Origin of the sequence: Paenibacillus sp. FSL R7-277, from assembly GCF_000517965.1 — a bacterium.
Taxonomy (GTDB): Bacteria; Bacillota; Bacilli; order Paenibacillales; family Paenibacillaceae; genus Paenibacillus_AQ; species Paenibacillus_AQ silagei.
On the sequence record NZ_ASPX01000118.1, the window covers coordinates 1 to 57671 of the forward strand.

The window sequence follows — 57671 nt, forward strand, 5'->3', positions numbered from 1 at the left end:
AGATAGGTTGGAGGTGGAAGTGCAGCAATGCATGGAGCTGACCAATACTAATCGGTCGAGGGCTTATCCAAAAAAATAATTCGCAGATTCGTTTCGGATTCAGTTTTCAGGAATCAAATTCCTGAAGCATTTACGCTGTAAATGCCCGTTTGGTGGCGATAGCGGAGGGGTTCCACACGTACCCATCCCGAACACGACCGTTAAGCCCTCCAGCGCCGATGGTACTTGGACCGAAGGGTCCTGGGAGAGTAGGACGTTGCCAAGCACACATGACCACTGTTGAGAAATCAACGGTGGTCTTTTTGTATTGCGGGCGAGGCTCTCATTTTACAACTCTATAACAACTGTCACTCTACTTTATAACATGTTGAGAGTAGGGTAATGGTAGAGAAAATACTATACTCCTGTGGAGGTTATCCCGTTGAATAAGAAGAAGTGGTCTGCTTCTATAGCTGTCCTGTTATGTGCCGGAGGGTTATTCGCCATCAGTGCTGTTGTCGTCCCGAACTTAGTGAACTCTGCCGTGGTCGCCAAAGACAGCACAGCAGCACCACAGAAGGATGTCAGACTACCTCTGACGGAGAGTGTGGTTCCTGTATTGAAAGTTGAGGCTCCCGTGCCGGTATCCACTGTGGAGGATTATCTGCGGAAGAATATGACCCAGGAGCAAATTCAGCAAATTGATGACTTCCTAGACAGAGGACTTGAGCCCCAAGGGGATAGCAGCCGTGAGCTCACAGAATCGGAGACTAAGCGCCAATTGGTACTAGTCTGCATAAAGCGGAATTTGGCTTTCCTTCCCAATGGTGGGTGTATTTCTCTCCCTACAAGGAGCGGACCATGCGGGGACAAGGACAGGAGGTATGGAATTACCATGTGATTATCGATACAGAAACCGGAGTGTTAGTGGATACGACAGCTATTAATGCGGACGCGATAAGAACGCCTATTGACGGAGCTGTGGCTGCCACTCTCCAGAAGGATCAGCGCTGGATCGAGGAAGCTAAAAGGATAATTAAGGATAAGAAAGGTGAGCAAAGGAAAATCGCAAAGGCATATCTGACTGATACCGAGGTGAACAATAAGCGCGGAATGGTTGCGGTAGATGTGTTATTAGAAGACGGCAGCAAATATAATGCGGAATTCCGCTATCCGAGTATGATGTTGCGTTGCCTCATTTATGAGCCTGCCGATAAGGGGAAATAAGCGGGAAGCTTATGTTCAATGAACAAACTAGTCCTGACGATCAAGCAGTTCTTGATTTGTCAGGATTTTTTGGCAGGCGGTTGTGTAAGGTCAGGTTCGGCTTATAGGTTATGGATGCTTTGGAATCTGGTATGATTAAGATTAGGTTACCTATGAAAGGGTATTCTGTGGCTACAGAGTTAGGAGGATATTCGACAGATGGCTCATATACTTGTTGTTGAGGATGAACAGGCGATTAATGATTTAATAACGATGAATCTTAAGCTGGTGGGACATGCGTATTCCAAAGCCTATACCGGCTCAGAGGTTGCGGAATTGCTGGAGAAGGAACGGGCGGATCTCGTCCTGCTGGATGTCATGCTTCCCGGTCTGGACGGGTTCGGGGTGATGGAGCAGATTGCGCCACTACGGATTCCGGTGATTCTGATTACGGCCCGGGGTGCACTCTCTGACCGGATCAGGGGCTTCGAGCTGGGTGCGGATGATTATATTATTAAGCCTTTTGAGATTCTGGAGCTGCTGGCCCGGATTAATGTCGTGCTGCGGAGGAATGAACAGGCCGCCTCTGCTTTTGTATGTGATGGGGTTGAAGTCCGGTTCAAGGAGCGTCAGGTGTGGGTGGATCAGCTGCTAGTGGATCTGACGGCCAGAGAATTCGAGCTGCTTGAAGTGCTGATCCGTAACCGGAATATTGCTCTTTCCAGAGAGAAGCTGCTGGAGCTGGCATGGGGTTATGATTATGCGGGTGATACCCGTACTGTGGATGTACATATCCGGCAGCTGCGCAAAAAGCTGGGCTGGGAAGAACGGATCAAAACCGTGTTCAAGCTGGGCTACCGGCTGGAAGTTCAGGTCTAGCCATGCGGTTCTGGCATAAGATTCTCCTTGCTGTCCTGGTGCTGTTTATAGCGGCACTTGATGTAAGTGTCGTGATGGTGATGAAAAAAAGCTGGCAGCTGAACACGGCCAGTGAGAGCAAACGTGCGACCAGCGAGCAGCTACTAATTACGAATAATATCTATGAGAATCTGGATTCCATTCGGGCAAGAGGCGTCTCCCTTACCCCGGCACTGCTGGTCAGTGTGGCCAAGTCCTATGGAGAACACTACCGTAAGCAGGGGATAGAGCTGGAGCTGCGGGATGATGGACTGCTGCTCTATCCTGGTGAGAAAGAACAGCACGCTGTGCAGGAGGAGCATATCATGACGTTAGCGATGCCGCTCCCGGCTCCCTATCAGCATCTGGAGCTGGCCTATAACCGCGATATTAGCGGTCTGTATGCCCAGCAGCAGGAGCTGAACCGTTTTTTTGTGATGATTAACTGGATTGTAGGGCCGCTTCTTGTGGTACTGCTCTACCTTCTGATCCGGCATCTGACTAAGCCACTCAAGCTGTTGTCGGAGACGACAAAGACGATTGCCGAAGGTGACTATTCCAAGCGTGTGGAGCTGAACAGCAGGGATGAATTCGGGGAGCTGGCCTTCAACTTTAACAAGATGGCTACTGTGATAGAGCAGCGGATGAGCGATCTCGCAGGCATGGCTGAGGATAAACAGCGGATGGTCGATAATCTAGCTCATGAGCTGCGGACACCGCTAACCAGTATGCAGGGATTTGCGGAGCTGCTGACCACAGCTAACATAGATCAGGACGATCAGGTCAAAGCGGGCCGCTATATTCTCAGTGAGACGGTGCGGCTGAAGAATCTGGCCTTCAAGCTGCTGGATCTGTCCGTTCTGCGGCATCAGCCGCTGATGTTGGATGAGGTAGACGTGGCTTCGCTATTCGACACAGTGGCCCAGACCGAGCAGCAGAGGGTAACAGATAACGGATTACTGCTGGAGCTGGATAGCACCATTCCTGCCGTATGGGGAGATGCGGATCTTCTGGCCTCTTTTCTGGTGAATCTGATTGAGAATGCCATTCCTGCGTCCCCGCCAGGCAGCACAATCCGCTTGCTGGCCTATCAGCAGGACGGAGAAGGGGTGCTTGAAGTACAGGACAGCGGGAGCGGAATGACAGAAGAGCAGAGCAGGCGGGCATTTGAGCCTTTCTACCGTGCAGATTCTTCACGTTCGCGGGCCTATGGCCATGCAGGTCTGGGTCTCTCTCTATGCCGCCAGATTGCCGAAGCGCATCAGGCCAGAATTGAGCTGCTATCTGCTCCTGGTGAGGGGACGAGCATCCGGCTTTTTTTAAGCTCCACTTTGTGAAGCTATTTTACAACTCCATAACAACTGCTCCTCTACTCTATAATATCCCGGGATTAAGCTATGGATAGAGTTAATATCCTGAATCCCGATGGAGGTAATACAATTGAACAAGAAAAAGTGGTCTGTTACTATGGCAGTTGTCCTATGCTCAGGCGGTATGTTCGCATTCAGCGGACTCCTTGTCCCCAGTCTGGCGAACTCAGCAGTCATCGCAAAGTACAGTACGGCAACTCCGGTCAGTGCTAAGGCAAGTCCGGCAGGAAGCGCTGTTCCTGTGCTGAAGGTGGAGGCACCCGTGCCGGTATCTACCGTGAATGATGATCTGCTGCTGAAGCAGATGACTGAGGAGCAGATCCAGCAAATCTACGACTATATGGAGCTACCGGGCGATCCGAACACTTCAGGCCGGGAAATGACCGAAGCGGAGATCAACCGCAGGCGGGTGCTGGAAGATCAATATGTCTATGATGGTGTGCGGCCACAGAAGCCATTGCCGCTACAGGCGGGGCAGGGAGAAGTGTATTTCGATATAAAGACCAATACGTATTATCAACCGGAGCGCACCTGGACGGATGAAGAGCTGTTGCAAATGATTGACTGGTCCTACCGGCTTAATCTTGTGGCATCCAAACGTAATATCACTGCTCCGGCCGTTGCCGTACCGCAGAAATTCAGCAAGGCTGAAGTACAGGCACGGGCGGCTGAAAGTGTGCGCAAGCTGTTCGATGCCGATGTCTCCAAGCTGAAAACAAATGTTATGCTGGTGGAACCGGGTTATGGCATACCTTCATTTTGGTCGGTTCACTCTGAACCATATAAGTCGCTTACTCTGCTTGGACAAGGTCAGGAATACTGGCAATATAGTGTGCAGATCGATCCTGACACCGGGGTGGTGGTTGATACGACAGCTTTTAACTCTGTGATGAAAAGAACCCCTATCGACGCGGCAGCTGCGGCTGCCATGAAGAAGGATGACAGCTGGGTAAAGGAAGCTACCCGGATTGTAAAGGACAAGCAGGGAGAGAAAAGAAAGATAGTGAAGGCGTATCTGACAGGCACTGAGGTAAACAATAAACGCGGGATGGTGGCCGTGGATGTGTTGCTGGAAGACGGCAGCAAATATAATGCGGAATTCCGCTATCCGGGTAAACAGCTGCGTTGTCTGATCTATGAGCCTGCCGGTAAGGCTAAGTAAGCGGGAAGCCGTGTTGCTATAGAACTGAATTTATCCTGATGATCAAGTCTCTCTTGATTCATCGGGATTTTTTGTTACATTAGAGAGAAGAAAGGAAGGGGTGAGGGGATGAAAAGATTAAATGTGGCGATTCCAACGCCTTTTCATGGGGATGAGGGTCTGAATACAGACGGATTTGCGCCTATCGTGGCTTACCAGCAGCAAAACGGCATCGAATCCCTGCTGATCTCAGGAAGTACTGGCGAGCAGCATTCGCTGAGTATTGAGGAAAGATTAGAAATTATTGAATATTTTAATCAAAAGCGTTCTCCGGGGATGGAGCTGATCTTCGGCGTGTCCGCGATAAGAACCCGTGATGCTGTCCGGCTGGTGCAGGAGGTGGAGACATCAGTGATGGATGTGCTGCTGATCGGATTTCCCCCGTATATCCGGCCTACGCAGCAACAGGCGGTTGCTTATGTGGAGGAACTGCTTAGTCATACGAGCAAGCCCGTAGCGTTGTATAATAATCCCGGCCGGACCGGATTTGATCTGACCCCGGAGTCGCTGTACACGTTAATCCTGCGCCATCCGAATATTGTCGGCTACAAGGAAACAGGCGATTTGCAGCGGCATATGGGAGTGGAGTATCCGGAGGGGTTCATTCTTTTTGCAGCAGGGGATATGAGGCTTGTGGAGAATTTCGCCTCAGGCCCTTGCAATGGCCTCTCCAGTGTGGCGGGGAATCTATACCCCTTGGAGATCAAGAGCGCGGTGGAGCGTCTGCTGCGGAAGGAGCAGGTGGAGGCTGGACCTTTGGAGGACATAGTGGCGCAGGTGTTCAGCGGGCATGCGCTTGTCAACATCAAGCAGCATTACAACCGGTTGGGGATTCCGGCGGGTGTGTGCCGGGCTCCGATTCTCTAGATATGCATATTCGCCTCCTGTAAGACAAAAGCTAGCCTATCTACTGTCAAAAGGAGACGGAGCGATGAATGAAATCTGGAGCGAAATCTGGAAGGCGCTGGTGCTGATCATTGTCGGGATGCTGGTGCTGCGGCTAGCCGGCCGCAAATCGATCTCGCAGATGACGATTCCTACGACGATCGCCATGATCTCAATTGGGACGATTATTGTGCAGCCGATCGCCGATCATAGTATTCTGATTACTATAGTTGCAGCAGCCGTATTCATCATAGTGTTAATTATAGTGGAATGGCTGCAGGTACGGTGGAATGCTTTTGAGCGGCTAATTAAGGGGCCTGCGGTTATTGTTATTGCGGAGGGACAGCTTCAGCCTAAGAATCTGAGGAAGCTTAGATTAACCGTCGATGAGCTGGAGATGAGCCTGCGGGGACAGGGTATCTCCAGGCTTAGCGATGTCAAAACGGCGACGATTGAGCCTAACGGCCAGCTCGGATATGAATTACAGGATTCCGCAAAGCCGGTCACTATGGCCCAGGTAGAGGCGCTTTTTGCTACGTACCTGGGCGGAAGCTGTCCAGCGAATGAGACTGAATACCTGGATCAGCCTGATCGGCAGACGGGGCTTTTTGACGAGATTAAGTTGCAGTAGAAGTGTAGAGATGGCTGTAAAATCAGCTAAGCAGAAAAGAAAGGACGGAGTGAGATGAAGCATCCTTTTCACCTGAAGGCGGTATGGAATGGAGGGCGGAACAGCGAAGGGCATATTGATGCGGGCGGACTGCGGACGGTTATATCGATTCCGCAGGAGATGGGCGGGCCGGGAACCGGCACGAACCCGGATGAGATGCTGCTGGGTGCAGCAGCGACCTGTTACCTGATTACTCTGGCCGCAATGCTGGAGCGTTCGGAGATTGTTCCAGAGGAGCTGACCCTGGCGTCTGAAGCGACAGTAGATGTCACGAATAATGTGTTCACGTACGAAAAGATCGTGCACAAGCCTAGCATTGTGCTCCAGGCTGGTGCGACACCGGCGCAGCTGAAGATGGCAGAGCGGCTGGCACATAAGGCTGAAGCCTCCTGTATGATCTCCAGAGCCGTGGCCGGTAACGTCTCTATAGAGACTAAGCCAGTTGTGGAAATCGCGCACGGGAGCGGACAAGCCCGGGTAGAGTTATAGAAGCACAGGGGGATACAGAGCTAGAGCTGCACTGGTGATGCAAAATGCTGCTCCACCTCGTAGCGCGGCAGCTCAACAATTACCGAGGTTCCTTTGGTGAACTCACTCTCGATCCGCAGACGCCCGTCATGCAGCTCGATAATTTCTTTGCAGATGGCAAGGCCCAGGCCGCTGCCGGACTGACGGGAGCGGCCTTTGAAGAATTTGGTGCCAAGCTGCGTCAGATCCGCGGCCTCGATGCCTTCGCCGTTGTCAGCCACGGTGACGATTATCCATTGCCCTTCGAGCACTGCGGTAAGGCGGATCTCACCCTCCGCAGGGGTGAACTTGAACGCATTATCCAGCAAATTGACAAACACCTGCTTCAACCGGTTAAAATCACCGTCCACCGGCAGCGGCTGATCGGGAAGGTCGGCATAGAGGCGGATCTGCTTCGTCTGCCCCCGGTATCTGAATTGCAGCAGCAGATCCTCCAGCAGGCCTCTGAGATCATACGGCTGGCGCACAATGCGGATCTCTCCGGCCTGAAATTTGGAGAAGTCGAGCAGATCCTCCACCAGGCCGATCAGCCGGTCTGTCTCCCCGGTCATGACCTCAAGCCCCTGCAGGATCTCCTGCCTATCTGATAAATCACCGACCAGCAGCGTTTCCCCCCAGCCTTTGATGGAGGTAAGCGGGGTCCGCAGTTCATGGGTGACGGAGGAGATGAAATCATATTTGAGCTTCTCACTCTTGAGAATTTCCTCCGACATATAATTCAGCGTTACCGCAAGGGTGCCGACTTCATCGTCATAGCGCCTCGCTGCCCGGACGGCAAAATTACCGGTGGCCATTTCCTTGGCGACCCCGGTCAGCTGCTGGATCGGCCCTACGATCCGTTTGGCGATAATCAGGCTGAGCATGAAGCCGAATCCAATGACGAGTAGCCCGATGACGGCTGCATTGAGTGCGATCCGGATAATAACATGATATAAAGGCTCTGCCGAGACCGAGTACCGCAGCAAGCCGATTGTGCTCCCCGACTCCTTCAGCGCGATAGAGACTGCCATAATTCGTTCCCCGTTCACTGGCTTGATGCTCTGAAAGCTTCCTTTGCCGCTGGTCAGAGCTGCTCTCACATCAGGGGTACTCACCTGCTCTGTACTGGAGAAGCCGAAGGAATTAATGACCACGTGCCCAGCTGGACTCAGTACTTCCACCTTACTGCTCTCCTCAGGGGAGAGATTCTCCAGAATATAACGCGCCCGCTCATTCAAGCTATAACTCTCCAGATACTTATTGAAAAAGGTCGCTGAAGTCGTGGCCCTTGTATTCAATGTCTCCATCGCACTGCCCAGATAATAATAGTGGACAGCAGCGATGAACACTCCCTCCAGCAGCAGCACGATCAGGAGCAGCACAAGGGTAATATAGACGATAAGTCTGGACCTGATTCCCTTCAGCACAATTAGCCCCTCCAAATATATCCGAATCCCCACACGGTCTCGAGGAACTGCGGCCCGGAGGACTCCTGTCCGATCTTCTGGCGGATTCGGCTGATATTCACATCTACAATTTTAAGATCCCCCATGAAGTACTGCCCCCATACGGCTGTCAAAATATCATCCCGGTTCATGGCCTTGTTCGGCTGTTCCATCAGCAGCTTAACGATCATAAACTCGGTTGGAGTCAGCGGGATATCCTGCCCGTCCTTCAGTAATTTCCGTTCATCCAGCAATAGTGTAAAAGGCGGCAGCTCGATAAGATTCTCCTGCGGCAGCGCTTCTCCCGGATACATCCGGCGGTAGAGCGAGCGCACCCGGGCGACCAGCTCCACCGGACTGAAGGGCTTGACCACATAGTCGTCTGCGCCGGATTCCAGGCCCATGACCTTGTCGATTTCCTGGCTTTTGGCGGTGAGCATAATGATTCCCAGCCGGGGGAAGTGTGTCCGCAGAAGGGTGCACACCTCGAACCCGCTGAGTCCGGGTAGCATCAGGTCGAGAATCGCGATGTCAAAATCTCTCTGTTCTCTTGCAATGCGCAGCGCCTCTTCACCGGTAGAAGCCTCCGCGATCTCGAAGCCTGCCCGCTTAAGGTTGATACACAGCAGATCACGGATAGGCTTCTCATCTTCCAGTATCAGCACTTTCATGAATAGCTCTCCTTCTTATTGCCGGGGCTTCTGGGGTGTGCCGGCCAGCTGAACGACTTCATCTAATGTCAGCTTCAGCTGATTATAATTCTGCAGATCGGCCCCCTGCAGCTTGCCGGCGGCATCCGCTGCGGGCATTACGGCAACGAATAGGGTAGGCTCCGTGTCATTGTTAGAGTTCCCCTGCTCATACAGCAGCTTATACTCTCTATTCTCAGCCTTCAGCTGGACCTCTGCGGCAGCCCATGCCTTCTTCGTCAGCAGGCGAAGCTCCAGCAGCGGAGCCTTCACAGCAGACCCGGTATTCTTGTAGCTGAACTGGAGCTTCTCCCAGGGCTGGGGTGATTCTCCCGGAACCTCCAGCAGGGTCTGGCCCGCCCAGGACTTGGGAATACGGAAGTTGAAGCCCCAGCGGTCGAACTGCTCCTGCACGAAGGTCAGGCCGGTCTGTCCGTCCCACTGATAATATTTGGTGATGAATGGGGTCGCCAAGGGAGCCATGCTCTCCGTACCGGCTGGCGGCACCAGGAAGCCGAATTCCAAGATCCCGTCATTATTCACATCCAGGCTGGACTGCGGGTAGTCCTTAATTGCAATACTGCTGCTGCCAAGCAGGTCAGGAGAGACGGCTGGCGGAGACAGCACCAGATCCTTGCTTGCAGCGAGCGCAGTACGCTGATAATCATCTGTTGCCAGTATATCAGTAAACCTGTCTTTTTCCCAAGTTAGAAGTGAAGTATAGGAAGCATGTGCGCCAATGGCGGCATCGATGACAATTGCGTTCCGGGTAGGGGACGCCTTGCCGAACTGGGCTTCGATCACATTACCGTCCAGCTTCTGGTCGGATAAGGTCTGTAGTGTACCGTCCTTGAGCCGGAGCAACAGGAGATGGGTCTCACGGATGTTATCTGTGGTGTAGGTACTCTGAAGCAAGGCAATATCGGTATGCCCGCTTCCGGTCAGGTCGCCAAGGACCAGCTGGTCGTAAGGCTGCTTAAGCAGCTCGGTCAGCTTGCCGCCGCTTAGGCTGTAGACCGCCAGCTCTTTGCTTAAGCCCTCCCCGCCGCCGTATCCGAGCAGCAGCTCCTCCGCTCCGTCACCGGTAACATCTGTGAAGGACACTTCATTCAATTCGCTGCCTACCCCGGTAAGGTTAGCCAGCTTGGTCCACTTGCCGTTCTGCTGTGAGAGGAGGAGAGTATTGATCTCGTAATCGGTTTTGTCTGTCTTGTAGAAGGCCAGAAGCTCCTCCTGCCCGTCCTTGTCCAGATCCTGTAATTGAATCGCACTGCCGGATTCCGAGTGGATGGGAACCGTTAAATGCGCGTTGGCCGGTAGAAAGGATTTGACGATTCCGGTAAGATTGCCGTCGCTATTCCCCTGTGCCGGGGCTTGAAGCAGATCGCTTGGCGTCTTCATGGTGCCACAGCCTGAGGCGATCAGGCTTAAGAATAAGAGGCTGCTGAGGCCGAAGGTATATTTGTTCATTGCAGTTACGCTCCTTAGGATTCATCTGTGGCTAGTATATCCTAACCTTTCGGGCAATTAGTTTCAAAATGGTAAAGGAGCTGACTGAAGATATTAATATGAGATGGAATATGAGATGGAATGGCAGTAACGGTAACGCAAAGCTTAAACTCGTCGCTGCGGTGAACATTTGGACTTTCGGCCGCTGTTGTATACAGATTTCTTGATTCAAGCCGCTGTTTGCGGTTGAAATCCGTATACAAAGGCGGTCGCTATCGCTCCTACAGTTCCAAATTTCCCCTCCGCTCCTTCCCAGCTTTTTGTTAATGGCTTATTCAACTGAAATTGATATCTTCAGTTATTGGGGGGAGGAGGGCAGGCAAAGAACGGCAGAATGGGCCGCTGTCGCTACCATTCCTACAATTTAATATAAAAAGGCTGTCCCAATCAGCCTTTTATGGCTTTTCGGGACAACCTGTATTGTCTGGCTATTCTATTCGCCTGAGCGCCGCAGGCTCTGTCCGTTGGTAGCAATAACATCCTTATACCAGTGGAAGGATTTCTTGCGGTAGCGCTCCAGGGTTCCTGTATTGTCGTCGTGGCGGTCTACATAGATGAAGCCGTAGCGTTTACTTAGTTCAGCGGTTGATGCACTGACCAGGTCAATACAGCCCCAAGAGGTGTAGCCCATGACTTCAACGCCGTCCTCGATGGCTTCGCCCACCTGCACCAGATGGTCATTCAGGTACTCAATCCGGTAGTCGTCATTGACGGTTGGCACGCCGTCTTCGCCGGTGATCAGCTCATCCTTGGCTCCGAGTCCATTTTCCACAATAAATAGCGGCTTCTGGTAACGGTCATAGAACATATTCAGCACATAGCGCAGACCCTGCGGGTCAATCTGCCAACCCCATTCGGAAGCCTTCAGGTATGGATTAGGTGCGCCCCCGATCAGGTTGCCTTCCTGGGTACGTTTGCTGCTGTCTCCGGTCTCACAGATGCTCACATAATAGCTGAACGAGATAAAGTCAACGGTATGCTTGAGAATGTCCGCATCGCCAGGCTCCATGTGAATCTCAATGCCGTGCTCTCTGAAGTAACGTTTCATATAGCCAGGGTACACGCCTCTCGCATGCACATCTCCGAAGAAGTAATTCATATGCTCTGACTTCATTGCCGCAATGACATCGTCCGGGTTAGGGGTGAGCGGATATGTTGGCATGCTTAGGATCATACAGCCGATTTGGGCCTGCGGATTGATCTCATGTCCGATTTTGACCGCTGTAGCACTTGCGACCAGCTCGTGATGAATGGCCTGGTACAGATCCTGCTTGCTCAGCTTGTCCTTCGGTGTATAGATCCCGCCGCTCATGAATGGCTCGTGCAGGATGGAGTTGATCTCGTTGAAGGTCAGCCAGTACTTCACTTTATCCTTGTAGCGGGTGAATACCGTTCTGGCGTACCGTTCATAGAAGCCGACTAGTTGCCGGTTCACCCAGCCGTCATACTGCTTGGACAAGTGCAGCGGAGTTTCGTAGTGGGAGAGGGTCACCAGCGGCTCAATGCCGTATTTGTGACATTCATCGAACAGGTCATCATAGAATTGCAGGCCTTGCTCGTTAGGCTCCAGCTCATCACCGTTCGGGAAAATTCGCGACCAGGCGATTGAGGTACGGAAGACCTTGAAGCCCATTTCGGCAAAAAGCTTAACATCTTCTTTGTACCGGTGGTAAAAGTCGATGCCGACCAGCTTCATATTATCCTCGGTAGGCACCTCGGTGATAGGGCCCCTGATTCCTTGCGGAGCTACGTCTTGAGTGGACAGGCCTTTGCCGTCTTCGTTGTATGCGCCTTCCAATTGGTTCGCAGCGACTGCGCCGCCCCACAGGAAGCCTTCAGGAAATGGTGTATTCATTGATAATCCCGCCTTCTATTAGTTATGGATTCAGATATGGTAAGCTGTTCATAGGTCCTATAATTCAATGCTAAATGTTGTAACGCGTTACATGTCAAGTATTATTATAAAGATGAAAAATTATGTAAGGAGAGCCATCATGTCGAATCTGGATCAAATCGCTAAACTGTCGGGATTCTCCAAAGCTACAGTATCGAGGGTGCTGAATCGTTCTCCCCATGTGAGCCAGGCAACGCGGGAGATCATCCTGAAGATCATGGAAGAGCTGGACTATGTGCCCAATGGCAATGCCATCTCCTTGTCCACAGGAGAGACGATGCAGATCGGGATGGTAACGGAGGGGATTAACGAGGTAATGCTGCCTTTTCTGAACAGCTTCGTGGAGACTGCGAGCCGGCACGGATATCAGACGATTATCTATACCTCCGGGGGTGATCCGGCCAAAGAGCTGCAAGCCTTCGAGGATATGCGGCGCAAAAGAGTCGATGCACTGGTCATCAGCACCTGCGTTAACGATCAGGCGCTCCTGGGCTCTTACTGCAAATATGGGCCAATTGTCTCCTGGCAGCGGATGGAGCTTCCCGAGATTCAGAGTGTCGCCATGAATCAATATGACGGGTACATGCTGGGACTTGAGCATGTGATCGGACGGGGTTATACGCGGATTGCCAATGCTTGGGGCCGGCCGGCCAGTATGAATACCTCCGGGCGGATACAGGCGTACCAGGATGCTGCCCGCAAATATCATCTGGAGGTGAACCAGGAATGGTCGCAGACAGGGATCTTTTCCATCCGGCAGGGTGAGGAGCTGATCCGCAGGCTGCTGCTGATTGCTGGCGGGCCTCCGAATGCCATCCTCTGCGCCAATGATATGGTAGCGGCAGGGGTGCTGAGCGAAGCCCGCAGACTTAAGGTGAAGGTACCGGAGGAGCTGGCGATTGTCGGCTTCGACAACACGGAGCTGGCCCATACGCTGGGGATCACCTCAATTAATAATCCGATTGGCGCACAGGCGCAGAATGCGCTGCATCTGATTCTCGGCAAGCTGGGGGGAACAGAAGCCGGGCAGCAGGAGCTGGAATTTCAGCTCGTACAGAGAGCTACTACTTGAATAAGCCGTGAACCGTCCGATTTGGGCGGGTTCGCGGCTTCTTTGCTGTTTGGGGAATTATGGTTTGTCGTCCTTCAGAAAATAATCTTCTGCGCCGCCATGATCCGGCCGATCTCAAAGATAGCGGCGCATTCCACGAAATGAACCTCGGAGATAATCGAATGGTCATGCGTTCTATAGTAATACCTGCCGTCGGTATACACGTGATCATAGATGAGGCTGATGTCATACACCGAGGTGGGGTAGAGCTCCCCTTCGCCCTTGGCGATCCCCGCCGTTATGGAATGATGCCCTGAGCCTTCCACGAAGGAGATGCCAAGAGGGAGCCAGAGGGTAACCTGATGATCCTTATCCTGCCGCCAGCTTCCGTTCAGGGTACCTTCACCGATGCGGATCAGACTGTCGCGCAGCTTGCGGGGAATCCAGGGGGAGGGGAAGACCAGGTCACGTGCCAGGTTGATGATTCTGCTGCTGTTGTCAATCTGCCGCATCAGGAAGTGGAAGCTCCGTCCGTCCAGCGTCACCTCGGCCCATTCATCAAAGAACAGGTTGTCCGAGAACATCCGCTCCATCTGGTCGACCTCCCCGTAGAGCGCGGGCATCAGCATGAGCTGGCTCTGAATACGTCTGCCTATCAGCCGGATGAAGTCCACAATCGGATGGGTCTCGGGCTGGAAATAACCATAATTGATATCATAATAAAAGCCGAGATTCTCATTGATTAAATCCTTGGCAAACGCCATGAGATTATCGAATTCTTGTTTCATCGTCATGCAAAAGCTGCTCCTTCAACCATATGATAATGTGCTTATCATATTACGTGCCATGCTCCCCTGTCTGTGATGAAAACAGCAGGTAAAGATTGGTTTAACAGCAGCTCCGCAGCTTACCCGGCAAATTCCTGGACCTCGTCCAGTGTCGGCAGCGCAGCAATCGCCCCGACCTTGGTGCAGACTATCGCCCCCACCCGGTTGGCGAAGGTGACGAATTCTTGCTGCAGCTCCGCGCTGCGGGTGAAGTCCGCCGGATGGGCCAGCTGGCTGATCCGGCAGAGCAGCGCTCCGATGAAGGCATCGCCGGCACCCGTGGAATCGATGGACTTCACGGTGATGCTCGGAATCAGCAGCCGGGAGTCCGGGGAGGAGATGAGGGTGCCGTCTTTGCCCAGAGTAACGGCTACTGCTCCGGCTCCCCACTCATGCAGCATATCAAGGGCGGCATCACGGTCCGCTTCGCTTGTAATCAGCTGCAGCTCCTCGTCGCTGACCTTTACCAGATCGGCCTTGGAGATACCGGCTCTGGACAGCGTGATGAATTCCTCCTGCCGCCCGGTCCACAGATCGCCCCGGTAGTTGGGATCGAAGGAGACGAACTGTCCGTTCGCCTTCGCTTCATCCATGAGCGTCATATAGACCTCGCGGAAGGGATCAGCCAGCAGCGCTGTCGCCGAGCCGAAATGAAGCATGGCCGCCTCACGGACGGCTGCCCGGTCAATCTCTTCGAGCCTGAGCAGCCGGTCTGCTCCGCGGTGGAACACGAAATCGCGTTCCCCGTTCGCTGAGCGCGAGACAAAAGCCAGTGTGGTCGGGCTTGCGGGATCAAGCAGCAGCATCGAGGTATCCACGTTCTGTTCTTCCAGCGTCTGCTTCAGGAAGAAGCCGAATGGATCGGCTCCGACTTTGCCGAGGAAGGCGGAGTGGCCGCCGAGCCGGGCAATGGCTGCACTTACGTTCGCTGGGGCTCCGCCGGCCTGCTTGGAGAAATGCCGCCCTGCGGTCAGGCTGACGTCAACATCGGTGCAAAAGAAATCAATGAGCAGCTCGCCCGCACAAAGGACTGAACCATGTAGTTTCATTGTGAAATAACCTCCAGGCAGAATGGGTTGGTATTAGCTAAGAGCGGGGGTAGAGTCCCTGAATACAACGTCTGTAGCGACATGTGTCACCTGATAAGGCTTGGCAGGGTCCTTGATCCGGGAGAGCAGCATTTCGGCAGAGACAATCCCCATATGACCGCTGTAAATATGTACCGTTGTCAGATGGGGTTCGATGATCCGGGATTCCGAGGCATCGTCGAAGCCGCAGACCGCAACCTGCTCCGGCACCTTGATTCCTCTGTTCTTAAGTGACTTCATGACACGAATTGCGATGAAGTCATTGGCGCAGATGAAGGCGGAGGGCCATTCGTCAAGGGCGTCCAGCTGCTGATCCATCCAGTCCGCCTCCAGCATGTAGTCCCGGTCCTGACCCACAATGCATAATTCGGGATTGAGCGGGATACCGGCCGCAGAGAGTGCCCGATTGAAGCCGATCCAGCGTTCATTGAAGCTGCGGCAGTGGTTGTAATCGCCTACAAAACCGAAGCTCTGCACTCCCTGATCCATCAGCTTGCGGGTCATGGAACACACACTGTGCTCATTCTCCATGAGCATCAGATCTGCCTTCAGCTCCGGATAAATAATATCGGACGCGCAGTCAATGAAGATCGTTGGAATGCCGAGCTCGGTAACCAGCCCGCTGTATTCTTTACTGAACATTTCAATACAAATGATGCCGTCCACATTCGCAGGCTCGAAATTGCCGGGCAGAGTCATACCGTTAATATCGTTCTCCCGGACAAAATAAATGGACAAGGTATAGCCTTCGGTACTGATACGCTTCTCCAGTCCGCTGAGCAGCTGGGAACCGAAGTGGGAGCTGTTGGGGAGATTGCTGGTCAAAAGGGCGATATTGCCCTGATTCTCAGAGGCGCTGCCTGCTGCTTCCAGATAGGAGAATTGTTTATATTTGAGCTCGACGGCCTTGTTGATGACCTTCTCCCGGGTCTCGGGAGGAATGCTCTCTGCACCGTTCAGGGCTTTGGAGGCCGTATTTCTGGAGATGCCTAGCGCATCTGCAATGTCTTGAATGGTGACCTTTGCTTTCTTCATCACTATGTTCCACCTTTGTTTCCCCGTATTAGTAACCTCTGCTACCTAATATATAGCATTTACTCAAAATTGACAACGTAATTTTACAAATGCACAAATTAATTTTACAATTAAAAAATTAAAGACACCTTTAAGTGCTAATATCTATGTTAATGTTACATTTGCACTGTATAATGCACGGTTTTAATTATTTTTTGTGCAAAATGTATTGACTTATAATCACGATCTCTGATAAATTGTAAAGGAAAAACATGTTCAAATGTAAATTTGAAAACCTATTCATTTTGTTAAATGTAAATTAATAGTTAGACCGGAGGTGGGTAACCTAACCGTCAGGAGGATAGACAGATCCGGGCGGACCTATGCCATGTGAATGGCAAGCTAGCAGCGGCCCTGTTGCACAGCAGCATTAGCACAGCCGCACTGTAAGGAGGGGGAAAATTGGCAAATCCGATGCTTCAACAAAGGGGTACTGAACTCAAATCACGTAAATCAATTCTAAGCTATCTGCGCCGGAATTATATCCTGTATTTATTCTTGGCTCCGGCTGTAATTCTTACCGTTATATTCAAATACGTTCCAATGTACGGCGCTATTATTGCCTTCAAGGATTTCAGCCCGCGCAGAGGCATCCTGGGCAGCGCATGGGTGGGCTTCGAGCATTTCGAGCGGTTCCTCTCCTCGCCGAATTTCTACGATATTCTAATGAATACGCTTAAATTAAGCGCCTACGGGCTGATTCTGGGTTTTCCGGTGCCGATTGTGCTGGCGCTTATGCTGAATCTGATCCGCAGCGCGAAGCTGAAGAAGAACATCCAGCTGATTGTGTATGCACCTAATTTTATCTCGGTTGTGGTTGTCGCAGGGATGCTGTTTGTCTTTCTGTCGCCGACAGGTGTGGTGAACGCGCTCATTACTACTTTTACAGGTAAGCCGGTGTCCTTCATGAGTGATCCCGCTTACTTCCGTACCGTATATATTCTGTCAGGCATCTGGCAGACGGCAGGCTGGTCCTCGATTATCTATGTAGCCACTCTGGCCGGTGTAGATCCGCAGCTTCATGATGCGGCGACGATTGACGGTGCCTCCCTGCTGAAGCGCATCCGCCATATCGATCTGCCCGCGCTGAGGCCGGTGATGGCCGTGCTGTTCATCCTTGCCGCAGGCGGCATCATGTCCATCGGCTATGAGAAGGCCTTCCTAATGCAGACGGCGCTCAATACCCCGACCTCGGAGATCATTGCGACCTATGTGTACAAGGTGGGTCTGCAGGCCGGCGATTATGCCTATTCCACCGCTATCGGATTATTCAATTCCGTCATTAACGTAATCCTGCTGGTCTTCGTCAATACGGTCGTCAAGCGGCTGAACGAAGGGGAAGGGCTGTATTAAAAGGAGGTAAGTATGGATATTCAATATTCCGGGAAGGACCGGATTCTGGTTGTTATCACGTATATATTGCTTGGTTTGTTCATCCTGGTCATTCTGTTTCCGCTGGTGTATGTCGTGCTGGCCTCCTTCTTAACACCGAATGTGCTCATTACCAAGGGGCTGGCCATTGCGCCGTCGGACTGGACCATTACAGGCTACGTCAAAATTCTGAGCAACGACGCGATGATCCGCGGCTTCTTCAACGCTTTGTTCTACTCTGCCGCCTTCGCGCTGGCTACGGTATTCTTCTCCGTCTTCGCGGCGTATCCGCTGTCCATTGAGGGACTGGCCGGGAAGCGGCCGGTAATGATCTTCTTCCTGATTACGATGTTCTTCGGCGGCGGTCTGATTCCGACCTATCTGGTCGTGAAGGATCTGGGGATGCTGAATACGGTGTGGGCGGTGATCCTGCCGGGGGCGATCAGCGTGTTCAATATTATTCTGGCGAAGACCTATTTCCAGGGTCTGCCCAAGGAGCTGTTTCAGGCGGCGAGTATCGACGGGGCGTCTGATCTGGGCATTTTCTTCCGGATTGTATTGCCGCTGTCCAAACCGATTATCTTCGTGCTGGCTTTATATGCCTTCGTGGGGCAGTGGAACTCTTATTTCGATGCCATGATTTATCTGGACGATTCCCGGCTGTTCCCGCTGCAGCTGGTGCTGCGTTCAATCCTGATTCAGAATCAGGTGCAGCCCGGCATGATTGCCGATGCACTGGCCCAGGCGGAGCTTAAGAAATTGTCTGAAATGATCAAATATTCTGCCATTGTTATCTCCAGTCTGCCGCTTATCGTGATGTATCCGTTCTTCCAGAAATACTTCGAGAAGGGCGCCATGGTCGGCTCCATTAAATAATATTAGGGGGAATCTCATATGAAAAAAACATTGCAAACCTTGTCTGTGCTGGCACTCTCGGCTTCCGTGCTTGCGGGCTGCGGCGGAGGGGGCGGCAATTCCTCGGCTTCGGAGGATTACAAGCTGGAGAATGTGACGCTGCCTCTTAAAGAGAAGGTATCGCTGCACTTCATGTCCCAGAGCTCAGCGCTGGCGCCTGCCGATCCGAACGAGAAGCTGATCTACAAGCGGCTGGAGGAGAAGTCCGGGGTCCACATCGATTTCACCAACTACACGAACGACGCTTTTATTGAGAAAAGAAATCTGGCTGTAGCCAGCGGAGACCTGCCGGATGCAATCATCGATGCCGCGTATTCGGATTATGATCTGCTGACCCTGGGCAAGGACGGAACGATTGTGCCGCTGGAGGAGCTGATCGAGAAATACATGCCGAATCTGCAGAAGGTGCTGGCCGCCGCGCCGGAGTACAAATCGATGATGACTGCGCAGGACGGGCATATCTATGCTTTTCCATGGATTGAAGAGCTGGGCTCCGGCAAGGAGAGCATTCATTCGGTCAACGGGATGCCGTGGATCAATGTGGAATGGCTGAAGAAGCTGGGACTCGCTATGCCAACTACGACGGAGGAGCTGAAGAAGGTGCTGGTTGCCTTCAAGAATGATGATCCGAACGGGAACGGCCAGAAGGATGAGATCCCGCTGTCTTTTGTGCTGAATAACGGCAATGAGGATATGAACTTCCTGTTCGGTTCGTTCGGTCTCGGGGATAATGGCGATCACACGGTGGTTACCAATGACGGCAAAGTGGTCTTCACCGCAGGCCAGGACGGATATAAAGAGGGCATTAAGTATCTGAACGAGCTGTACCAGCTGGATCTGATCGACGAAGAGGCGTTTGAACAGGATTACAACACCTATCTGGCCAAAGGGCAGAGCGGGCGCTACGGTCTCTATTTCCAGTGGGATAAAGCCAATATTACCGGGTTCAACGATAAATATGATCTGATGCAGCCGCTTGCCGGACCGGACGGAGAGGTCAATGTAGCCCGTACGAACAACTTCGGTTTTGACCGTGGACGGATGGTTATTACCGGTTCAAACAAGAATCTGGAGCTTACCGCCAAGTGGATTGACCAGCTCTATGAGCCGCAGCAGTCGGTTGAGGACAACTGGGGAACGTATGGGGATGAGACGCAGCAGAATATTTTTGAATACGATGAATCGGCCAAAATGCTGAAGCATCTGCCGCTGGAAGGCGCGGCTCCGGTTGAATTGCGCCAGAAAACCAGCATCGGTGGACCGCTGGCGATCCTGGATGAATACTACGGTAAGGTGACTACCAAGCCGGATGATGCTGCTTGGCGGCTGGACCTCATGAAGGAGAAGCTGGTGCCTTATATGAAGGCCGATAACAACTTCCCGCGTGTTTTCTACTCCCTGGAGGATCAGAAGGAATTGACCGCCATTGAGACGGACCTGTTCGCTTATGTGAACCGCAAGCGCGCGGAATGGACCAAGACCGGTAAAGTGGAAGAGGAATGGAAGGATTACCAGGCAGAGCTGTCCAGACTCGGGCTGGACAAATGGCTGGAGATCAAGCAAAGAGGATATGACAGCTATCTCAAGAACAAAGGCTGAGACTGCACTAGCTGCGGAACATGATGAACTTATAAATAGATAAAGGTGGTAATGGAGTGGAAATTATCGGGAGAACCAAACACAGGCCGGCGCTGCATTTTACGCCGGAGCAGCATTGGCTGAATGATCCAAATGGATTGGTTTATTACGAAGGGGAATATCATTTGTTCTATCAGTATCATCCGCATTCCTCCATCTGGGGGCCGATGCACTGGGGTCATGCCGTCAGTAAGGATCTGATTAACTGGGAGGAGCTGGACATTGCGCTGTACCCGGATGATCACGGCTATGCGTTCTCCGGCAGCGCAGTCGTTGACTGGAATAATACCAGCGGGCTGTTCCCGGAGAAGCCGGGTATCGTTGCCATCTATACCAGTCATCAGGAGCCGACGGAATCGTCGCCTGCCGTGCAAAGACAGAGCCTGGCCTACAGCCATGACAATGGCCGGACCTGGATCAAGTATGCAGGCAACCCGGTGCTGACGCATCCTTCCAAGGCCGATTTCCGTGATCCGAAGGTGTTCTGGTCTGAAGCTCACGGGAAATGGATGATGGTGCTGGCGACCGATCAGACAATCACGTTCTACTCCTCCCCGAATCTGCGGGAGTGGAGCCTGGAGAGTGAATTCGGCGAGGGTGCAGGCTCTCATGATGCAGTATGGGAATGCCCGGATCTCTTCGAGCTCCCGGTGGAAGGAACAGGAGACAGCAAGTGGGTGCTGCTGGTCAGCATCGGTGATAACAGCGGGGCGAGATTTGGCTCGCGGACGCAATATTTCGTCGGTGGCTTCGACGGCTCCGTCTTCACACCGGAGCACAGCGACATCCGCTGGCTGGATTATGGCAAAGACAATTACGCAGGGGTCAGCTTCTCCGACATTCCGGCTGCGGACGGGCGGAGGATCTTCATCGGCTGGATGAGCAACTGGCGGTATGCCAATCAGGTTCCAAGCCAGGGCTGGCGCGGAGCGATGACGATTCCGCGGGTACTGACGCTGCATGATGCGGCAGACGGCCGGATGTTGATCCGCCAGCAGCCGGTAGCAGAGCTAGATCCTTACTTCGCGGCAGAGTCTGCGGCATTGCCGGAGATGCTGCTGCTACCGGGCGAGCGCCAGGATATCAAGTGCAAGGATTCAGCCCTGGAGCTGCGGCTTACGCTTGCGGACAATGAAGCGAAAGAATTCGGTCTTATTATTCATCATACAGCTACTGAGTATACTGAACTCATTTACTCTGCTGCTGAAGACACTCTAACCCTGCACAGAGATCAGTCCGGCGAGACCGGCTTCTCAGAAATATTTCCCGATCTCCAGAGCACCGGGGGAATCGGCAGCCTGAAGAGCCTGCGTATCCTGCTGGATGCCTGTTCGGTGGAGGTATTCGCCAATGACGGCCTTGCCGCCATCACCAGCCTGGTCTTCCCTGAAGGCATCTGCTCGGGCCTAAGCTTCTATGCTAAGGGCGGCAGTGTACGGCTCCAGGGCGGGCGCCTGTCTTTCATGGAATAAATAATCAATAGAATGAATCCCGGACAAGGGTGTTCCGCACAGTCATGAGGTCATGGCTTGCTGAGCACCCTTTTTGGTATGGCGGGAACACCACAGCCATGGCTGTAGGCCATTATTCGAGTAAAAGCGGCGGACTGGTTTCAGCCAGCCCTAGACGCCGGGTGCTGCCGTACGGACCGGAAACATCCGGCTGAACAGGAAGCGGGTCAGCGGACCGGCCACCAGCAGCTGGAGCGGCAGGGCGCAGATGAAATTAAGCCCCAGGATGGAGAAGTAATGACGGAAGAAGTTGTCCCCGAATCCGAAGTGTGCTAGTGTGCCGTATAGAGACATGAGAATGACCATGCCGCAGACCATGAAGCAAGAGATCGTCAGCACTTTGCGGATCTGGGGTGCGGACGGCTTCACTATTTTGAAGGCCAGCCCTTTGGCAATTCTGCCAACCACCACAATATCGCAGAACAGGGCAACGGCAAGTGCCGGGAGCAAGCCCACAGCCACATCCGTGAGCAGTCTGCTGTTGAATCCGTTGGCTATAATCACATTGTAAAAAGACATAAAGACGACCATGCAAAAACACATCATACTGGTGAAAATTAAAGCTTCCTTTTTGTTACTGCCCATGTTTCCTAACTCCCTTAAATGTAAGTTTGTCAAACTTCACTTATAGTAGCAGTGGGATGGATCATTGTCAACCTAGTTGACAATTGGAGCGACAGTAATTCTCGGTAAGACGGAACTGCATTTCTATAATGGAGGTCTTGTAAATGAAGGAATATATGAGCGGGTTGAATCTGGTCGATATGATCAGCGAGAAGCACAAGGTTCTGCGCGACAAGGTAAACCAGATGAGCGGCGAGCCGCTGAATAAGACAGAGACGCATATTCTGGCGATGCTGGAGCAGCACGGCGTTCTGTCCATTTCGGAGATCAGCAGGCTGATCAGCATTTCCCGCCAGGGGACGCAAAAGACGATCAACAATCTGCTGGCTGAAGGTTACGTGGATACTGCTGCTAAGGAAGGGAATAGCCGGGACAAGCCTATCGTGCTCACTGCGAAGGGGACAGCGGCTTGCCGGAGTATGCTGGAGATCAAGCAGAATATTGAAGCTGAAATCACGGCACGGATCGGCAGGGAGCAGGTGGAGCTGCTGCGGACGCTGCTTACACAGGACTGGCTCTGAGACATCCTGAAAATGGCTGAATATAGCAAAAAAAGCTGAAATAAGCAAACGGGACGGAGCGGAAAGCCTGCTTGGTCCCTTTTGCTGTGTCTTTCGGCGAATATCATTTGTTATTCATGGTTTGGGGTTTGTCTAGGATATCTGCATATATACAGATGGTGATAAAAGAATTAATGTAGTATCGAACGGCAGCAAAAATAGTGTCTGTATCCAATTAAAGGTCCAGATTTTATTCGTGCACCAGGGGTAATATAACAATAAAAAAGTCGGTGAGTGATGATGATGTCTTCGGTAAAAAGGTTCCTGATCGGACGGCCGCTGAAGTCCGATCAGCTGGGAGAACAGAAGCTTAACAAAACCAAGGCCCTAGCCATACTGTCCTCAGATGCTTTGTCCTCTGTGGCCTATGGCCCGGAGCAGATTCTGCTGGTGCTGATCACGGTTAGTACAGCCGCATTCTGGTATTCCATTCCGATTGCAGGCGGGGTACTGGTGCTTCTGCTGGCCCTGATACTCTCCTATAGGCAGATCATCTTCGCCTATCCCCAGGGCGGCGGAGCTTATGTTGTATCCAAGGAGAATCTGGGTAAATATCCGGGTCTGATTGCCGGGGGCTCCTTGCTCGTCGATTATATACTTACCGTAGCGGTCAGTGTCTCTGCGGGAACGGATGCGATCACTTCAGCTTTTCCGAGCCTGCATCCTTATAATGTGATAATTGCCATCATCTTCGTCCTGCTGATCACGACACTGAATCTGCGCGGGGTCACCGAGTCGGCCTCTTTCCTGGCGTACCCGGTCTATCTGTTCGTACTGGCGATGTTCATTATGATCGGGCTGGGCCTGTTCAATGTGCTGACCGGAAGAGTACCGGCGGAGCTTCACACCTCACTGGGAACACCGGTGGCCGGAATCAGCCTGTTCCTGCTGCTGCGGGCGTTCTCCTCAGGCAGCTCGGCGCTGACTGGGGTGGAGGCCATATCAAATGCGATCCCCAATTTCAAGGCACCGGCACCGAATAATGCAGCTAAAACCTTAGCGGCGATGGGAATTCTGCTCGCGCTGTTATTCTCAGGCATCGTGTTTCTGGCGTATTATTACGGCATTGCTCCGCGTGAACAGGTTACGGTGGTGTCCGATATTGCCGAGCATGTCTTTGGCCGCAACTTCATGTATTATGTCGTGCAGGGAACGACAGCCTTAATTCTGGTTCTGGCGGCGAACACCGGATATTCCGCATTTCCGCTGCTGGCTGTGAATCTGGCGAAGGATAAATTCATTCCCCGGATGTTCACCGTACGCGGAGACCGGCTGGGGTACTCGAACGGAATTCTCAGCCTGGGTATCTTGTCGATTATCCTGATCATTGCCTTTAAGGGGCGGACAGAGCATCTTATTCCGCTGTATGCAGTCGGGGTCTTCATCCCGTTCACCCTGTCGCAGACAGGCATGATCGTCAAATGGCTCCGGCACAAGCCAGAGGGCTGGCTGCCTAAGCTTATCATCAATGCAATCGGGGCGCTGATCAGCTTCATTGTCACGATGATGTTCTTCCTGACCAAATTCACGCAGGTCTGGCCGGTCCTGGTCTTTCTGCCGCTGATTATCCTGTTCTTCTACCGCATCTACAAGCATTATGAATCGGTCGCCGATCAATTGCGGGTAGCCACCTGCGGGGAGCCGCCGCTTGCGATTGAAGGGAATATCATCATCCTGCCGGTAGCAGGGATTACCCATGTGGTGGAGAATTCCTTGCGGTATGCCAAGTCACTGAGTGCGCAGCAGATTATCGCCGTCCACATCCCGTTCGAGCGGGAGGATGACGCTATTTTCGAAGAGAAGTGGAAGAAATTCCATCCTGAAGTACGGCTGGTAACGCTGTATTCACCTTACCGCAGCATCATTCATCCATTGACCAAGTTCATTGATACGGTTCAGCGCAAGGCCAGCGAGTCGAATTATCAGGTGACCGTCATTGTCCCTCAATTCATACCGAAGAAGGGCTGGCATAACATTCTGCATAACCAATCGAGCCTGCTGATCCGCGCGCATCTGCTGTACCGGCGCAATGTAATTATCACTACCGTCCCTTATCATTTGAAAAAATAACAGGATTATGCACATGGAAGCCTCCAGCTTACGGATATCCGCAGGCTGGGGGCTTTCTGTACCTCCCCGGGATGTGTTAAGCTTGACTCCATAAGAGAAGATTCGCTTCTTCAAGGTACGGTTAAGCTAGTAGCAACAGTCAGCGGATGGAGGGACAGAGGTTGAAGAAACGCAGGTTGAACGGGACTCGAATTAAGGCAATACTGATGATGCTTATGCTTGTCCTGCTGCTTACAGGGTGCGCGCAAGGCACCGCCCATGTAACCGTGAAGAAGGACGGCTCCCTGGATCTGGCCTTCAGTCTTATGCTGGATGCCCGGGCAGAGAAGCTGGTCAGCGGCAAAGTGGAGGAGCTTCTAACCACCCGGCTGGCGGCCGCAGGCATAGAGCTGAAGAAGACAGCAAGCGGCAAATCAACGGAATATCAATTTCATAAATCGTATGCTTCGATGGAGGAGCTGAAGAATAGCAGCAGCGGCTTTGATATTGTAGAGGCCAAGGTGGGACAGACGGACAGGTGGCTGTATACCAAATACGATGTGGTGGCCCAGCCTAAGCTGAACGCCTACTCCGATGAGATTATCGACGGCATCGGCAGCTTGAATGTGCCTAAGTCCCTGGTGCGGCTGCTGATGGGCAGCTTCTCCGTCGATTTCAAATTAACGATTCCCTATGATCTATACGGGGCTAATAATGCGGCCGAGCAAGACGGCAACACGTTAACCTGGCATGTGTCGCTTGCGGATTCCGAGCCGATTCAGCTGGTAGTCTATGTACCGGATATCAGGAATATTGCGATTACTGCAGGCGGCATCTTGCTTATTCTGGCTGTACTTCTTACATGGTTTATCAGAAAAAGAAAGCTGAAGAGGCTCGAGGCCCCGCCTGAAGGCAAGGCCCCTACTCATCGCCCGGGACCGCTCTAAGCTTCGTGTGGAAGCTCTCCCGGTACTGCCCCGGGGTCATCCCCTCCTGCTTACGGAAGGAACGGATGAAATTCTGTGAATTATTGTATCTCAGGCGGGAGGCGATATCCTTCACGGGCATATCGGTCTCCTCCAGCCATTTCTTGGCCATTTTGAACCGGTACATGGTCAGGTAATCACTGAAATAATACTGCGTCTCCTTGCGGAATACACTGCTGATGTAGTTGGCGTTATAATGCAGCCGGGAAGCACACTCCTCCAGCGTCAGATCCTGGTCATACTCATGCTGGACGATGTCGATCAGCTTCTCGGAGATATTATGGTACTGGGCGTTCTGCCTACTGTGGAAGATGACGATGACCGGCTGGATCACGATGGTCCAGAACCAGTCTTCAATCTCGGCCACGATATGCAGATCGGTCAGCTCCTCGAACAGGGAACCGCCCGCGTGGTAGATCTGATTCAGCGTAATTCCCGATTCCTGCATCATAATGAGCGTATTGTTCAGCAGCCGGGTCAGCGGAATCTGATATTCCTGCGGCGACAGTCCCAGCGCAAAAATACACTTGAACAGCTTATGCAGCAGCTCCTTCGCCTTATCGCTGTCCGCCAGCTTGATGGCATCCATCAGGTCATTTTCCGTGTGGGTCGGGTAGTTCAAATTGAGATAATGCTTGCCGGAATTGATATTCTCGTACTGGATAATGATACCTTTGCCCAGGGTAATCCGGTGCTTCAGAGCCTCCAGGCTTTCCCGGTAGGCAATGGACATTTTGTCAAACGAATGAAACGGCAGGCTCAGCCCAATGCTGACCTGCAGCTTCAGGACCCCGTTAATCTCCTGCTGGAGCTTCTCCGTCAGCGCATAGAGCATCCGGTGAAAAGCTTCCGTGCTCTCCTCCTCACTGCCGATGACGACAGTCAGGGCATGGCCCATCATCACAGGGGTTAGCCTGTGCTGCGCAGAGACCAGCTCCTGAGTCATATTATGCGCTGCAAATAAGAGCAGATTGAGATCCTTTTTCTCATAGCTGTTCTCCTCGGAGAAGTCGATGCTCAGCGTAATCACAGCCATCGTCTTCCATTCCTCGACTTGCTTGCCGTACCCGTATTGCTCCAGCTCCTCCATCAGCTCGCGTCTTCTCAGATTACCTCCGAACGCCTGAATCAGAAAGAAGGTCCGCACCTGTCCGAGATGCTGGCTAACCTCCTTCTCCAGCTGTGACTTGGATTGGAACAGGGAATGGACCTGCTCACCGATGAGCTGGAATTCATCCGTACGCCCTGCCCGCAGACCGGGACGGCGCAGTCCAATCTGGGTCAACAGCCGTTCGATGGGTGTGTACATACGCCGGGAGCCGAGCCAGGCAAGCAGCACAGACAAGAGCAGCATGAACGTGCAGACGAATACCGTGTAAGTGCCGATTTTGCCGGATTCGCGGGTCAGACTCTTGATGGAGGTGGCCGACAGATAGATCCAGCCGTTCAACTGGGAACGCATATAGGTGATCGAGTAATCAGCTTCATTAAGCTTGGTCTTGAATTGTCCCGATGGCTCAGTGGTAGCGGCGATCTGCTCGAATCCCGTGAATCCGGCCGCTGTGGCAGGCTCTCCGATCAGCTTGCGGTCCGGATGCAGCAGAATCCGTCCGCTTTTATCCAGCACCATAATACTGTCCAGCGGCTGCATATCGGGATTAATGAAGTCCTGGAGACTGCAGGCCGGAATATTGGCCAGAGCCAGTCCGTATTTCTGCAGCTTGGTGGTCGGCAGCTTCTTAATCAGGCTGATGCTGTAATTGCAGCCGGTCACGTTAATGCTCTCTTCACTGTAGAACAGGGAGGAGGGATTCAGCACCCAAGAAGAGCTGCCTTCCACATTCAGCAAATTCGTCAGCTGCTCGTAATTGCGGTATTCATTCAGCCGGTAGAGCCCGGAATTCTTGATCATCCAGTTCTGGCGCTGATTGAGCAGGATGACATCCTCCAGCTTCGTATCGAAGGACTGCATATTGCGGATTTCATTGCGGATGTCGTTATATAAAATGAAATCGTTTTCACTAAGTGGGTTGTTCAGCGCCTTCTTCAGCACCGAAGAGTTTACGACCTGGTTCAGTGTCTGGTTGACAGTATTCAGCTTATGCTCTACATTTGAGGTAATTTGTAAAATGAGTTCCTTTTTGCTTTCATTAACATTTTTTTGAATCTCGCTGGAGGATGTGAAATAGGAGAACGAACCAATGAACAGCACCGGCAGGATGCTGATGGCGAATGCGAACATAGTTAATTTACTGAGAAAGCTAAGATGTTTCAACAGCGTTCAGCACCTTTGCATGAAATAGGAAAATCACTGTCTTAAGTGTATGCATCACGAAGGATAATAACAATAATCATCTGGTGCCGCAATAATCATTTTCTCTAATCATTCATACATAAGCTGCATTATTCAATAGATAGGCTTCTAAGGCAGATAAATATTACGCTTCAGGGGGTTATGGAATGTTCAACCGGTTAACGGGCAGGAAGAAAGCTCTTGCAGGGTGCTTCATCCTGTTCTTATTGTTCATTATATTAAGCGCTTGCAGCGGGGATGAGTCTGGGCGTTCCGATTCAGCGGGGGCACCGGCACCGATCTCGATTCTGGCACCGCTGCATTTTCCGCAGACGCCTTCAGCGGAGCTGATCGCCGAGATTGAGAGACTGACCGGGACTCAGCTCGATATTACCTGGGTGCCGGAAGGCGTCTACACGGACAAAATGAATACCGCACTGACTACCGGCTCCCTCGGCAAAGTAACGTTCGTGAAATTCACCGATTATAATCCGGTCAAGAATATGATCCGCTCGGGCGCTTTTTGGGAGATTGGTCCCTATCTGGCGGAATTTCCGAATCTTAGTCAGCTGAATGCAGCGATCCTGGGGCAGACCTCTGTGGACGGGGGAATCTATGGCCTGTATACCGAAAGGCCGGCCTCCCGGCAAGGCATTATTATCCGCAAGGACTGGCTGGAGAAGCTGCATCTCAGTCCACCCGGAACGCTGGAGGAGCTGTACGAGGTGATGAAGCAGTTCACCACGAATGACCCGGACGGCAACGGCAAGGCAGACACCCTCGGACTGGTGGACCGCAACGATCTGGTGTACGGGGTATTCAAGACGTTAAGCTCCTATTTCGGCACGCCGAATAACTGGAAAATCGAAGATGGACAGTTCATCCCGGAATTCGCCACCCCTGAATATATGGACACGATGAACTTCATGCGCAAATTATACAAGGAAGGGATCATTAACCGGGATTTCGCCCTGACCAGCAAGGAAGTGCAGCGGGACAAATTCATCCGGGGAACGGCCGGGATCTTCATCGGGAGCATGACGGATGTGCAGCGGCTCTCCATTGAGGCCAAGGCGATCAACCCCAAAGCAGAGCTGACGCTGATTAACCGCATTAAGGGGCCGGATGGATATAAGGTATGGTCCATACCCAAGTATAACGGCTTGTACCTCTTTTCACGTAAAGCCATTGCTACCGAGCAGGAGCTGAAGCAGGTGCTGGGATTCTTCGACCGCACGATGGATGAGGATGTAGCGGGCCTGATGGCCTACGGCTTCGAGGGCCGCCACTATAAGCTGGACGGGGAAGGCAAAGTGATTCTTCCGGAAGAAACGTCCCAGCTTCGGGTGTATGAGGTCAATCCGCTCAATTCCCTGATGATCGCTGATGTAGGCAATACCCATATCAAGGAGGTCGCACAAAAAGAGCAGCTCACCGCCCTGGCCGACCAGCTCAGCCGGGATAACGAGCAGTTTCTGGTCGATGACCCTACCGTCTCGCTAACCTCGCCGACCTATGACGAGAAGAACGCCGAGCTGTCCGCGATCATCGTGGATGCCACCTACAATTATATTCTCGGCAACATCGACGCCGCCGGCTTCGCCGGGGAGGTCGAGAAATGGCACGCCAGCGGCGGCAGCCTGATTATTCAGGAGTATGGGGAGGCGGAGGGGAAGGCGCGGGAGGGGGAGGAGTGAGGGATACAGGGGCAGAGACGGAATTACGGCCAACTCAGAGATAACCCGCTCCATGTTCGCTTACAACTTCTAAATTGTGGTAAGATAAGGGTTATTCTAACTTTCTGAATTATAAGGAGAAAACATGAAACCAATCGTTATCCAACCTGTCAACGCCCAGAATTGGGAGGAAGCTCTAGAGATATCTGTCTGTAAAGAGCATAGGCACTTCGTTCCTTCAGTGATGGAGTCGCTAGCATATGCCTATATCAAGCCGTGGGATGAAGCGTTAGATCCGTATATTCTGTCCATTGATGGCGAAATTATCGGATTCTTCTATCTTTCATTTACTCCCGGAAGCTCAGATAATTACTGGATTGGCGGGTTTCAGATTGACCACAGGCACCAACGAAAAGGCTACGGGAAACAAGCAATGATAGAAATCATTAAGTTCATTAGAGAAGTTCATCCGAAGTGCAGCCTAATATCCTTAACGGTGGAACAAGAGAATTCAGTAGCACAGAAGCTGTATGAAGGATTAGGATTCACCAGCGAGCAGCGCTTGAATCAGGATGGGGAGATCATCTATACCATTCAGCTTGACTGAAGATCAATTCATAATGAAGGTTGTGAACACTTTGACTATTGTTGAATTACATAAGATTACCCCCGAGCTGGAAAACGAATGTACTCAATTGAGCGTGAGCACGGAGCAACTGGACTTGGTGGCAAGTAATGCAGATTCCCTTGTGCATGCGGTAAATGAGCCCACATCGGTACCCTACGGTATTTTTGCTGAAGGAAAGATGGTCGGTTTTATCCTGTTTGACAATGAGAGATATACTGACGGTTACTATTGGATTCTGAGATTTATGATTGACGGCAAATTTCAGGGCAAAGGTTATGGGAAATTAGCCATTAAAGAAGTCATTAAGATGCTCAGAGCCCGGGAGGACTGCAAACAGATCAGGGTATCGCATATTCCGCATAATCTAAACGCCAATAAGCTCTATAAGGATATGGGATTCACCGAGACTGGGGAGCTTGAAGATAACGGGGATATTATATTGGGTTATTCGATGTGAGCATTTTCTTAGGCCTTGAGTGAATCCTCAAGGTCTTTTTTTTGCGTCCGAAACTATGCATTACTCTATTCATGAAAGTGAGGGGGATGGCTATTATACCAATAGTGGCAACCCTAATGCCAAAAATTTAAAGTTTAGGAAAAATACATAAATAAAGCTTGAAAATTGAATCGACCACTGGTATATTTTGTATAGATAAAAGGGATTTTATTCAATTTATTGCCAAAAATAATAAGAAAGGTGGTTGTGACTTGGAGGCAACAAGCACAATTTTATCGGAATTGGAGGAGTATCTGAAACAGACGGCTTTGACGATTACCCAATTTGCCAAGCGTTCTCAGCTTCACTCCGGGACACTCAGTAATATTATTAATGGGCACCGGCCTATTGCGATGCAGCAGTTGGACCGGATCACCCGGGCCATGGGACAGGAGGAGGGATTCTTCTACGATCTGTACATCACTAATTACATTATTGAAGGTTCGACAGACTGGCGCAGGGTTGGCCCGTTGTTGCTCCGCTGTGCTGAGCTGGACAAGCTGGACAGTATTCGGAGAATTGCCCGTCATGTTATGGATAATCTGATGTATGCGCCCCTGTTGTTCGATACGGCTGAAGAGCTGTTTAACACCGGGAAAAAGGAGGCTGCTGCCGCAATCTACGAGATTGTCGCCGAGACCGAACAATTCCAGCATTCAGAGCGGCTGGCGCTCTGCCATTACCGGTTGTTTACCATATCGCTTAGCGATGATCAGGACAGAAACCTGTGGGTGGCCAACCAGTTTGAACCTTTCGTTGAGCGCTTGGACGAAATAGATCAGCTGGATGCACTCAAAGAGCTTGCCAATACATATCGTTCCTTACAGCGCTGGGACAAGGTCGATGAATGCGCCGCCAAGATGGGTCACAAAGCTAGAATTCAATATGACTTGAAGGTCCGGCCTGAACGGCGAATGTCCGAGTCTACCAAGCTCCCCGGCAGACCCCTGTTTTTCTATATCGCCTACAGTGACTTGTTGCGGGGCAATGTTTGTGATGAGCTTGGGGATTATGAGGGGGCGTTGGGTTACAAGTATGCGTATGCTGATTTAAGTTGGGTAAAAGAGCAAGGTGATGCAGTAGAGCATTGGAAAAACCTCTTCCATGAATGGTCAATGGCAAATATTTATATCACAAAGCTATTGAGTGGCGATATCACGGTATTGGGATCATATGTAAGCTATATTGATAAGCACAGAAATGAACTAGTCATGGGACTATTACATATTTTGAGAGCCGCTAATAAAAATCAACTTAATATTGATAGAACACTTGAGTTATATCAGCAAGAGATAGAAGAGATATTAAATGATCTTGTTAAAGGCAGTTATTCCAGAAACCTTGCTATGGATCGGCAAGCTAATTTAATTTATGAACTTGCTTATTATTATTTAAATAAAGAGGAGCACTCTAAAGGTTTTGATTTATTGTTAAAAACTATAATAAATTTCCAAAACTTAAATAATGAAAAGAATATACTTGAATGTGTGACTCTATTTGAAAGGTTTAGAAACGTAGCCAATCAAGAAATTCAGGATCAGTATCAAACTCAACTTTTAGGAGGGTTTTCTCATGAAGAAAAAGGTTGTTATATTTCTTACGGTTCTTAGCATTATTTTAGTGCCAATTGTGGGAGGGCCTAACGTACCTAGCTCTCCTGGAATTACATTGTTCAATCACGGGGAAGGCTGAATAATTCCTTCAAGTCTCAAATCACCATCATCCTACAAGCTAAACTTAAAGTCCTACTACAGATTCTTGTGGTGGGATTTTTTCAGTAACATCAGCCAGCTCGTTTCTCCAATCAAGCAGACTTCAAGCACACACCTGAACGATTTGCAGAAATATCCGCATCTCCAGAATGGAGCGGTGGAGCTTAGATTCGATGTAAACAATATTTATGAAAGAGGTGTTGAGAATGGCTCAAACCAATATCAATATTCGGATTGATGAAGACCTAAAAAAAGAAGCGGAATTGCTTTTTTCAGATTTGGGATTAAACATGACAACGGCGATAAATATCTTTGTTAGACAGTCACTACGCCAAGGTGGAATTCCTTTTAAAATCACAACTCAGACTGATCCTTTCTATAATCCATCCAACCTCAAATGGTTAAAGCAATCCATCCAACAGATGGAGCAAGGAAAGACTGTGACTCAAACAATGAACGAATTAGAGAATATGGCTGATAAGTAAATGTTATACTGTGGCTAGAATATAAGCATCCAATCACAGTCGCTCACTCCCAGAAGACTTCAAGCACACACCTGAACGATTTGCAGAAATATCCGCTTCTCCAGAATGGAGCTGTTGATGCAAAAGAAGGCCCCGCCGCTTCAGCGGTGGGGCTTAGATATGGGACTAATCTACGACACAGACAATATATTCTCCGCAATACTTGAGGACGAGGAATCCAGTGTATTATCAAATAATTGTCTACGGAAAACCTCCCCATCTTCCATCCTGCTAATCCATTCAAACATCGTTTTGGCATGTCCTTTGCAACCTTCGTAAGTGATGCGTTTACGCACTCCAGATAAAAAACAATGAATGGTTTTAAATTACCTTGTGTGGCCTCCATCAGCGTATCATAGTAATCTTCAATTCTTTTATCGAAGAATTCTTCAAAACTAAATGCACGCGGAAGCTCAGTAGAGGCTAGTTTTTTTGTAATTTTGATAAAGCTGTTCAACCTCTTTGAATTCCATTGTATTGCAGTAAATTACATCTACGATGTACTTTAACATGGTTTTATATTGTTAAACCAGTCTACACTAAGGCCCCGCCGTGCGAAGACACTCCTTAGACTTATGCTGATTAGTACAAATATTTCTTCGAAAGTTCCATTATCTTTATATCTGTTCAATGTTAATCTGACCAGAGGAAAAGATCTGTAACTAATAAACATGAATGAAAGTTGGTGCTGAGATGAGTATACGTTACGCTTCAAATATTGAGTTTATCACTAAGGAGGCGCTTCAAGAGTTATTTCTATCTGTAAATTGGGAGTCCGGGAAATATCCGAATGAGCTTCTGCAAGCAATTCAAAGCTCTCATTCCATTGTGGCAGCTTGGGATGGAGATAGGCTTATTGGCCTGGTAAATGCTCTGTCTGATGGTGTTTTAACAGTGTATTTCCATTATATGCTTATCGATCCCAGTTATCAGGGGAAAGGAGTAGGTAAAAAAATGATGACCACAATGCTCAATCGATATAAAGAATATAAAAATAAAGTGCTAATTTCTTATCCGAGTGCAGTGGATTTTTATTATAAGTGTGGATTTTCGAGTGAGCATGGAGCTACGCCTATGTTTATTTCAGAGTTGGTCTAATGCCGCACTTCTCCCGGGAATGATACGGGCCATTTGATTATTACGGAGTCTCCCGATTGCTCATCACTTCAATTAATAGGTTTGCCCCCAACTTGAATCCATGATGAAAGGCAGCTTCCACATGCATGCTGTTCACGCTGTCGCACAAGTCCAAATATTCCTCTAGTTCTCGAAACACTTCTTCCCCTAAACGTTCACGCCATTGATGTAACTCTGCTGTTACCTGTCTGTATGCAGAACGATATTCTGGATGTGATGGCACAATGTTCATATTGGATTTAAGCTTCCCATGGTACAAGGCTTCCAAAATTGCTGTCATATTCGTCCTCCCATTGTTATCATCGCATCGCTTGAATGAGCTTCCTGCACATGGTAGGATATTTATGCAGTCTGCTTATCTAAGCGGTTGCGTGTTAGGAAGTAGCGATGTTCTTTGCGGGACTCACGCTGCTTCCTTTTCTATTTTTGGAGCTCGTCAAACACCTTTTCAATTCCCATGCGCACAATTGCAGAACGTGACATATTAAGCGTTTTGGCAGAAGCATCCAGCTTGCTCATAATTTCATTATCGACACGTATCTCAATCGTTTTGCTTTTGGGATTGTCAGATAGAGGACGCCCCAACTTTTTAGAGGACATTTCATCACCTCTTTTTGCCCTGACATTAATATATTATTGCCTGGACAAAAACTCAATGAGTTCCTTCATGATTGATCTGCCTTTTTATACGAAATAATGCAGCTAACTTCGATAAAACTATATGCTTATACAAGCACAGATGCTATGAAGACCGGAAACAGTTGGATTTCTTCCACTTGCTGATGAACTAATAAACGCTGCAAGAAATGATAGTTGGAAAAACAACACTTAAATCCGTCCAATTCAGCCGTAGTAGGAAAAACTAACATAATTAGATGCCTTTTTTCCAACTACTTTTGCCTTTTCTCAAAAAACGGCTAAATTAAGATACATTTTTCCACCTGTTTGTTGCAGGAGAAGTAAACCTCTCCTTTCAATCCCGCCTGTTGCCGCTCCCGTTCTCCTGGACCAATCCCAGCTTCATCGTCCTACCCGCAGCCTACCGCTTCCTCTCTACAACTCATCTTCACCGCTCTACCGGAAGCCCTTAATCCAAGCCCCGCCGCGCGAAGCGGCGGGGCTATTCCCTTTGCTCCCCTTTCAAGGATATACGTTGAAAGGACCTACCTCTGGAGCGGCAGAAAGGGACGGAGGGAGGTTTGGAACTGGAGGAGCGGTAGCGTCCGCCTTTAGGTTTGGATTTCTACCGCTAGTAGCGGTCCGAATCAAGAAATCCAAACCTAACAGCGGCCGGAAGTCCAAAGCTCACGCAGTCCCGCCCGCCGCCGCACCTACCCGCTGCCGCACCCGCCCGCAACACAGTTCCGCCCGCCGCCATTTCCGTCATGCCAACACCACTCCCACGCTCTAGCTTTCAATGCCTATCCCCCCATCACACGATAATCATTAACCCACACCTCCCGCCGCTGCGCACCTTTATGAGCAAATGATTGTTTTCGTAATCCAGCGCAGAGCGTAATGTGAGGCTTGTAACCAATACAAGTTAAACGGAGGTCAAAGAGGAATGACGAAAAAATCCTTCACCCTGCTCCTAAGCTCGCTGCTGACACTCAGCATGTTGTCCGCTTGCGGCGGTAACAACAACAAAGAGGCGGCAGCCACGAAAGACCCGGGCGCCAGCACCGGGACCAACACAACCGCAACCACGGACCCGGCCGCAGAGCCGGAGAAGCCAACTGAGATCAAGATTATGCTGCCGCTGAATACGACAGATACTCCACCGGATACGATCAAGAATGAAGTGGAGAAATTGACGAATACGAAGCTGACCTACCAGTTCTTCCCAGCCGATACGTATGAGGAGAAGCTGAACTCCTCGTTCGCCACAGGCTCCCTGCCGCAGGTGACGTACCTGAAGAATCAGACGACCTTCCTGCAGATGAAGGAAGCGATCAAGGACGGGCAGTTCTGGGAGATCGGGCCGCTGCTCAGCGAATTCCCTAACCTGAATAAGCTGAAGCCGGAGATCCTGAATAACACCAAGGTAGACGGCAAGCTGTATACCCTGTATATCGGCCGTCCGCTGGCCCGCCAGGGCATCATCTACCGCAAGGACTGGGCGGATAAGCTGGGACTGAAAGCGCCGGCCAACACGGAGGAATTGTTCGCGATGGCTAAGGCTTTTACCGAGCAGGACCCGGACGGCAACGGGAAAAAGGATACCATCGGCGTGGTGGACCGCAATGAGCTGGTGTATGGTGCGTTCAAAACGGTCTCCTCCTGGTTCGGCACCCCGAACAACTGGGCCGAGAAGGACGGCCAACTTGCGCCCGAGTTCACTTTTCCGCAATATATCGATACCATGGATTTCTTCAAAAAGCTGCGTGAAGGCGGTTACATGAACCAGGACTTCGCAGCAACCAGCAAGACGGATGCGGTCAATATGTTCACCAGCGGCAAAGCCGGGCTCTATATCGGCGGCTCGATGCAGGACATCGATTCCCTGAACAAGGACCTGATCAAGAACGTGCCGGATGCCGTGCTGGATACGCATAGTATGGTGGCTGGACCTGACGGCAAGTTCGCCCAGTGGATGATTCCCGGCTATAACAACGTCGTGCTGTTCCCGAAATCGGCGGTGAAGGATGAAGCGGAGCTGAAGAAGATTCTGAAGTTCTTCGACTACATGATGACTCCTGAAGTATCGAACCTGATGTACTGGGGCATTGAAGGCACACACTATACCGTGGTGGACGGCAAAGCCAAAGCGACCGACAATAAAGAGCTGATCGAGCGTGAGGTCAAAGGCTTCAAGGACAGCGTCATCGGCGAATACGAAACGAACGGTATGTACCAGAGCTTAAACGTGCTGCCGGGCCGGATTCATGCAGAGGAGCTGGTGCTGGAGAACGTGAAGTACGGGGTCGCAGATCCTACGGCGGCGCTCGACTCGGCAACCTATACGTCCAAGGGCGTAGAGCTGCAGCAGATTATTGCGGATGCGACTTACAAGTACATGTATGGTCAGCTTGATAAGGCCGGCTTCGAGAAGGAAGTCGAGAACTGGAAGAGCCGGGGCGGGGCGAAGATCATCGAAGAATATAATGCCGCGTACAAAAAATAAACAGAGCGCAGCCGCGATAACAGCGGACTGAACACAGGAAGAGGGCTGCCCCGGGTTAGCGCTCCGGCAGCCTTTTTTTCTACTATAGAATAATTTACAGAGAAAGGAAGAGAATCATGCAGGAAGTAACCGCCCCGCCCCGCGTAGTTCCCGAACCGCAGCCGAAGAAATACAAGAGCAGCAGTGAGCTGAAGAAGCGGCTGTGGCGCAACAAATTGCTCTATGTCATGCTCATCCCCGGCGTGCTGTATTTCATTATCTTCAAATACTTGCCGATGTACGGACTGATTATTTCCTTCCAGGATTACAAGCCTTACCAAGGGATTACCGGGAGCGAATGGGTGGGCATGAAGCATTTCAGCCGGCTGTTCACCGAGCCTGATTTCTTGAACATATTAGCCAATACGCTGATTCTGTTCGGGATGAATATTCTGATTTATTTTCCGATTCCGATTATTCTGGCCCTGATGCTTAATGAACTCAGAGGCACCTTCTTCAAAAGATTCTTCCAGACCCTGGTGTATCTGCCCCACTTCATGTCTTGGGTTATCGTCGTCTCGATCTCCTTCGTCATGGTGACGATGGACGGGGGGATTATCAACGAGCTGCTGGCTTACTTCGGATTCGCCAAGATCAATTTCCTGCTGAGTCCGGGCTGGTTCCGGCCGATGTATATCCTTCAGGTTATCTGGCGGGAAGCAGGCTGGGGGACGATTATCTATCTGGCTTCCATTGCGGCTATTGATCCGGGGCTCTATGAAGCTTCGCGTATGGACGGAGCCGGACGGCTCAGACAGGTCTGGCATATTACGCTTCCGGCCATCCGGGGAGTGATCATCACCCTGTTTATTCTGAAAATCGGTTCCGTTCTCGACCTGGGCTTCGAGCATGTCTACCTGCTGCTCAACTCCATGAACCGCGAGGTTGCGGAAATTATCGATACGTATGTCTACACCGCCGGTCTGCGGCAAGGGCAGTTCAGCTACAGTACAGCCATCGGCTTCTTCAAGTCGATTGTGGGCCTGATCATGGTCATGACCGTCAATAAGGTGTCCAAGAAAATAGGAGAAGAAGGCGTATATTAAAATGCCGCAGGAGGAATTCAAATGGTAGAAGACCGCACATTCAGCGGCAGACTATTCTCTGCCGTCAACTTTATACTGCTTGCCCTGATCGCACTGGTAACGGTGCTGCCGTTCATCCATGTGGTAGCAGGCTCCTTCACAACCAGTGCTGAGCTGGCTGCCAACAAGTTTGTGCTGATTCCGAAGGTATGGAGCTTAGAGGCGTACAAATTTATTTTCTCCACGAATACGATCTTCAGAGCCCTAGGGGTATCGATTGGAGTCACGCTGATAGGCACGCTGTTCAGTATGTTCATCACGGCGCTGATGGCCTACGGTCTCTCCCGCAAGGATCTGGACGGCCGCCGGGTGTTCAACTTCCTGGTGGTGTTCACGATGCTGTTCCACGGGGGGATGATTCCTACGTTCCTCGTGGTGAAGGAGCTGGGGCTGATCGACTCGTATGCGGCGCTGATTCTTCCTTCCGCGATCAGTGCGTTCAATATGATTATACTCAAGAACTTTTTTCAGAACATTCCGGAGGGGCTGGAGGAATCGGCCAAGATTGACGGCTGCAATGACTTCGGGATTCTGTTCAAAATCGTGCTGCCCCTGTCGCTGCCAGCGATTGCCACGATCTCTCTGTTCTACGCCGTGACGTACTGGAACACTTATATGAGCGCCATTCTCTATCTGGATAACAGCGCCAAATGGCCGATTCAGGTCCTGCTGCGGCAGATTGTCGTGCTGGCCAGCGGGATGGATCATAGTGCGACACTGGACGGCACGGTTCCGCCGCCGGATCAGACGATCAAGATGGCGGTTATCGTGGTCGCTACGCTGCCGATTCTGATGGTGTATCCGTTCCTGCAGAAGCATTTTGCCAAGGGTGCGATGCTGGGCTCGATGAAGGGCTGATGACTGACGGCTGAAGGATGAAGGATGGAAGGATGGAAGGATGGAAGGATGGAAGGAGGGTCGCTGAGATAGAGGGGCCGCCGGATATTCTGACCAATTGAAGGGGGATTACGATGATAGGCAGTCTGCCGCAAACACCGATTGAATGGGCACAAAAGGCCTGTGATTCATTAATGGATACGTATCAGGCGGGAGAACTCCCGCCTGCGCACCGCTGGCATTATCATCAGGGCGTATTCCTGTGCGGGATGGAGCTGCTGTGGAAGACGCTCCGGGAGGACCGCTACATCCATTATATCCAGCAGTATGTGGATGATCTGGTGGATGAACAGGGGAATTTCGACTTTGCCCGGGATGAGCTGGATGCCGTGCAGGCGGGGCTGCTGCTCTTCACACTGTATGAACGGACCAGTAAGCGGAAATACCGGGAGGCTGCGTTCAAGCTCCGCCATCTGCTGCTGACGCTGAACCGGACCTCCGAGGGCGGGTACTGGCATAAGGACAAATATCCGCACCAGATGTGGCTGGACGGGCTGTACATGGCCGGGGTGTTCTCGCTGAAGTACGCGAATACTTATAGAGACGATGCCTTGCGGGCCGAGGTGCTGCACCAGGAGCGCCTGATGCGCAAATACATGAAGGACGAGGCGACCGGCCTGCTCTACCATGCCTGGGATGAGAGCCGCCGCATGCCATGGTCGAATCCTACCACCGGCTGCTCGCCGGAATTCTGGAGCCGCTCGCTTGGCTGGTACGGGCTTGCCGTCTCACAGTTCATGGATGAACTGCCGGAGACTGATCCAGGACGGGCCGAGCTTGCAGCCGAGCTAAGCGGATTCGTACAGGCGTTGATCCGTTATCAGGACCCGCAGAGCGGCCTGTGGTATCAGGTGGTGGATAAGGGACATGAACCTGATAATTGGCTGGAGACCTCCGGCTCTTGTCTGTTCGTCTACACGATTGCCAGAGCAGTGAAGCTGGGTATCCTTCCGGCTGAAATTGCGGATGAAGCGGCGGAAGCAGCGCGTAAAGGCTACGAAGGCTTAATTCAGGTGCTCCAGTGGGATGAGCAGGGCCGGCTGCTGCTGCCGGATATCTGCATCGGAACCTCGGCGGGAGATTACCGTAACTATGTAACCCGTCCGAAGGTCAGCAATGATCTGCACGGCGTGGGCGCGCTGGTGATGGCCTGTGTGGAGATGCAGGATTTGTATCCGGCATAAGCGGAGTGGAGTTAGAGGGCTGCCGGTTCAGACATAGGCACAATAGAGCCGGAAGCTGCCTGGATCAGCCCGACAGCGGATGACAAGAATGGAGGTGGACAGTGTATAACATAGTGGACTACGGAGCGCAGCGGGACAGCGGAGTACCGGCAACGCAAGCGATTGCGGACGCGGTTGCAGCAGCACGCAGTGCCGGTGGCGGAACGGTATATATTCCGGCCGGTACCTTCCTGACCGGCGCAATCCGTCTATACAGCAATATTGAGCTGCATGTCAGCCCCGGTGCGGTATTGTCCTTCAGTACCGATCCGGCGGATTATCCTGCCGTGGAATCACGGTGGGAAGGGGTGGAGCAGGAGGTTCATGCAGCCTGCATCTACGGAGTGGGCCTGACTAATGTCTCTATTACCGGGAGCGGAACCATTGACGGGAATGGAGAACCTTGGTGGGAGAAGCACCGAAGCCGCCCGGAAGAGCTGGAGTATCCCCGTCCAAGACTGATTGGTTTCGACGATTGCAACCGGGTGACGCTCCGCGATCTGACGCTGGTAAATTCCCCAAGCTGGACGGTGAATCCGATTAATTGCAGCAATGTGATGATCGATAATCTGTCGATTCTGAATCCGGCAGATTCGCCGAATACCGATGGAATCAATCCCGAATCCTGCCGCGATGTGCGTATCAGCAACTGCCATATCGATGTCGGCGATGACTGTATTGCCATTAAGGCAGGCACCGAGGATACCCGGGAGCGGATTCCCTGCGAGAATATCACGATTACGAACTGCGTGATGGTCCACGGCCACGGCGCGGTGGTGCTGGGCAGTGAGATGAGCGGCGATATCCGCAATGTGACGATCAGCAATTGTGTATTTAAGCAGACGGACCGCGGCATCCGCATGAAGTCCCGGCGGGGACGGGGCGGGATTATTGAGGATATCCGGATCAGCAACATTGTGATGGAGGATGTGATCTGTCCCTTCACGCTGAATCTCTACTATTTCTGTGGGCCCCGGGGCAAGGAGAAATACGTCTGGGACAAGAATCCGTATCCGGTGACGGAGGAGACCCCGCAGTTCCGGCGGATTCATTATGCCAATATTACGGCCCGCAATGTCCATGCAGCGGCGGGATTCCTGTACGGGCTGGCGGAGCAGGCCGTACAGGAAATCACCTTCACCAACATCGATATCTCGATGGCGGAGCACGCGGTGCCCGGCCAGCCGGATATGATGGCAGGACTTCAGGACATGCAGCGCCGAGGCTTCTTCCTCGGCAATGTCCGCGAGGTGCAGTTCCAGCAGGTCACAATTGAGAACCATGACGGCCCGGCCTTTTATGTTGAGAATGGGGAAGAAGTGGAATTCCTGAACTGCCGCTCCAGGAACACGGCCAAGCCGGAGAAGCTGGTGGAGCAGGTTGGTGTGGAGTTGCCGGTGAAGTGAGAATGTAACGCCAATGGGCCGCCGAATTACTGGAGATGAAGTACTCTAAATTCAGCAAGATAGCGGTATGCCAAAGAGCCTGGTCCTGTTAGGGGCCCGGGCTCTTTGGGGATAATAAAAGTTGTACTACTCATATTAAAAAGCACTAAAGAAATAAACAAAAAGCAAAAGAAGCGGAGGGGAAATTTGGAACTGTAGGAGCGGTAGCGACCGCCTTTGTCACCGGATTTCACTCGCGAACAGCGATATTAATCAAGAAATCTGGGGACAACAGCGGCCGGAAGTCCAAATGTTCACCGCAGTGACGGTGAAGCTTCAAGTTCAAAACTTAAGTGCTTCTTATTCAACTTGAATTTTTAAGGCATAAATCGCGGAACCTTTCTTCCAAGTAGCCATTACTCCATAAATGTAGGTCCCTTTATCATCCGGGATATTAAATTGGTTAGAATCGGTTATATCTTTGAACTTGTATTTACTAAAGTGTTCTCTTATTAGTATGGAATCAGGTGTAGAGTCAAATTGTATATTAATTGTAGATCCGCCAGGAATGATCTCGGGATCTTTCTCCTCCATAGCTTCCCATGGACCACCGTATAATTCTTTGGCACCCCAACTATATGTACTAATATCCACAGGAACAACTTCACCAGTCTCCAAAGTAGCGCTCATTTCTGGTAAAGGCATGGGGTTAAATCTACTACACCCAGTGATTATCATTATAAGTGCTAATAATAACTTTCCTATCCTGTTCATAAGCATCCCCTTTTTGGCAGACTATGTAACAGGTATTCTATACTACGATTGCAAAAAAACAAACAAAGTGATAGTTGCATTCTGTACATTTAAAAACAGTGAAAAGGAAGGTTCGCCGCTTCTAAATGTAGTTTGTACAACTAAATCTGCCTGAATGGGGGATAAAGCCGGTATTGGTGGAATTTAGGTGTACGAAATACAACTAAACGTATCATCGGAGGAATATCAGGTGATTTAGATGTACGGAGTGCAATTAAGTCCTAATTAAGTCCTAAATTTAGTCCTCCACTTGTACCTTAGTCGGGTACGGCAGCCCGCCACCGCCAGTATGCAATTAGTTACAGTATTCGTTACATCCGCCGCCGCAGATCCTTCGGCTTCAGTCCGTTCTCCCTGGCTGTGCGGTGCCAGAAGGAACGGGTGGAATAGAATTTCCAGGCAAAGCGGGGGAAGTTCGGGCTGAAGAGCAGGGATTCCCCGGCGCTTCTGGACTGGATGCTCTCGGCCAGGCTATGCATGGCACGGCCCAGATTCTTCAGCGGCCCCCGGCCCAGAGGCACCTTATCCAGGGAGCCCAGCATTTCCCCGGCGCCTTGGCCTATGGCTTGCCCGAAGTGAACACCGGCGCGCGTGCACCAATTCTTAAGGATCTCCACCGCAATGTGGTTCTGCTGTCCCTCGTAGAAGCCGTTGTTAATCAGCGCATAGACGTAAATCTCCCGTTCGCGCTCGGTCTTCAAATATCCTTCCAGGGTAACCAGCAGCTGGAACAAGTGTGACGGAACTCCGTCATAATACAGGGGGAAGGCCAGAACCAGCACATCCATGCGGCATAGCTCGCTGTATTCTTCAGGAGTGAGCGGTCTTTTATTCGGCGTATAGGGGTGCAGTTCGTTCCCGTCCGCAATCAGCGGCTCCAGCATGGACAGCAGTATGCCCGAGTTGCTGCCGTTTGGCTTGGGGCTGCCGTTAATCAGCGCGATGTTCATTGGAGGGCCTCCTTAATGTGCTGCGGGCTGGTGTGGAAATAGACATTGTTCTCTGACGAATACAGATTCAGGCCGTTTGCCGCGACCAGCATTCGGGCCGTATGCTGCTCACCCTCCGTAAGGTCACTGCCATAGAAATGTACGGATAATTTGAACTGGTGCTTATAGCGGGGCCGGTGATGTGTCTCCCCGTGTGTGGTGACAAAATAGGGCAGCATGTAGGAGAGGCTCCGGTTCAGCACATTCAGCACAAAGGGGCTATAGCTGCCGTACATACATTTACTGATGATCATGAGCTCATCGCTGCGGGAGAACAGCTCGCCCAGATTGTCGTAGCCATCTCTCTTAATGACGCATGTCCCGGGAGTCCGGGTCCAGCAGCCGAAGCAGCCCATGCACGAACGGATCGCACCGCTATCCGAGATGACCGTTACTTCCTCTTGCGCCGTATCCCCCAGCCAGCCCGCGAATTCTTGCTCCTGCAGATCGTGTATGATCGTTCTCAAGACTTCATCTCCCTAAAAGATAGATTTAAGCTCCAGCAGATCGCGCCAGTTGCCAGAATAACGCACTCCGTTATTAGTAAGCAAAGCCGTAATTCCATGCACCATGGACCAGAGTGTAACTAGGTGCTTGGTGAATTCCGACTCCGGCAGCCCGCTGCTGCGGAACACTTCATAGACCGTTGTCCGGAACAGGGCAAATGGCGGATAGCTGTCAGAATCGTAGTTGTCCAGATCAATAACGATGCCTGAATGGTAGAACAGAAACTGGAAATACTGTGGATGCTCTATGAAAAAATCAATATAGGCCTGCCCCAGCAGAATAATCGTATCAGGGTTCCCCTCCTGGCCTTGAACCGAGGCATGCAGAGTGTCCATAAACTGGCTCGTGACATGCTCCCCCATGGCGGCTACCAGTTCATCTATATTTTTAAAATGGCTGTAGGGAGCGGTATGGCTGACTGCACATTCGGCGGCTACTTTGCGCAGGGAAAAGCTATTCATGCCGTCCAAGTTAATCAGCTTGATGCCAGCTTCGATCAGCTGGTTGCGTAAATTGCCGCGGTGGTAAGGTTTATCTTTCAAGGTATGCATTCTTCCTTTCATACTTGTCTGTCATCTTAACATTGTAAAGATTGTAGCATGTGTTTGTGATCTTTACAATGTTAAGATGTGATTGCTGCTGGGCGATTCCGGGTATACATTTTGCAAAATAGTCAGGAGCAGGTTATAATTAGTACCAAGTACTAATATCAGATACTAATAAAATCAAAAGCTGAGGTGGATCTAATGACAGGTGCAAAAATAACAGCGATCGGATCTTACGTGCCGGCCCGCAGACTTACGAATCAGGATCTGGAGCAGATGGTGGATACCAATGATGAGTGGATTGTGCAGCGGACGGGTATCCGGGAGCGCAGAATCAGCCGCGCGGATGAATATACCAGTGATCTGTGTGCAGCTGCCGTCCGGGATATGATGAAGCGTTATGGCAAAAGTGTGCAGGATGTCGATATGGTGCTTGTGGCGACCAGCACGCCAGACTTCTCTTTTCCATCTGTAGCGTCCATTGTGCAGAATACCCTTGGCATTCCGCTGACTGCGGGAGCGATCGATCTGAGCGCCGCGTGCGCCGGATTCGTATATGCTCTGCATACGGCTCACGCGCTGGTGTCTTCGGGACTGCATCATAAGGTGCTGGTCATTGGTGCCGATACGCTATCCAAGATCACAGATTATACGGACCGCAGTACCTGCATTCTGTTCGGGGATGGAGCAGGGGCTGTGCTGGTGGAGCGCAGCGGGAGCGGGACGCAGGACGACTTCATGGGATACCATCTCGGGAGTGACGGAAGCGGAGCGCAGCATGTCTATCGCACAGGGCTGGCGGAGAAGGTGAACGGAGTGGAGCTCTCCGGGACAGGGCTGCTGGTGCAAAATGGCCGGGAAGTATTCAAGTGGGCGGTCCGTACGGTTCCGCAGGGAGTACAGCAGGTGCTGAAGAACGCCGGAGCAGATATTGCGGAAGTAGACTGGTTCATCCCGCACAGCGCCAATCTGCGGATGATTGAACCCATCTGTGAACGGCTGAACTATCCTCTGCAGCAGGCATTATACAGTCTTGAAGCCTTCGGTAATACCTCGGCAGCCAGTATTCCGCTTGCGCTGGATCTGGGCATCCGCGAAGGGAAGGTGCGCAGCGGCCAGCAGGTGTTGCTGTACGGTTTCGGTGCGGGTCTTACCCATGCGGGCCAACTGGTCAGACTGTCGCTGGACCCTCAGGTGGCTGAGCCTACTCCGCTGTAATGCGGCCAGGATAGAGAGCATGGACAGGCTAATACGGGGGCCAAGCCGAAAAATGGTCCCCAAAACCAGAAAAACGGTGCCTTGAAGCTGTCCGGTAAATGAGCGATTATAGTATCGAAAGCGTTCTCAGGTAGTTGCGGAATGCAGCCAAGCTATTGTTCTGGGCTGGAGGGGAGGGATTGAAGGGCAGATCCGGGAAAGGCAGAAGTTCAGCGTTACGGCGATCCAGTGGTTTAGGCGTTCAGCGGTTCAAGCGGTTCAGCCCGCTGCCGCAGGATTCACGGACGATCAGCGCCGGTTCAACTACAAATGAGCCGCCTTCAGACTGGTTATTGATGAGATCGAACAGCATATGGGCGGCGAGCACACCCAGGCGTTCCTTGTTCTGGCGGATGGTAGTCAGCGTAGGGCTGGTATACTGGCAGGCCTCGATATCGTCACAACCGATGATAGCTACATCCTCAGGAACACGCAGACCCTGCTCCTTCAAGGCGCGGACTGCGCCGAGGGCGAGGAGATCGGAGGCGGCGAAGACCGCTTTTGGCAAATCTCCCGATTCAATTAACGAGTTCATTGCTGCATACCCGCTGGGCTCGAAGAAATCATCACCATGCACGAACCACTTAGGATTCATGACCAGGCCGAAGCCGGCAATGGCTCTGACATACCCTGCTTCGCGCCGGTTGGAGATATCCGAATCCGCTCTGCTGCCTATGAAACCAAGCTCCCGGTGTCCGAGCAGGTAGAAATGCTCCACCACTTTGGAGGCAATCTGGTAATTGTCTGACATGACATAGCCGGATTTCCTGCCGGTCAGCTCCAGGTCAACGCCGATGCAGGGAATATGGCTCCGGTCGAGTTCCTGTATCGCAGGCTCCATCTGTTCTCCCGAGATAATGACACAGCCGTCCACATGGAAATGCAGGCAACGCGAGTAGTAATCGCCGCTGTTAATGAACTTCTCATTCGAGAAGAAAATCAGATCATACCCCAGAACCCCCATCTGCTTCTTGAACGAATTCAGCACCTCAACAAAAAAAGGATGGGTAAATTCCACATTTAGCTCACCGGCAAAAATAACCCCGATCAGATTCGATTTCTTGGTAGCCAGCGTCTTGGCGGAGCTTGAGGGGGTATATCCGGTTTGTTCGATGATTTCGAGCACTCTTCGTTTCGTTTTTTCGGAAACATCGCTGTAATTATTCATGATTTTGGAGACAGTCGATACAGAGACCCCGGCCATTTCGGCGATTTTTTTGATATTCATTTGCATGGCTATGCTCACCCCCGCTTCATAGTTATAACAGGGCCAAAAGACGGGTATGCCAGGGTTTATCAAGGCTACTGACCGTTCACTTGGACACTCTCTGCTGTCAAACAGCAGTCCTTTCTAGAGTCTATTCAACTTGCCGAAACAAGTCAAAGGTTAATTGCGTTTAGAGGAATGGCACGGAGAAAATCGAAACCGATTTCGGTCAGGGTGCCTGAGGGTACTTTAGATTGAGCTGAGAGCAACTTGAAGGCAGCGGGGCGATGGAAATGCGGTAAGAGGAGACTCTAATCCTGAGGAGGCATACACGGAATGAAAAGAAATATATCAGCGTTGTTAGCGGCCGCTGTCATCGTTACGGGACTTCTATCGCCGCTGGGCAGCGGCGGGGCTGAGGCGAAGTCTGTTCAGGGCAGACTGACAGCGTCTGCGGAGACCACAGCCGCCTTGCAGAGCGGGAGCTTGGCTGCTAATGATTTGAAAGCGTTTACCGATGTAAAAGAGGGCAGCTGGGCGGCATATGCGGTGCAGCGCTGGAGCCGCAGCGGGGTGATCTCCGGCTACGGGGACGGCAGCTTCCGGCCGGAGCAGCAGGTCACCCGGGCAGAATTCACGGCAATCGTCAACCGTATATTCGGCTATAAGGATATGGCGGCTGTGCTTCCGGCGGATATCCCGGCGGCGGCCTGGTACAAGGACGATATCGCCAAAGCGGTAGCAGCGGGCTATCTGAGTGCAGACGCACATCAGCGAATCGAACCTGCGGCTCCCCTGAAACGCGGGGAGGCGGTCCTTGCGCTTCAGCGGATACTGAGGCTGGAGACTGAGCGTCAAGCCAAGGGCATGTACAGCGACCTGGCGGGAGCCGATAGTGCAGTTAGCGCTGCGGCGGATGCTTTTACGGCAGCCGGTTATATGCAGGGCTATCCCGGAGGCTTATTCAAGCCGGACGGGAGGATCACCCGTGCCGAGCTGGCGAAGCTGGCGGATACACTGGTGCCGGAGCTGCGCTCCGCCGCCGGGGAAGTGAAGCTGGGCAAGGTGAAGGGCAATGTGGTGCTGAGCCATGAGGATATTACACTGAGGGACACTATCATAGAAGGAAATCTCTATCTTACCGAGGGGATCGGGGAAGGAGTGATCCGGCTTCAGGGGGTGCAGGTTACCGGCACAACCTATATTCGCGGCGGTGGCGGGCAGGGCGTTAGCCTTACGGACAGCAGCCTTGGGGCTGTGCAGGTGGCGAAGCCGAAGGGCAGTGTCCGCATCGTTGCCAGCGGGACAACATCCGCCGGAACGGTACATCTTGATTCTGGTGCTATCCTTGAAGAAGCTGCGCTTACCGGGGAGGGATTCGCTGGTGTTGTCCTCCCGGCAGGTGAGCAGACGGTCACTCTTATTGGCAATTATGGGGTTGTATCCACCGCTGATGCGGCCGGAGGCAACCTCACGCTGAGCTTGTCAGGCAAGCTATCCAAGCTGATCTGGGGCACTCCCGGCAAGCTGGTGCTGATGAATCAGGCGCAGGTGGCTGAGCTGCTCCTTACAGCCGGTGCCCGGGGCACTACAATTACAGGCAGCGGCAGCTTCGGTACTGTGCTGAATCAGGCCGAGGCTGTAACGGCCGGGGGCATTGCTCTCATGCCAGGCAGCCGCAGCAATCTGAATCTGGCCTCGCCGCAGGCCAGCCAGCCGCCTGTGGCCGCCGGTGGCGGAGAGACAGCGCCGGCTACACCGGCTGTCCCCCCTTCGCCGGAAGTGACGCCGACTCCGGTGGTTACGCCTACGCCGGAACCAACAGCGACGCCAACACCGACGCCAACACCGACGCCAGAGGTTACGCCGGAGCCGACGCCAATACCGACGCCAGAGGTCACGCCGGAGCCAACAGCGACACCGACGCCGACACCGGTGGTTACGCCGGAGCCAACGTCGACGCCGACACCCACGTCAACACCCGCGCCGACCACTGATCCGTGGAGTCTGGTGTGGAATGATGAATTCGATGACAATGTCATTGATCCTGCGAAGTGGACCTATGATCTCGGAGACGGCACCGCTGTCGGGAATCCGGGCTGGGGCAATAATGAGCTGGAGTATTACACCAATGATCCGAAGAATGTGAAAGAGCAGGACGGTAAGCTAATCATTACCGCACGCAAGGAGGCAATAGGCGGCAAGCCGTACACTTCCACCAGAATTAAGACCAATGGCTTGTACAGCAAAATGTACGGCAAATTCGAGATCCGGGCGAAAGCTCCGGCTGGCAAGGGGCTGTGGCCGGCGATCTGGATGCTGCCGGAGAATTATGTGTACGGCAATTGGGCGGCCTCCGGGGAGCTGGATATTATGGAAGGCTGGGGCAGCCGTCCGAATGTGGTTGCCGGAACGATCCATTATGGTTCCCAGTGGCCGGATAATGTCTATTCCGGCAAGGAGTATGTATTGCCTGGCAGTTCCACCATTAAAGAGTTCCACACCTACTCCATTGAGTGGGAGCCGGGAGAGATCCGCTGGTATGTGGACGGGGTGCTGTTCTCGACCAAGAATGACTGGTACAGCAAAAGCAGCGGACAGCCGGCTATCAATGCGTATCCGGCACCGTTCAACCAGAAGTTCCACCTGCTGATGAATCTGGCAGTCGGCGGCAACTTTGACGGTAACCCTACGGATGAGACCGTATTTCCGAGTTCCATGGAGATTGACTATGTCAGAATCTATGAGCTGACTGGACGCGAATACCGGCAGCCGGTACCGGTGGAGCTGGCGAAGGAACCTTATCTGGAGGGAGCGAAGCCGCCGCTGGCAGACGGGAACTTCATTTATAACAGCGGGTTCATGGAGCAGGTAGAAGGAGATCCCGGGATGGGCATCCCGAATACAGCCCACTGGGTACTCTATAAAGATGAAGGCGCAGATGCGGCTCTATCTCTGGAGCAGGCCGGCGGCGTGAATCTGCTCAAGGTAAACATCTTGAAGCCGGGCGGCAACTCTTATTCGATCCAGCCGCAGGCGATTGTGTCGCTGGCAAAGGGCAGATTCTACAAGCTGAGCTTCGATGCCAGAACGGATACGGCCCGCGAGCTGACCGCCCGGCTGACAGGCGGCGCACCGCTTGGCTTTCCGTCCTATTCTCCAGCGTTCAAGGCAGCGCTGACCCCGCAGCTTCAGCATTACGAGACGATGTTCCAGATGAAGGAGAGCTCGGACAATGCCGCGCGGATCGAGTTCAATCTGGGGACCAATGCTTCCCCGGTATGGCTTGGCAATGCACGGCTTGAAGAGATCAGCAGCATTCCCTTCGATCATGACAGCGCCAAGGCGCCGCTCGGCAGCGGCAACCATCTCTACAACGGCAGCTTTGATCTGGGAGAACCGGACCGGATGAGCTATTGGCATATTGCTGCTTCAGGAGGTGCGGAGGTTACTCCGCGGGTTGAGGCTGACGGCCGCCTGAAGATGGACATTACAGACGCAGACACCGGCGGCAGCGAGGTTACGCTGCAACAGAAGGGAATCTTCCTGGTGCAAGGCCAGGATTATAAGCTGACCTTCGAGGTCGATAGCTTCTCCGCAAGGACAGCTGTAGTCGAACTGCAAGGCAATGACGGCGTAGTCTATGCTTCGGAGCCGGTTCAGCTGAATGCAGGACATCAGCAGGTTGAAGCGCTGCTCAAGAATCTCGCGGGGGCCACGGATCATCTTGGACAATTCGTACTGCGGCTTGACGGGACAGCAGGAACGGTCTTTCTGGATCAATTCGTGCTGGTACGCACCAGCTCATATTATGATCCTGATCTGACCTATTACCCGCTCTTGAACGGGGATTTCAGCTTCGGGCTTACGAGCTGGGAGCGGCTGCTGACAGAAGACGGCGGGCAGAGCACTGCCGCTGCGGTGGATGGAGCAGCCAAATTCAGCATTACTAATACCGGCAATCAGGCGTATTCGGTGATGCTTTTCCAGAATAACCTCAAGGCAGCGGCGGGCCTCGATTATGTGGTTGAATTCGATGCCAGTGCCAGCGTGGCCCGGCAGATGAATGTGAAGGCAGAGAATGCGAGCTATTCCCCTTCCATCGATAAGACGGTGGAGCTGACTCCAGAGATGAAGCATTACCGGTTCGAATTCCGGCAGGGGGCGAATGATATGCTCTCGCTGAAATTCCTGCTTGGCAAGGTAGGGGGTGTGAGCGTTCCGCAAAGTCATGATATCATCATCGATAATGTGCGATTCGAGATCAAGGACGCCCCGGCGAAGCCGCAGGAGCTGCTCGCAGATTCCACAGCCAACCGGGTATCACAGCCGATTGAGCTTACCTTCATCCCGAAAGCAGAATGGTCCGGCAGCATTAAGTCTCTTAAAGTGAACGGCGTCACGCTTGCGGCGGAGCTGTACGATGTAGGGCCGGGAGCAATCACAATTCAGCCTGCCGCCTTCCCGGCAGAGGGAAGCTATAACATTACCGTGGAAGCCGAAGGGTACGTCAATGCTAGTGTGGTTCAGACTATACTGGCGAATGATAACAATCTGGTCGTCAACGGATCATTCACCGGCGGCAGCTCGGGCTGGTCCACCTGGTCTGGTGAAGGTGGAGTCTCGTCCTTCCAAGTGGTGAACGGAGCAGCGGAGGTGCTGATCACGGCGGCCGGGTCACAAGCCTGGCACACCCAGCTCTATCAGGAGAAAATCCCGCTGGAAGCTGGCGCAACCTATGAGCTAAGCTTCAGAGCGAAATCTACCGTTCCCCGGCAGATTATCGTGGAATATAGCGGAACCTCTGCCCAGGCGGCTCAGGCGAAGTTCGACATTACAGCCACATGGGCGACTTACAGCACTCAGTTCAGTGTGACGAACGCCAATCCGCTGAAGCTGAACTATCTGATCGGCGCCACGCTGGGTGAAGATAAAACGGCGAACCATACGGCGCATACGATTTCTTTGGATGATATCGTGCTTAGAAAGGTAACAGACGGACCGGACACCGAGCCTGCCAGCGGCACACTGGATAACGGCACATTCGATGCGCAGCCGGCCCTTAAAGGCTGGACCCAGTACTTCGAGAGCACCGGAAATGCCGCAGTCCAGAATGGGGAGCTTGAGGTGTCGCTGGGCTTCACGGGATCTGCCAACTACGCCGCTCAGGTAGATTACAGAGATTTGAAGCTGACTCAGGGTAAAAGCTATACCTTGGCCTTCAGCGCCCGTTCGGATATCAACCGGCAGATTGAAGTAGCAGTCGAGCATTTCGGAGGAGATTATACGAAATATTTGCAGACAACCGCCGCTTCATTAACTGGCGAAATGCAGCGCTTCAGCTACACCTTCACCATGAACGGCGGAACGGATGCAGGGGTTCATCTGGTCTTTCTGCTGGGGCTGAATCCCGGAAACAGCGCAGAGACGAATGCGGCTATCGAAGCAGGCAATCATATCTACATCGATGATGTCAGTCTGATCGAGAACCCGTAAGCTAACGAAAGATGGTGTGATTTGCCGGAAGTATAACTGCCGAAAGACAGCACATCAGCATGCGAAAACGGCCGCAATCCTTGAATTAAAGGGTCGCGGCCGTTTTGATACTTATATGGAAACTATAGTTTCCCTGATAAAGCATCATATGGGATCAAATGAAAGTGAAAAACAGCATACATTGTGCTTAAACGCAGGCGCATGGCCCAAATGTATGCGGAAAACAACATACATTGTGCTCACACGCAGGCGCATGGCCCGAATGTATGCGGAAAACAGCATAAATTGTGCTCAAACGCATGTGATGGCCCGAATGTATGCGGAAAACAGCATACATTGTGCTCAAACGTAGGCGATGGCTCAAATGTATGCGAGGCTAGGTTCCCTTGAAGTCTTTGGTAGTTCCATTTCCTGCTTAAACAGTGGAGAGGACGAAACGATTGTGGAGAAGCGATAGCGGTCGCCTTGGTCTCCGGATTTTCACCGAATAGGGGAATGAAAAAAATTCTTACGAGCACAGCGATTGTAACAACGTTTCGTTCGCGGAGCGTCCTCACCGAGCGCAAACGTCCATCCAACTCCAAAACACGGGGTGTCCCTGCCATTTCATGGCTTATGGAACATCCCCTTTTGGAACAGCCTTTTCAGCATGAGCAGAATAGTTTGAACGCCAATAGCTGATATTATTCTTTAGGGATTAATTCAAAGATCTTGCCGGTCTCCAGCGCTTCGATCAGCTTCAGCAGCCAGCGGTAATATTTAATGGCTTCTTCAATCTTGAGCTCGTCGGTGTGGAGCAGGCGCGATAGGTCGGGCTCGTCCGCGTAATCGATTTTCATTTGCCGGATTTCGGCGAGTGATTTGTTAAGGGCGGTCATATTCCCTTCAACTGCTTTTCTCCATTTAATAGAGAAGTAATCGCTGAAGTTCTGATGCCAGTCGGGAACCACCTCGAACAGATCCTTGCGGGTGCCCTTGCCCCAGACTTTATCGATCATCTTCAAATCAAGCAGTGTACGTACTCCAGTACTCATGGAGGTCTTACTCATGCCCATGGTGCTGCTTAGCTCATCCAGTGTAACCGGGCCCTCATTAAAGTACATGTAACCGTATAAATGCCCGATGGACAGGGTGATGCCGTATAAATCCATATTTTTGCCGATAGAGTCGATGACCCGTTCACGGGCTTTGCTGATTTTTTCTATTTGCTCGGGCAAAAGCCCCTCTAAATCGTTCATGATGTCCCTCCTGAGGAATAGGCTGACATTCTGCATGTCTCTCCTAGTGTATTGTAATCAAATCCCCGGCAAGAAGTAAAGAATTCATCCAGAACGGAATCCGGCGTTAAACAGAGTATTCTATACGTAAAGTACGTAAAGTTAAAACTGTACACTCAATTCTTAGCGAATATGAGCTTTGCGTATTTTTTCGTAAGTCCGTTACACTAGGTCAGTAGCGTTAACCCGAAAGTAAAAGGAGAGAAGGAGGTCAACATGGCAATTATAGAGGTGAAACAGTTAACCAAAGTATTCGGTCATGATGCAGCACGGGCGCTTCCATTATTAGAACAAGGCTGGTCCAAAGAAAAGATCGCCCGGGAAGCCAAGCTGACGGTCGGTGTGAATAAAGCCGAATTCAGCATTGAAGAGGGAGAAATATTTGTCATTATGGGATTGTCGGGCAGTGGTAAATCCACGCTCGTCCGTCTGTTGAACCGGCTGATTGAGCCTACCGGAGGACAGGTGCTGTTCAAGGGTAAGGATGTTGTCAAGATGAATCCGGAGCAGCTTCGGGAATTCCGGCGGAAGAATATCGGCATGGTCTTTCAAAAGTTCGCGCTGTTCCCGCACCGCAGTGTGCTGGCTAACGCAGAATACGGACTGGAAGTGCAGGGCGTGGAGAAAAGCAAACGAACCCGGCTGGCCATGGAGGCTCTTGAGCTTGTAGGGCTGAAGGGCTGGGAGAACCACCGCCCGGATCAGCTCAGCGGAGGCATGCAGCAGCGTGTCGGCCTGGCGCGCGGTCTGGCCAATGATCCTGACATTCTGCTGATGGATGAAGCCTTCAGTGCGCTTGATCCGCTGATCCGCAAGGATATGCAGCAGGAATTGCTGGAGCTGCAATCCAGAGTGAAGAAGACGATTGTCTTCATCACGCATGATCTGGATGAAGCGCTGCGGATCGGGGACCGTATTGCCCTGATGAAGGACGGGGTCATTGTCCAGATCGGATCGCCGGAAGAAATTCTGATTCAGCCTGCGAACAAATATGTGGAACGCTTCGTGGAGGATGTGGATCTGTCCAAAGTATTGACCGCTTCCCATGTGATGCGCCAGCCGGAGATGATCCGCCCGGAACGCGGTCCCCGGGTAGCCCTGCAGCTCATGCGGGACAGCGGGGTCTCCAGCCTGTATGTCGCAGATAATGAGATGCGGCTGCAAGGTCTGCTGACAGCGGATAATGCCTCACAGGCCTTGAAGGAGAACCGCAGTATTCTGGATGTGATGCTGCGCGACATTCCCCGGGTTCAGCCGGATACCCTGCTGAATGATCTGTTCGAGCTGATGTCGGAGACGCATCTGCCCGTTGCAGTAGTGGGGGAAGGCGAGAAGCTGAAGGGCATTGTTATCAAAGGGGCCGTGTTGTCTGCCCTGGCCGGTAACGCGGTTCCTGAAGGAGGAATTGGTTCATGAATTTACCTAAAATACCGCTCGGAAAGGGCGTAGAATGGATTGAAAATTGGCTCACGACCTACTTCGGCCCTATATTTGATATCATTCATGCTGTGATTGGCGGAATGGTGAGCGGGATTGATGCGGCGCTGAATTTCCTGCCTGCAATGGTGCTGACCCTTCTGATCGCAGCTCTGGCCTACTGGATCGGCAAATGGCGGATGGCGCTGTTTGCGGTGGTCGGACTGCTCCTGATTGACAATCTTGGATTGTGGGGACCGTCGATGCAGTCGCTGGCCCTGGTACTGACAGCCTCTCTGCTGGCTGTAGTGATCGGGGTTCCGCTCGGAGTGCTGTGTGCACAGAGCCGGACTTTCCAGAATATTGCCACCCCTATCTTAGACTTCATGCAGACGATGCCGGCGTTCGTATATCTGCTTCCAGCCGTGTCGTTCTTCTCGCTGGGTGTTGTTCCCGGCGTCATTGCTTCTATTATATTTGCGATTCCGCCAACGATCCGGTTAACGAACCTGGGGATTCGCCAGGTCTCACCGGAGCTGGTGGAAGCGGCGGATGCCTTCGGTTCAACCGCAGGGCAGAAGCTGTTCAAGCTGCAATTGCCGATCGCGCTCCCGACCATTATGGCCGGGATTAACCAGACGATTATGCTCTCGCTGTCTATGGTCGTCATATCGTCCATGATCGGTGCCCAGGGTGTAGGTGCCTATGTATACCGTGCAGTATCACAGGCGAAGACGGGTGCGGGCTTCGAGGCGGGGATTGCGATTGTTATTATTGCCATTCTGCTGGATCGTCTTACCCAGAAGCTCTTCAAATCCAAACCACAAGAATAGGAGTGTATGATTAATATGAAAAGAATCCAATCGATAAAGCGCAAACCGCTAATGATGCTCATGCTGCTGATGGCAGTAATTCTGGTAGCAGGTTGTTCGTCCAATAATAACAATAGTACGGTGAAGCTGGCTTATGTAGCCTGGGATTCCGAGATCGCCAGTACTAACGTAGTCAAGGAAGTGCTGGAAACGAAGCTCGGTGTGAAGGTGGAGATGCTGCAGGTCGATGCCGGACCGATGTGGGCAGGGATTGCTGACGGAAGCGCAGATGCCATGGTAGCCGCCTGGCTGCCAAGCACGCATGCCTCTTATCTGGAGAAATACGGCAAGGACATTGAGGATGCCGGTGTGAATCTGGATGGAACGAAGACCGGGCTTGCCGTTCCCGCCTACATGGAGATCAACTCCATTGAAGATCTGAATAATGCAGAAGTAGCGGCAACGCTCGATAAGCGGATTATCGGAATTGAGCCGGGGGCCGGAATTATGACGGCCACGGAAAAAGCGCTCGAAGCCTACGGCTTGAGCGATTATACGCTGCTGGAGAGCTCGTCGGCGGCGATGGCGCAGGAGTTGCAGAAGGCTTTTGACAAGAATGAACCGATTGTAGTCACTGGCTGGACTCCGCACTGGATGTTCGCCAACATGGACCTCAAGTACCTGGACGATCCGAAGAATGTCTACGGCGGTGCCGAGCAGATTCATACGATGGTCCGCAAAGGCCTGAAGGAAGATATGCCTGATGTACACAAGTTCCTGAGCCAATTCAAATGGACCGCAGAGGATATGGAGCAGGTTATGGTCAAGATTCAGGGCGGACAATCGCCTGAAGAAGCGGCCAAGGAATGGGTAGAGAGCAATGAAGCCAAGGTTAATGAGTGGACAACTGGTATCTCTGCTTAAGTGAACTCTGTAGGGTTCAGTGATCTGGCGGCGATGACCGATGTGTGCTATGATGGGAGAAAATAAGCAACAATTCTGTAACTTGTACGCTTATGTCGCAGAATCTATAGTTAGATGTTCAATAAACACCCCGCAAGGGGTGTTTTTCTTCAACATTAATGAGCGGTTCCTTTACATGCTGCTAAGAGTCAGGGAAGGAGAGCGCTCTATGACCGAGATGATCAATGCCTGGATTGACTGGCTGCTGCAAAGTCTGGGACTTA

50 protein-coding genes, 1 rRNA gene and 1 pseudogene (1 of these 52 running past the window's edge) are annotated in these 57671 nt (G+C 51.8%); 34 read left to right on the forward strand and 18 right to left on the reverse strand.

The window, feature by feature from the left end:
* Positions 1 to 148 precede the first annotated feature (148 nt).
* The 9 genes from rrf to C173_RS30580 all read left to right on the forward strand — a co-directional run bounded on the left by rrf (position 149) and on the right by C173_RS30580 (position 6697).
* Positions 149 to 265: ribosomal RNA gene (gene rrf, locus C173_RS30540) — 5S ribosomal RNA — on the forward strand.
* 156 nt (positions 266 to 421) lie between these two features.
* Positions 422 to 880, forward strand: a complete 459-nt coding sequence (locus tag C173_RS30545; RefSeq protein ID WP_036732493.1) for a hypothetical protein — start codon at positions 422 to 424, stop codon at positions 878 to 880.
* Positions 877 to 1206 carry a hypothetical protein gene (locus tag C173_RS30550; protein WP_036732498.1) on the forward strand — a complete coding sequence of 110 codons (330 nt, stop codon included), beginning with the start codon at positions 877 to 879 and terminating at the stop codon, positions 1204 to 1206. Before C173_RS30545 ends, C173_RS30550 begins: the two co-directional genes overlap by 4 nt.
* A gap of 198 nt (positions 1207 to 1404) precedes the next feature.
* Positions 1405 to 2064, forward strand: coding sequence for a response regulator transcription factor (locus C173_RS30555; RefSeq protein ID WP_036732499.1), 660 nt, complete (start codon positions 1405 to 1407; stop codon positions 2062 to 2064).
* 2 nt (positions 2065 to 2066) lie between these two features.
* Positions 2067 to 3419, forward strand: coding sequence for a sensor histidine kinase (locus tag C173_RS30560; RefSeq protein ID WP_036732500.1), 1353 nt, complete (start codon positions 2067 to 2069; stop codon positions 3417 to 3419).
* Positions 3420 to 3522: 103 nt separating this feature from the next.
* The gene (locus C173_RS30565) at positions 3523 to 4614 is read left to right on the forward strand and encodes a hypothetical protein (RefSeq protein WP_051478686.1); all 1092 of its coding nucleotides are present in this window, start codon (positions 3523 to 3525) and stop codon (positions 4612 to 4614) included.
* Between the two features lie 108 nt (positions 4615 to 4722).
* Complete coding sequence (locus tag C173_RS30570) at positions 4723 to 5520, forward strand: dihydrodipicolinate synthase family protein (protein WP_036732501.1); 798 nt, start codon at positions 4723 to 4725, stop codon at positions 5518 to 5520.
* A gap of 64 nt (positions 5521 to 5584) precedes the next feature.
* A complete protein-coding gene (locus C173_RS30575; RefSeq protein ID WP_036732502.1) occupies positions 5585 to 6169 on the forward strand; it encodes a DUF421 domain-containing protein in 585 nt (194 codons plus the stop codon).
* A 54-nt stretch (positions 6170 to 6223) separates the two neighbouring features.
* Positions 6224 to 6697, forward strand: coding sequence for an OsmC family protein (locus C173_RS30580; protein ID WP_036732503.1), 474 nt, complete (start codon positions 6224 to 6226; stop codon positions 6695 to 6697).
* A 20-nt stretch (positions 6698 to 6717) separates the two neighbouring features.
* Here C173_RS30580 and C173_RS30585 read toward each other — a convergent pair whose 3' ends face one another.
* From C173_RS30585 to C173_RS30600, 4 genes are all read right to left on the reverse strand, one after another.
* On the reverse strand, positions 6718 to 8142 hold the full coding sequence (locus tag C173_RS30585; RefSeq protein ID WP_442792685.1) for a sensor histidine kinase: 1425 nt from the start codon (positions 8140 to 8142) through the stop codon (positions 6718 to 6720).
* A gap of 2 nt (positions 8143 to 8144) precedes the next feature.
* Positions 8145 to 8831, reverse strand: a complete 687-nt coding sequence (locus C173_RS30590; RefSeq protein WP_036732504.1) for a response regulator transcription factor — start codon at positions 8829 to 8831, stop codon at positions 8145 to 8147.
* A 15-nt stretch (positions 8832 to 8846) separates the two neighbouring features.
* Positions 8847 to 10319: a hypothetical protein gene (locus tag C173_RS30595; protein ID WP_051478690.1), complete on the reverse strand. Its 1473-nt coding sequence runs from the start codon at positions 10317 to 10319 to the stop codon at positions 8847 to 8849.
* Positions 10320 to 10791: 472 nt separating this feature from the next.
* Complete coding sequence (locus C173_RS30600) at positions 10792 to 12213, reverse strand: glycoside hydrolase family 1 protein (RefSeq protein WP_036732505.1); 1422 nt, start codon at positions 12211 to 12213, stop codon at positions 10792 to 10794.
* A 139-nt stretch (positions 12214 to 12352) separates the two neighbouring features.
* Between C173_RS30600 and C173_RS30605 the strand changes: the two genes are divergently transcribed.
* Positions 12353 to 13324 (forward strand): LacI family DNA-binding transcriptional regulator, encoded by a 972-nt coding sequence (locus C173_RS30605; RefSeq protein ID WP_036732506.1) that lies wholly within the window; start codon positions 12353 to 12355, stop codon positions 13322 to 13324.
* Between the two features lie 74 nt (positions 13325 to 13398).
* Here C173_RS30605 and C173_RS33230 read toward each other — a convergent pair whose 3' ends face one another.
* The 3 genes and pseudogenes from C173_RS33230 to C173_RS30620 form a co-directional block, all read right to left on the reverse strand.
* Entirely contained in the window at positions 13399 to 14097 is a 699-nt protein-coding gene (locus tag C173_RS33230) for a DUF6710 family protein (RefSeq protein WP_051478692.1), read from the reverse strand.
* 113 nt (positions 14098 to 14210) lie between these two features.
* The gene (locus tag C173_RS30615) at positions 14211 to 15179 is read right to left on the reverse strand and encodes a carbohydrate kinase family protein (RefSeq protein ID WP_036732507.1); all 969 of its coding nucleotides are present in this window, start codon (positions 15177 to 15179) and stop codon (positions 14211 to 14213) included.
* A 33-nt stretch (positions 15180 to 15212) separates the two neighbouring features.
* Positions 15213 to 16262, reverse strand: a pseudogene (locus C173_RS30620) (LacI family DNA-binding transcriptional regulator); the annotation flags it as partial.
* 444 nt (positions 16263 to 16706) lie between these two features.
* On the opposite strand from C173_RS30620, the gene C173_RS30625 reads away from it, so the two are divergent.
* From C173_RS30625 to C173_RS30640, 4 genes are read left to right on the forward strand one after another with little or no spacing between them, the layout of a single operon-like run.
* Positions 16707 to 17645, forward strand: a complete 939-nt coding sequence (locus tag C173_RS30625) for an ABC transporter permease (protein ID WP_036732623.1) — start codon at positions 16707 to 16709, stop codon at positions 17643 to 17645.
* A 12-nt stretch (positions 17646 to 17657) separates the two neighbouring features.
* Positions 17658 to 18539, forward strand: coding sequence for a carbohydrate ABC transporter permease (locus C173_RS30630; RefSeq protein ID WP_036732509.1), 882 nt, complete (start codon positions 17658 to 17660; stop codon positions 18537 to 18539).
* Positions 18540 to 18557: 18 nt separating this feature from the next.
* Positions 18558 to 20177, forward strand: coding sequence for an extracellular solute-binding protein (locus tag C173_RS30635; RefSeq protein ID WP_036732511.1), 1620 nt, complete (start codon positions 18558 to 18560; stop codon positions 20175 to 20177).
* Between the two features lie 56 nt (positions 20178 to 20233).
* Entirely contained in the window at positions 20234 to 21688 is a 1455-nt protein-coding gene (locus C173_RS30640; protein ID WP_036732513.1) for a glycoside hydrolase family 32 protein, read from the forward strand.
* Between the two features lie 150 nt (positions 21689 to 21838).
* On the opposite strand, the gene C173_RS30645 is transcribed toward C173_RS30640, so the two are convergent.
* Positions 21839 to 22312 (reverse strand): DUF2798 domain-containing protein, encoded by a 474-nt coding sequence (locus C173_RS30645; protein ID WP_036732516.1) that lies wholly within the window; start codon positions 22310 to 22312, stop codon positions 21839 to 21841.
* Positions 22313 to 22455: 143 nt separating this feature from the next.
* Here C173_RS30645 and C173_RS30650 point away from each other — a divergent pair, with 143 nt between their 5' ends.
* The 3 genes from C173_RS30650 (at position 22456) to C173_RS30660 (ending at position 25907) form a co-directional block, all read left to right on the forward strand.
* Positions 22456 to 22872 (forward strand): MarR family winged helix-turn-helix transcriptional regulator, encoded by a 417-nt coding sequence (locus C173_RS30650; protein ID WP_036732520.1) that lies wholly within the window; start codon positions 22456 to 22458, stop codon positions 22870 to 22872.
* Positions 22873 to 23151: 279 nt separating this feature from the next.
* On the forward strand, positions 23152 to 24981 hold the full coding sequence (locus C173_RS30655) for an APC family permease (RefSeq protein ID WP_036732625.1): 1830 nt from the start codon (positions 23152 to 23154) through the stop codon (positions 24979 to 24981).
* A gap of 161 nt (positions 24982 to 25142) precedes the next feature.
* The gene (locus C173_RS30660) at positions 25143 to 25907 is read left to right on the forward strand and encodes a DUF3153 domain-containing protein (RefSeq protein ID WP_036732522.1); all 765 of its coding nucleotides are present in this window, start codon (positions 25143 to 25145) and stop codon (positions 25905 to 25907) included.
* Here the strand turns inward: C173_RS30660 and C173_RS30665 are convergent.
* A complete protein-coding gene (locus C173_RS30665; protein ID WP_036732524.1) occupies positions 25882 to 28221 on the reverse strand; it encodes an AraC family transcriptional regulator in 2340 nt (779 codons plus the stop codon). The two genes, C173_RS30660 and C173_RS30665, sit on opposite strands and share 26 nt — an antisense overlap.
* Before the next feature lie 185 nt (positions 28222 to 28406).
* Between C173_RS30665 and C173_RS30670 the strand changes: the two genes are divergently transcribed.
* The 5 genes from C173_RS30670 (at position 28407) to C173_RS30690 (ending at position 33236) form a co-directional block, all read left to right on the forward strand.
* Entirely contained in the window at positions 28407 to 29936 is a 1530-nt protein-coding gene (locus C173_RS30670) for an extracellular solute-binding protein (RefSeq protein ID WP_036732526.1), read from the forward strand.
* Positions 29937 to 30060: 124 nt separating this feature from the next.
* Complete coding sequence (locus C173_RS30675) at positions 30061 to 30522, forward strand: GNAT family N-acetyltransferase (protein ID WP_036732529.1); 462 nt, start codon at positions 30061 to 30063, stop codon at positions 30520 to 30522.
* On the forward strand, positions 30515 to 31000 hold the full coding sequence (locus C173_RS30680) for a GNAT family N-acetyltransferase (RefSeq protein ID WP_235192077.1): 486 nt from the start codon (positions 30515 to 30517) through the stop codon (positions 30998 to 31000). The genes C173_RS30675 and C173_RS30680 overlap by 8 nt, the downstream gene beginning before the upstream one ends.
* A gap of 251 nt (positions 31001 to 31251) precedes the next feature.
* Positions 31252 to 32649, forward strand: coding sequence for a helix-turn-helix transcriptional regulator (locus tag C173_RS30685; RefSeq protein WP_036732627.1), 1398 nt, complete (start codon positions 31252 to 31254; stop codon positions 32647 to 32649).
* A 308-nt stretch (positions 32650 to 32957) separates the two neighbouring features.
* The gene (locus C173_RS30690; protein WP_036732534.1) at positions 32958 to 33236 is read left to right on the forward strand and encodes a type II toxin-antitoxin system RelB/DinJ family antitoxin; all 279 of its coding nucleotides are present in this window, start codon (positions 32958 to 32960) and stop codon (positions 33234 to 33236) included.
* Between the two features lie 43 nt (positions 33237 to 33279).
* Here C173_RS30690 and C173_RS35250 read toward each other — a convergent pair whose 3' ends face one another.
* Entirely contained in the window at positions 33280 to 33732 is a 453-nt protein-coding gene (locus tag C173_RS35250; protein WP_235192078.1) for a hypothetical protein, read from the reverse strand.
* A gap of 218 nt (positions 33733 to 33950) precedes the next feature.
* Here C173_RS35250 and C173_RS30695 point away from each other — a divergent pair, with 218 nt between their 5' ends.
* A complete protein-coding gene (locus tag C173_RS30695; RefSeq protein ID WP_235192079.1) occupies positions 33951 to 34373 on the forward strand; it encodes a GNAT family N-acetyltransferase in 423 nt (140 codons plus the stop codon).
* Positions 34374 to 34413: 40 nt separating this feature from the next.
* Here the strand turns inward: C173_RS30695 and C173_RS30700 are convergent, their stop codons facing one another.
* Both C173_RS30700 and C173_RS30705 read right to left on the reverse strand, forming a co-directional pair.
* Complete coding sequence (locus C173_RS30700) at positions 34414 to 34692, reverse strand: DUF6809 family protein (RefSeq protein WP_036732536.1); 279 nt, start codon at positions 34690 to 34692, stop codon at positions 34414 to 34416.
* Between the two features lie 140 nt (positions 34693 to 34832).
* The gene (locus C173_RS30705; RefSeq protein ID WP_036732538.1) at positions 34833 to 35012 is read right to left on the reverse strand and encodes a ribbon-helix-helix protein, CopG family; all 180 of its coding nucleotides are present in this window, start codon (positions 35010 to 35012) and stop codon (positions 34833 to 34835) included.
* 964 nt (positions 35013 to 35976) lie between these two features.
* Here C173_RS30705 and C173_RS30710 point away from each other — a divergent pair.
* The 5 genes from C173_RS30710 to C173_RS30730 all read left to right on the forward strand — a co-directional run bounded on the left by C173_RS30710 (position 35977) and on the right by C173_RS30730 (position 42186).
* Positions 35977 to 37536, forward strand: a complete 1560-nt coding sequence (locus C173_RS30710) for an extracellular solute-binding protein (RefSeq protein WP_036732540.1) — start codon at positions 35977 to 35979, stop codon at positions 37534 to 37536.
* A gap of 116 nt (positions 37537 to 37652) precedes the next feature.
* Positions 37653 to 38621, forward strand: coding sequence for an ABC transporter permease (locus C173_RS30715; protein WP_036732542.1), 969 nt, complete (start codon positions 37653 to 37655; stop codon positions 38619 to 38621).
* Positions 38622 to 38642: 21 nt separating this feature from the next.
* A complete protein-coding gene (locus C173_RS30720) occupies positions 38643 to 39518 on the forward strand; it encodes a carbohydrate ABC transporter permease (RefSeq protein WP_036732546.1) in 876 nt (291 codons plus the stop codon).
* A 113-nt stretch (positions 39519 to 39631) separates the two neighbouring features.
* Positions 39632 to 40741, forward strand: coding sequence for a glycoside hydrolase family 88/105 protein (locus C173_RS30725; protein ID WP_036732550.1), 1110 nt, complete (start codon positions 39632 to 39634; stop codon positions 40739 to 40741).
* 101 nt (positions 40742 to 40842) lie between these two features.
* Positions 40843 to 42186, forward strand: coding sequence for a glycoside hydrolase family 28 protein (locus C173_RS30730; RefSeq protein WP_036732554.1), 1344 nt, complete (start codon positions 40843 to 40845; stop codon positions 42184 to 42186).
* A gap of 339 nt (positions 42187 to 42525) precedes the next feature.
* On the opposite strand, the gene C173_RS30735 is transcribed toward C173_RS30730, so the two are convergent.
* From C173_RS30735 to C173_RS30750, 4 genes are all read right to left on the reverse strand, one after another.
* Entirely contained in the window at positions 42526 to 42939 is a 414-nt protein-coding gene (locus C173_RS30735) for a hypothetical protein (RefSeq protein ID WP_036732557.1), read from the reverse strand.
* A 350-nt stretch (positions 42940 to 43289) separates the two neighbouring features.
* Positions 43290 to 43928 carry a hypothetical protein gene (locus C173_RS30740; protein ID WP_036732560.1) on the reverse strand — a complete coding sequence of 213 codons (639 nt, stop codon included), beginning with the start codon at positions 43926 to 43928 and terminating at the stop codon, positions 43290 to 43292.
* Positions 43925 to 44434, reverse strand: coding sequence for a flavoprotein (locus tag C173_RS30745; protein WP_036732563.1), 510 nt, complete (start codon positions 44432 to 44434; stop codon positions 43925 to 43927). Before C173_RS30745 ends, C173_RS30740 begins: the two co-directional genes overlap by 4 nt.
* A gap of 12 nt (positions 44435 to 44446) precedes the next feature.
* Positions 44447 to 45016: a TetR/AcrR family transcriptional regulator gene (locus C173_RS30750; protein ID WP_051478698.1), complete on the reverse strand. Its 570-nt coding sequence runs from the start codon at positions 45014 to 45016 to the stop codon at positions 44447 to 44449.
* Between the two features lie 204 nt (positions 45017 to 45220).
* On the opposite strand from C173_RS30750, the gene C173_RS30755 reads away from it, so the two are divergent.
* Positions 45221 to 46237, forward strand: coding sequence for a ketoacyl-ACP synthase III (locus C173_RS30755; protein ID WP_036732566.1), 1017 nt, complete (start codon positions 45221 to 45223; stop codon positions 46235 to 46237).
* Positions 46238 to 46478: 241 nt separating this feature from the next.
* On the opposite strand, the gene C173_RS30760 is transcribed toward C173_RS30755, so the two are convergent.
* A complete protein-coding gene (locus tag C173_RS30760; protein WP_036732636.1) occupies positions 46479 to 47504 on the reverse strand; it encodes a LacI family DNA-binding transcriptional regulator in 1026 nt (341 codons plus the stop codon).
* Between the two features lie 315 nt (positions 47505 to 47819).
* Between C173_RS30760 and C173_RS34410 the strand changes: the two genes are divergently transcribed.
* Positions 47820 to 52979 carry a carbohydrate binding domain-containing protein gene (locus tag C173_RS34410; protein ID WP_051478694.1) on the forward strand — a complete coding sequence of 1720 codons (5160 nt, stop codon included), beginning with the start codon at positions 47820 to 47822 and terminating at the stop codon, positions 52977 to 52979.
* A gap of 683 nt (positions 52980 to 53662) precedes the next feature.
* Here the strand turns inward: C173_RS34410 and C173_RS30770 are convergent.
* Entirely contained in the window at positions 53663 to 54217 is a 555-nt protein-coding gene (locus tag C173_RS30770) for a GbsR/MarR family transcriptional regulator (protein ID WP_036732568.1), read from the reverse strand.
* Positions 54218 to 54472: 255 nt separating this feature from the next.
* On the opposite strand from C173_RS30770, the gene C173_RS30775 reads away from it, so the two are divergent.
* From C173_RS30775 to C173_RS30790, 4 genes are all read left to right on the forward strand, one after another.
* Positions 54473 to 55672: a quaternary amine ABC transporter ATP-binding protein gene (locus C173_RS30775; protein WP_036732571.1), complete on the forward strand. Its 1200-nt coding sequence runs from the start codon at positions 54473 to 54475 to the stop codon at positions 55670 to 55672.
* Entirely contained in the window at positions 55669 to 56505 is an 837-nt protein-coding gene (locus C173_RS30780) for an ABC transporter permease (protein ID WP_036732574.1), read from the forward strand. The genes C173_RS30775 and C173_RS30780 overlap by 4 nt, the downstream gene beginning before the upstream one ends.
* A 15-nt stretch (positions 56506 to 56520) precedes the next feature.
* Positions 56521 to 57408, forward strand: coding sequence for a glycine betaine ABC transporter substrate-binding protein (locus C173_RS30785; protein ID WP_235192080.1), 888 nt, complete (start codon positions 56521 to 56523; stop codon positions 57406 to 57408).
* Positions 57409 to 57616: 208 nt separating this feature from the next.
* On the forward strand, positions 57617 to 57671 hold the 5' portion of the coding sequence (locus C173_RS30790) for a TVP38/TMEM64 family protein (protein ID WP_036732577.1). It continues 560 nt past the right edge of the window; the window shows 55 of its 615 coding nt (coding positions 1–55); its start codon is at positions 57617 to 57619; the stop codon falls past the right edge of the window.

Bases quoted from the DNA above. Each gene is read 5' to 3' on its own strand.
- C173_RS30555 (WP_036732499.1), top strand. From the start codon at position 1,405: ATGGCTCATATACTTGTTGTTGAGGATGAACAGGCGATTAATGATTTA.
- C173_RS30560 (WP_036732500.1), top strand. From the start codon at position 2,067: ATGCGGTTCTGGCATAAGATTCTCCTTGCTGTCCTGGTGCTGTTTATA.
- C173_RS30570 (WP_036732501.1), top strand. From the start codon at position 4,723: ATGAAAAGATTAAATGTGGCGATTCCAACGCCTTTTCATGGGGATGAG.
- C173_RS30575 (WP_036732502.1), top strand. From the start codon at position 5,585: ATGAATGAAATCTGGAGCGAAATCTGGAAGGCGCTGGTGCTGATCATT.
- C173_RS30580 (WP_036732503.1), top strand. From the start codon at position 6,224: ATGAAGCATCCTTTTCACCTGAAGGCGGTATGGAATGGAGGGCGGAAC.
- C173_RS30590 (WP_036732504.1), bottom strand. From the start codon at position 8,831: ATGAAAGTGCTGATACTGGAAGATGAGAAGCCTATCCGTGATCTGCTG.
- C173_RS30595 (WP_051478690.1), bottom strand. From the start codon at position 10,319: ATGAACAAATATACCTTCGGCCTCAGCAGCCTCTTATTCTTAAGCCTG.
- C173_RS30600 (WP_036732505.1), bottom strand. From the start codon at position 12,213: ATGAATACACCATTTCCTGAAGGCTTCCTGTGGGGCGGCGCAGTCGCT.
- C173_RS30605 (WP_036732506.1), top strand. From the start codon at position 12,353: ATGTCGAATCTGGATCAAATCGCTAAACTGTCGGGATTCTCCAAAGCT.
- C173_RS33230 (WP_051478692.1), bottom strand. From the start codon at position 14,097: ATGACGATGAAACAAGAATTCGATAATCTCATGGCGTTTGCCAAGGAT.
- C173_RS30615 (WP_036732507.1), bottom strand. From the start codon at position 15,179: ATGAAACTACATGGTTCAGTCCTTTGTGCGGGCGAGCTGCTCATTGAT.
- C173_RS30625 (WP_036732623.1), top strand. From the start codon at position 16,707: ATGCTTCAACAAAGGGGTACTGAACTCAAATCACGTAAATCAATTCTA.
- C173_RS30630 (WP_036732509.1), top strand. From the start codon at position 17,658: ATGGATATTCAATATTCCGGGAAGGACCGGATTCTGGTTGTTATCACG.
- C173_RS30635 (WP_036732511.1), top strand. From the start codon at position 18,558: ATGAAAAAAACATTGCAAACCTTGTCTGTGCTGGCACTCTCGGCTTCC.
- C173_RS30645 (WP_036732516.1), bottom strand. From the start codon at position 22,312: ATGGGCAGTAACAAAAAGGAAGCTTTAATTTTCACCAGTATGATGTGT.
- C173_RS30650 (WP_036732520.1), top strand. From the start codon at position 22,456: ATGAAGGAATATATGAGCGGGTTGAATCTGGTCGATATGATCAGCGAG.
- C173_RS30655 (WP_036732625.1), top strand. From the start codon at position 23,152: ATGATGTCTTCGGTAAAAAGGTTCCTGATCGGACGGCCGCTGAAGTCC.
- C173_RS30670 (WP_036732526.1), top strand. From the start codon at position 28,407: ATGTTCAACCGGTTAACGGGCAGGAAGAAAGCTCTTGCAGGGTGCTTC.
- C173_RS30675 (WP_036732529.1), top strand. From the start codon at position 30,061: ATGAAACCAATCGTTATCCAACCTGTCAACGCCCAGAATTGGGAGGAA.
- C173_RS30690 (WP_036732534.1), top strand. From the start codon at position 32,958: ATGGCTCAAACCAATATCAATATTCGGATTGATGAAGACCTAAAAAAA.
- C173_RS30695 (WP_235192079.1), top strand. From the start codon at position 33,951: ATGAAAGTTGGTGCTGAGATGAGTATACGTTACGCTTCAAATATTGAG.
- C173_RS30700 (WP_036732536.1), bottom strand. From the start codon at position 34,692: ATGACAGCAATTTTGGAAGCCTTGTACCATGGGAAGCTTAAATCCAAT.
- C173_RS30705 (WP_036732538.1), bottom strand. From the start codon at position 35,012: ATGTCCTCTAAAAAGTTGGGGCGTCCTCTATCTGACAATCCCAAAAGC.
- C173_RS30710 (WP_036732540.1), top strand. From the start codon at position 35,977: ATGACGAAAAAATCCTTCACCCTGCTCCTAAGCTCGCTGCTGACACTC.
- C173_RS30715 (WP_036732542.1), top strand. From the start codon at position 37,653: ATGCAGGAAGTAACCGCCCCGCCCCGCGTAGTTCCCGAACCGCAGCCG.
- C173_RS30720 (WP_036732546.1), top strand. From the start codon at position 38,643: ATGGTAGAAGACCGCACATTCAGCGGCAGACTATTCTCTGCCGTCAAC.
- C173_RS30725 (WP_036732550.1), top strand. From the start codon at position 39,632: ATGATAGGCAGTCTGCCGCAAACACCGATTGAATGGGCACAAAAGGCC.
- C173_RS30735 (WP_036732557.1), bottom strand. From the start codon at position 42,939: ATGAACAGGATAGGAAAGTTATTATTAGCACTTATAATGATAATCACT.
- C173_RS30740 (WP_036732560.1), bottom strand. From the start codon at position 43,928: ATGAACATCGCGCTGATTAACGGCAGCCCCAAGCCAAACGGCAGCAAC.
- C173_RS30755 (WP_036732566.1), top strand. From the start codon at position 45,221: ATGACAGGTGCAAAAATAACAGCGATCGGATCTTACGTGCCGGCCCGC.
- C173_RS30760 (WP_036732636.1), bottom strand. From the start codon at position 47,504: ATGAATATCAAAAAAATCGCCGAAATGGCCGGGGTCTCTGTATCGACT.
- C173_RS34410 (WP_051478694.1), top strand. From the start codon at position 47,820: ATGAAAAGAAATATATCAGCGTTGTTAGCGGCCGCTGTCATCGTTACG.
- C173_RS30770 (WP_036732568.1), bottom strand. From the start codon at position 54,217: ATGAACGATTTAGAGGGGCTTTTGCCCGAGCAAATAGAAAAAATCAGC.
- C173_RS30775 (WP_036732571.1), top strand. From the start codon at position 54,473: ATGGCAATTATAGAGGTGAAACAGTTAACCAAAGTATTCGGTCATGAT.
- C173_RS30780 (WP_036732574.1), top strand. From the start codon at position 55,669: ATGAATTTACCTAAAATACCGCTCGGAAAGGGCGTAGAATGGATTGAA.
- C173_RS30785 (WP_235192080.1), top strand. From the start codon at position 56,521: ATGAAAAGAATCCAATCGATAAAGCGCAAACCGCTAATGATGCTCATG.